General features: G+C 59.3%; 51 protein-coding genes and 4 tRNA genes (1 of these 55 running past the window's edge). 35 read left to right on the top strand and 20 right to left on the bottom strand.

Annotated features, from left to right (window positions below; genetic code table 11):
• Window positions 1-288, bottom strand: partial view of a thioredoxin gene (trxA, locus tag B0H98_RS16100; protein WP_146130267.1) — the 5' portion only. It extends 96 nt beyond the left edge of the window; the window shows 288 of its 384 coding nt (coding positions 1-288); it begins with the start codon at window positions 286-288; its stop codon lies beyond the left edge, outside the window.
• Window positions 289-546: 258 nt separating this feature from the next.
• Here trxA and cysB point away from each other — a divergent pair, with 258 nt between their 5' ends.
• A complete protein-coding gene (cysB, locus tag B0H98_RS16095; RefSeq protein ID WP_106376085.1) occupies window positions 547-1,521 on the top strand; it encodes an HTH-type transcriptional regulator CysB in 975 nt (324 codons plus the stop codon).
• Between the two features lie 56 nt (window positions 1,522-1,577).
• Here the strand turns inward: cysB and B0H98_RS16090 are convergent, their stop codons facing one another.
• Entirely contained in the window at window positions 1,578-2,198 is a 621-nt protein-coding gene (locus tag B0H98_RS16090; protein ID WP_106376084.1) for a phosphoadenosine phosphosulfate reductase domain-containing protein, read from the bottom strand.
• A 117-nt stretch (window positions 2,199-2,315) separates the two neighbouring features.
• Entirely contained in the window at window positions 2,316-3,680 is a 1,365-nt protein-coding gene (gene pabB / locus B0H98_RS16085) for an aminodeoxychorismate synthase component I (protein WP_106376083.1), read from the bottom strand.
• Window positions 3,681-3,913: 233 nt separating this feature from the next.
• Here pabB and B0H98_RS16080 point away from each other — a divergent pair, with 233 nt between their 5' ends.
• The 5 genes from B0H98_RS16080 (at window position 3,914) to prpF (ending at window position 10,668) form a co-directional block, all read left to right on the top strand.
• On the top strand, window positions 3,914-4,654 hold the full coding sequence (locus B0H98_RS16080; protein WP_106376082.1) for a GntR family transcriptional regulator: 741 nt from the start codon (window positions 3,914-3,916) through the stop codon (window positions 4,652-4,654).
• 36 nt (window positions 4,655-4,690) lie between these two features.
• Window positions 4,691-5,581 (top strand): methylisocitrate lyase, encoded by an 891-nt coding sequence (prpB, locus tag B0H98_RS16075; RefSeq protein WP_106376081.1) that lies wholly within the window; start codon window positions 4,691-4,693, stop codon window positions 5,579-5,581.
• Window positions 5,582-5,640: 59 nt separating this feature from the next.
• Complete coding sequence (gene prpC / locus B0H98_RS16070; RefSeq protein WP_106376080.1) at window positions 5,641-6,768, top strand: bifunctional 2-methylcitrate synthase/citrate synthase; 1,128 nt, start codon at window positions 5,641-5,643, stop codon at window positions 6,766-6,768.
• A gap of 63 nt (window positions 6,769-6,831) precedes the next feature.
• The gene (gene acnD, locus B0H98_RS16065; protein ID WP_106376079.1) at window positions 6,832-9,441 is read left to right on the top strand and encodes a Fe/S-dependent 2-methylisocitrate dehydratase AcnD; all 2,610 of its coding nucleotides are present in this window, start codon (window positions 6,832-6,834) and stop codon (window positions 9,439-9,441) included.
• A gap of 18 nt (window positions 9,442-9,459) precedes the next feature.
• The gene (gene prpF / locus B0H98_RS16060) at window positions 9,460-10,668 is read left to right on the top strand and encodes a 2-methylaconitate cis-trans isomerase PrpF (protein ID WP_106376078.1); all 1,209 of its coding nucleotides are present in this window, start codon (window positions 9,460-9,462) and stop codon (window positions 10,666-10,668) included.
• Between the two features lie 127 nt (window positions 10,669-10,795).
• Here prpF and B0H98_RS16055 read toward each other — a convergent pair whose 3' ends face one another.
• Window positions 10,796-11,080 (bottom strand): ComEA family DNA-binding protein, encoded by a 285-nt coding sequence (locus B0H98_RS16055; RefSeq protein WP_106376077.1) that lies wholly within the window; start codon window positions 11,078-11,080, stop codon window positions 10,796-10,798.
• Window positions 11,081-11,295: 215 nt separating this feature from the next.
• Here B0H98_RS16055 and pyrF point away from each other — a divergent pair, with 215 nt between their 5' ends.
• A complete protein-coding gene (gene pyrF / locus B0H98_RS16050) occupies window positions 11,296-11,988 on the top strand; it encodes an orotidine-5'-phosphate decarboxylase (protein ID WP_106376076.1) in 693 nt (230 codons plus the stop codon).
• Between the two features lie 5 nt (window positions 11,989-11,993).
• Here pyrF and lapB read toward each other — a convergent pair whose 3' ends face one another.
• The 3 genes from lapB to B0H98_RS16035 form a co-directional block, all read right to left on the bottom strand.
• The gene (gene lapB / locus B0H98_RS16045) at window positions 11,994-13,193 is read right to left on the bottom strand and encodes a lipopolysaccharide assembly protein LapB (protein ID WP_106376075.1); all 1,200 of its coding nucleotides are present in this window, start codon (window positions 13,191-13,193) and stop codon (window positions 11,994-11,996) included.
• Window positions 13,194-13,499, bottom strand: a complete 306-nt coding sequence (locus B0H98_RS16040) for a lipopolysaccharide assembly protein LapA domain-containing protein (RefSeq protein ID WP_106376074.1) — start codon at window positions 13,497-13,499, stop codon at window positions 13,194-13,196.
• Between the two features lie 109 nt (window positions 13,500-13,608).
• Window positions 13,609-13,905 (bottom strand): integration host factor subunit beta, encoded by a 297-nt coding sequence (locus B0H98_RS16035; protein ID WP_106376073.1) that lies wholly within the window; start codon window positions 13,903-13,905, stop codon window positions 13,609-13,611.
• Window positions 13,906-14,110: 205 nt separating this feature from the next.
• Here B0H98_RS16035 and B0H98_RS16030 point away from each other — a divergent pair, with 205 nt between their 5' ends.
• Both B0H98_RS16030 and B0H98_RS16025 read left to right on the top strand, forming a co-directional pair.
• On the top strand, window positions 14,111-14,404 hold the full coding sequence (locus B0H98_RS16030) for an FAD assembly factor SdhE (protein ID WP_106376072.1): 294 nt from the start codon (window positions 14,111-14,113) through the stop codon (window positions 14,402-14,404).
• Window positions 14,364-14,762 (top strand): hypothetical protein, encoded by a 399-nt coding sequence (locus B0H98_RS16025; protein ID WP_244183202.1) that lies wholly within the window; start codon window positions 14,364-14,366, stop codon window positions 14,760-14,762. The genes B0H98_RS16030 and B0H98_RS16025 overlap by 41 nt, the downstream gene beginning before the upstream one ends.
• Here B0H98_RS16025 and nadB read toward each other — a convergent pair.
• From nadB to uvrY, 7 genes are all read right to left on the bottom strand, one after another.
• The gene (gene nadB, locus B0H98_RS16020) at window positions 14,739-16,334 is read right to left on the bottom strand and encodes an L-aspartate oxidase (protein WP_106376071.1); all 1,596 of its coding nucleotides are present in this window, start codon (window positions 16,332-16,334) and stop codon (window positions 14,739-14,741) included. The genes B0H98_RS16025 and nadB overlap by 24 nt on opposite strands.
• Window positions 16,335-16,491: 157 nt before the next feature.
• Window positions 16,492-16,578: transfer RNA gene (locus tag B0H98_RS16015), tRNA-Leu, on the bottom strand.
• Window positions 16,579-16,613: 35 nt separating this feature from the next.
• Window positions 16,614-16,687 (bottom strand) — tRNA-Cys (locus B0H98_RS16010).
• A gap of 86 nt (window positions 16,688-16,773) precedes the next feature.
• Window positions 16,774-16,848, bottom strand: a tRNA-Gly gene (locus B0H98_RS16005).
• 83 nt (window positions 16,849-16,931) lie between these two features.
• On the bottom strand, window positions 16,932-17,480 hold the full coding sequence (gene pgsA, locus B0H98_RS16000) for a CDP-diacylglycerol--glycerol-3-phosphate 3-phosphatidyltransferase (protein ID WP_106376070.1): 549 nt from the start codon (window positions 17,478-17,480) through the stop codon (window positions 16,932-16,934).
• Between the two features lie 98 nt (window positions 17,481-17,578).
• On the bottom strand, window positions 17,579-19,393 hold the full coding sequence (gene uvrC, locus B0H98_RS15995) for an excinuclease ABC subunit UvrC (protein ID WP_106376069.1): 1,815 nt from the start codon (window positions 19,391-19,393) through the stop codon (window positions 17,579-17,581).
• A gap of 42 nt (window positions 19,394-19,435) precedes the next feature.
• Window positions 19,436-20,086, bottom strand: coding sequence for a UvrY/SirA/GacA family response regulator transcription factor (gene uvrY / locus B0H98_RS15990; protein ID WP_106376068.1), 651 nt, complete (start codon window positions 20,084-20,086; stop codon window positions 19,436-19,438).
• A gap of 188 nt (window positions 20,087-20,274) precedes the next feature.
• On the opposite strand from uvrY, the gene B0H98_RS15985 reads away from it, so the two are divergent.
• Window positions 20,275-20,350, top strand: a tRNA-Ala gene (locus tag B0H98_RS15985).
• Between the two features lie 151 nt (window positions 20,351-20,501).
• Here the strand turns inward: B0H98_RS15985 and argF are convergent.
• On the bottom strand, window positions 20,502-21,422 hold the full coding sequence (gene argF, locus B0H98_RS15980) for an ornithine carbamoyltransferase (protein WP_106376067.1): 921 nt from the start codon (window positions 21,420-21,422) through the stop codon (window positions 20,502-20,504).
• A 186-nt stretch (window positions 21,423-21,608) separates the two neighbouring features.
• On the opposite strand from argF, the gene grxD reads away from it, so the two are divergent.
• The 8 genes from grxD (at window position 21,609) to B0H98_RS15940 (ending at window position 27,601) form a co-directional block, all read left to right on the top strand.
• On the top strand, window positions 21,609-21,959 hold the full coding sequence (gene grxD / locus B0H98_RS15975; protein ID WP_106376066.1) for a Grx4 family monothiol glutaredoxin: 351 nt from the start codon (window positions 21,609-21,611) through the stop codon (window positions 21,957-21,959).
• Between the two features lie 139 nt (window positions 21,960-22,098).
• The gene (dnaX, locus tag B0H98_RS15970; protein WP_106376065.1) at window positions 22,099-24,060 is read left to right on the top strand and encodes a DNA polymerase III subunit gamma/tau; all 1,962 of its coding nucleotides are present in this window, start codon (window positions 22,099-22,101) and stop codon (window positions 24,058-24,060) included.
• 56 nt (window positions 24,061-24,116) lie between these two features.
• Window positions 24,117-24,443 carry a YbaB/EbfC family nucleoid-associated protein gene (locus B0H98_RS15965; RefSeq protein ID WP_106376064.1) on the top strand — a complete coding sequence of 109 codons (327 nt, stop codon included), beginning with the start codon at window positions 24,117-24,119 and terminating at the stop codon, window positions 24,441-24,443.
• 3 nt (window positions 24,444-24,446) lie between these two features.
• The gene (gene recR / locus B0H98_RS15960) at window positions 24,447-25,052 is read left to right on the top strand and encodes a recombination mediator RecR (protein ID WP_106376063.1); all 606 of its coding nucleotides are present in this window, start codon (window positions 24,447-24,449) and stop codon (window positions 25,050-25,052) included.
• A 50-nt stretch (window positions 25,053-25,102) separates the two neighbouring features.
• Window positions 25,103-26,236: a ribonuclease D gene (rnd, locus tag B0H98_RS15955; RefSeq protein WP_106376062.1), complete on the top strand. Its 1,134-nt coding sequence runs from the start codon at window positions 25,103-25,105 to the stop codon at window positions 26,234-26,236.
• Entirely contained in the window at window positions 26,233-26,535 is a 303-nt protein-coding gene (locus tag B0H98_RS15950) for a YcgL domain-containing protein (RefSeq protein ID WP_106376061.1), read from the top strand. The genes rnd and B0H98_RS15950 overlap by 4 nt, the downstream gene beginning before the upstream one ends.
• A gap of 7 nt (window positions 26,536-26,542) precedes the next feature.
• Window positions 26,543-27,121 (top strand): acyl carrier protein phosphodiesterase, encoded by a 579-nt coding sequence (locus B0H98_RS15945; protein WP_106376060.1) that lies wholly within the window; start codon window positions 26,543-26,545, stop codon window positions 27,119-27,121.
• A gap of 24 nt (window positions 27,122-27,145) precedes the next feature.
• Window positions 27,146-27,601: a YcgN family cysteine cluster protein gene (locus B0H98_RS15940; protein ID WP_106376059.1), complete on the top strand. Its 456-nt coding sequence runs from the start codon at window positions 27,146-27,148 to the stop codon at window positions 27,599-27,601.
• A 63-nt stretch (window positions 27,602-27,664) separates the two neighbouring features.
• Here B0H98_RS15940 and B0H98_RS17085 read toward each other — a convergent pair whose 3' ends face one another.
• Window positions 27,665-27,820 carry a hypothetical protein gene (locus B0H98_RS17085; RefSeq protein ID WP_167392690.1) on the bottom strand — a complete coding sequence of 52 codons (156 nt, stop codon included), beginning with the start codon at window positions 27,818-27,820 and terminating at the stop codon, window positions 27,665-27,667.
• Window positions 27,821-27,969: 149 nt separating this feature from the next.
• The gene (locus B0H98_RS15935) at window positions 27,970-30,072 is read right to left on the bottom strand and encodes a S9 family peptidase (protein ID WP_106376058.1); all 2,103 of its coding nucleotides are present in this window, start codon (window positions 30,070-30,072) and stop codon (window positions 27,970-27,972) included.
• 62 nt (window positions 30,073-30,134) lie between these two features.
• Here B0H98_RS15935 and B0H98_RS15930 point away from each other — a divergent pair, with 62 nt between their 5' ends.
• The 8 genes from B0H98_RS15930 to B0H98_RS15895 all read left to right on the top strand — a co-directional run bounded on the left by B0H98_RS15930 (window position 30,135) and on the right by B0H98_RS15895 (window position 41,158).
• Window positions 30,135-30,560, top strand: a complete 426-nt coding sequence (locus tag B0H98_RS15930; RefSeq protein ID WP_106376057.1) for a hypothetical protein — start codon at window positions 30,135-30,137, stop codon at window positions 30,558-30,560.
• Window positions 30,561-30,593: 33 nt separating this feature from the next.
• The gene (locus tag B0H98_RS15925; protein WP_106376056.1) at window positions 30,594-31,379 is read left to right on the top strand and encodes a class II glutamine amidotransferase; all 786 of its coding nucleotides are present in this window, start codon (window positions 30,594-30,596) and stop codon (window positions 31,377-31,379) included.
• A gap of 200 nt (window positions 31,380-31,579) precedes the next feature.
• Complete coding sequence (locus tag B0H98_RS15920; protein WP_106376055.1) at window positions 31,580-33,262, top strand: AMP-binding protein; 1,683 nt, start codon at window positions 31,580-31,582, stop codon at window positions 33,260-33,262.
• A gap of 126 nt (window positions 33,263-33,388) precedes the next feature.
• Window positions 33,389-37,393 carry an ATP-dependent RNA helicase HrpA gene (gene hrpA, locus B0H98_RS15915; protein ID WP_106376054.1) on the top strand — a complete coding sequence of 1,335 codons (4,005 nt, stop codon included), beginning with the start codon at window positions 33,389-33,391 and terminating at the stop codon, window positions 37,391-37,393.
• A 114-nt stretch (window positions 37,394-37,507) separates the two neighbouring features.
• On the top strand, window positions 37,508-38,629 hold the full coding sequence (locus B0H98_RS15910; RefSeq protein WP_106376053.1) for a beta-ketoacyl-ACP synthase III: 1,122 nt from the start codon (window positions 37,508-37,510) through the stop codon (window positions 38,627-38,629).
• Window positions 38,630-38,659: 30 nt separating this feature from the next.
• Window positions 38,660-39,454, top strand: a complete 795-nt coding sequence (locus B0H98_RS15905; RefSeq protein WP_106376052.1) for an MlaA family lipoprotein — start codon at window positions 38,660-38,662, stop codon at window positions 39,452-39,454.
• 8 nt (window positions 39,455-39,462) lie between these two features.
• Complete coding sequence (locus B0H98_RS15900; protein WP_106376051.1) at window positions 39,463-40,656, top strand: PP2C family protein-serine/threonine phosphatase; 1,194 nt, start codon at window positions 39,463-39,465, stop codon at window positions 40,654-40,656.
• The gene (locus tag B0H98_RS15895; RefSeq protein WP_106376050.1) at window positions 40,646-41,158 is read left to right on the top strand and encodes an STAS domain-containing protein; all 513 of its coding nucleotides are present in this window, start codon (window positions 40,646-40,648) and stop codon (window positions 41,156-41,158) included. Before B0H98_RS15900 ends, B0H98_RS15895 begins: the two co-directional genes overlap by 11 nt.
• Window positions 41,159-41,219: 61 nt before the next feature.
• Here the strand turns inward: B0H98_RS15895 and tal are convergent, their stop codons facing one another.
• Window positions 41,220-42,158, bottom strand: a complete 939-nt coding sequence (tal, locus tag B0H98_RS15890; RefSeq protein WP_106376049.1) for a transaldolase — start codon at window positions 42,156-42,158, stop codon at window positions 41,220-41,222.
• 26 nt (window positions 42,159-42,184) lie between these two features.
• Window positions 42,185-43,843, bottom strand: a complete 1,659-nt coding sequence (locus B0H98_RS15885; protein WP_106376048.1) for a methyl-accepting chemotaxis protein — start codon at window positions 43,841-43,843, stop codon at window positions 42,185-42,187.
• A gap of 166 nt (window positions 43,844-44,009) precedes the next feature.
• Between B0H98_RS15885 and B0H98_RS15880 the strand changes: the two genes are divergently transcribed.
• The 5 genes from B0H98_RS15880 to pstB all read left to right on the top strand — a co-directional run bounded on the left by B0H98_RS15880 (window position 44,010) and on the right by pstB (window position 50,064).
• Window positions 44,010-45,197 (top strand): multidrug effflux MFS transporter, encoded by a 1,188-nt coding sequence (locus B0H98_RS15880; protein ID WP_106376047.1) that lies wholly within the window; start codon window positions 44,010-44,012, stop codon window positions 45,195-45,197.
• Window positions 45,198-45,370: 173 nt separating this feature from the next.
• A complete protein-coding gene (locus B0H98_RS15875) occupies window positions 45,371-46,381 on the top strand; it encodes a substrate-binding domain-containing protein (RefSeq protein ID WP_106376046.1) in 1,011 nt (336 codons plus the stop codon).
• 101 nt (window positions 46,382-46,482) lie between these two features.
• Window positions 46,483-47,862 carry a phosphate ABC transporter permease subunit PstC gene (gene pstC, locus B0H98_RS15870; protein WP_106376045.1) on the top strand — a complete coding sequence of 460 codons (1,380 nt, stop codon included), beginning with the start codon at window positions 46,483-46,485 and terminating at the stop codon, window positions 47,860-47,862.
• A gap of 6 nt (window positions 47,863-47,868) precedes the next feature.
• The gene (pstA, locus tag B0H98_RS15865; protein ID WP_106376044.1) at window positions 47,869-49,227 is read left to right on the top strand and encodes a phosphate ABC transporter permease PstA; all 1,359 of its coding nucleotides are present in this window, start codon (window positions 47,869-47,871) and stop codon (window positions 49,225-49,227) included.
• Window positions 49,228-49,248: 21 nt separating this feature from the next.
• Window positions 49,249-50,064 carry a phosphate ABC transporter ATP-binding protein PstB gene (pstB, locus tag B0H98_RS15860; protein ID WP_106376043.1) on the top strand — a complete coding sequence of 272 codons (816 nt, stop codon included), beginning with the start codon at window positions 49,249-49,251 and terminating at the stop codon, window positions 50,062-50,064.
• A gap of 60 nt (window positions 50,065-50,124) precedes the next feature.
• On the opposite strand, the gene B0H98_RS15855 is transcribed toward pstB, so the two are convergent.
• Window positions 50,125-51,312 (bottom strand): acetyl-CoA C-acyltransferase, encoded by a 1,188-nt coding sequence (locus B0H98_RS15855; RefSeq protein WP_106376042.1) that lies wholly within the window; start codon window positions 51,310-51,312, stop codon window positions 50,125-50,127.
• Between the two features lie 139 nt (window positions 51,313-51,451).
• Between B0H98_RS15855 and B0H98_RS15850 the strand changes: the two genes are divergently transcribed.
• From B0H98_RS15850 to B0H98_RS15835, 4 genes are all read left to right on the top strand, one after another.
• Window positions 51,452-52,015, top strand: a complete 564-nt coding sequence (locus tag B0H98_RS15850; protein WP_106376041.1) for a TetR/AcrR family transcriptional regulator — start codon at window positions 51,452-51,454, stop codon at window positions 52,013-52,015.
• Window positions 52,016-52,209: 194 nt separating this feature from the next.
• Window positions 52,210-53,880 carry an AMP-binding protein gene (locus tag B0H98_RS15845; RefSeq protein ID WP_106376040.1) on the top strand — a complete coding sequence of 557 codons (1,671 nt, stop codon included), beginning with the start codon at window positions 52,210-52,212 and terminating at the stop codon, window positions 53,878-53,880.
• Window positions 53,881-53,899: 19 nt separating this feature from the next.
• On the top strand, window positions 53,900-54,667 hold the full coding sequence (locus B0H98_RS15840; protein WP_106376039.1) for an SDR family NAD(P)-dependent oxidoreductase: 768 nt from the start codon (window positions 53,900-53,902) through the stop codon (window positions 54,665-54,667).
• 208 nt (window positions 54,668-54,875) lie between these two features.
• Entirely contained in the window at window positions 54,876-56,681 is a 1,806-nt protein-coding gene (locus B0H98_RS15835) for an acyl-CoA dehydrogenase C-terminal domain-containing protein (protein ID WP_106376038.1), read from the top strand.
• The last annotated feature ends 354 nt before the right edge of the window (window positions 56,682-57,035 follow it).

The following is a 57,035-nucleotide window of genomic DNA, read 5'->3' as shown; positions in this document are numbered from 1 at the left end:
AGGTACACCGCGCACACCTTGCTCCGCGGCAATTTCCGGTGCGTCGTCGACGTTTACACTAACCACTTTCAGATTGTCGCCGCGCTCGGCAGCCACTTCATCAACCACAGGCGCCATAACTTTACATGGACCACACCAGGGCGCCCAGAACTTCAGCAGGACAGGCTGTTCGGCATTGAGAACTTCTTGCTCAAAATTGGCGTTGGTGACATCAACATTATTAGCCATTTGCTTCTCCCGTTTGCGTTGCTCTTGCAGTTTCGTTGCCTCAAATGGAGCAACGGTCATTACGCGATAAACCAGCGCACGTTTATTACGCCAAGTCGGCAGATGTTAGCGGTCACGGCGGTGGCTGGCAAATATCCGCGACGGATTTATTGATTGATCGAATAAATTTATAGATGCGTATAGCGTCTTTTTTTTATAATATAAGTGAATTATAAGTTATTTTTTTATGCTAAATAGTGCTTTATGACAAGCGAAGAATGGCTGCAGCTAGCAAATGACCTGCCAGCCTGCTGTCAGTATAGATAATGAGGTGACAAGATGAAGCTGCAACAACTTCGCTATATCTGGGAAGTTAACCGACACAACCTGAACGTGTCTGCAACGGCCCAGAGCCTGTTTACCTCGCAGCCGGGCATTTCAAAACAGATCCGCTTGCTCGAAGATGAGCTGGGAGTGGAGATTTTCGCGCGCAGCGGCAAGCATCTGACCCGCGTAACACCCGCTGGCCAATCGATTATCGAACTCGCCGGGCAGGTGCTCAAACTGACCGAGAACATCAAGCAGGTCGCCCAGGAGCACAGCGATGAGCGCCGCGGCAGCCTGTCCATCGCCACTACCCATACTCAGGCGCGCTATGCGCTGCCGCCGATCATCAGCGAATTTACCCTGAAGTATCCGGAAGTCGCCCTGCATATGCAGCAGGGAACGCCCAAACAGATTGCTCAGATGGTCAGCGACGGCCAGGCCGACTTTGCCATTGCCACCGAGTCGCTCGAGCTGTTTACCGACCTGGTGCTGTTGCCTTGCTATCGCTGGAACCGCTGCATCCTGGTGCCCAAGGATCATGCGCTTGCCACCCTGGACGGGCCGCTGACGCTACAGGCATTGGCGGAGCATCCGCTGGTGACCTACGTATTTGGCTTTACCGGGCGCTCGCAGCTTGATGATGCGTTCAAGGCAGAAGGCCTGACGCCCAACGTAGTGCTGACCGCCGCCGACGCCGATGTCATCAAGACCTACGTGCGCCTGGGGATGGGTGTAGGAATCGTTGCGCACATGGCGGTTGATCCGGCGCTGGACGAGGATCTGGTCGCGCTGGATGCAAGCCACCTGTTTGAAAGCTCGACCACCAAGATAGGCATTCGTCGGGGTACGTTCATGCGCGGTTACATGTACGATTTCCTGACCCGGTTTGCGCCCCATCTAACCCGTGACCTGGTCGATGAGGCGTTAACCGCAGGGCCGCGCTTCGAGCAAACCCTGTTTGAAGGCGTCGAGTTACCCGAACACTAGATCAAGCATAACGCTGCTGACCTGGCGTATGGGCCGCCGCCAGGTCAGCAGGCGGGTCAGTGCTGCAGATGCAGCCCGCATTCGCGCTTCTCTTCCACCTTGGTGGGGTCGAAGTAGTCGAAGTTGTTCGGCAGGCCGTGAGCCTCCAGGTATTGATACATCTCCTTGGCGCTCCAGTGCAAGAGCGGCGCGACTTTCACCAGGCCGTCGCTATTGCGGCTGACCGGCTGCATCCTGGCCCGTTCCGGGGTATCTTCGGCGCGCAGCGCAGTGAACCAGATATCCGGGCGCATCTCGTTCAGGGCGCGCTCAAACGGCTCGATCTTGACCTCTTGCGTAAAGGCAGCGTGGCGCGGGTCATCGATGCCGGGCATGGCACCTTCCAGCGCTTCACGGTGTGCCCGCGTACGTTCAGGCACAAAACTTACAATGTTCAGGCCGAGCTGCTTGATCACTGCGTCGGCGAACTGGTAAGTGGCTTCGGTGTTGTAGCCGCTATCCATCCACACGATGGGCATATCCGGGCGCACCTGAGTGACCATGTGCAGAATGACCGCTTCGAATGGCCGGAAGTTGGTCGTGCAGATGGGTCGTTCGCCCTGGGTCAAGGCCCACTCGATAAGCGCCTGGGGGTTATTGCCCAGGTCGCGGTTGATCGCTTCAAGCGATGAGGACATGGTGCCTCCTTGTCATGTTGATAAACCGTGTGGCTAGGCTATCAAACTGCGCCTTTGACCCCCCAATACCGTTTGGTTTGGCGTTTATATTCCATTTTGATTTAACACTCAGTCTGCTTATTCCAGTGCCTTGATGAGATGGCGAATCTTGTCCAGCGTTTCCACGTACTCCTCGTCAAGCGTCGAATCGGCTACCAGGCCGCCGCCGCCCCACACGTGCAGCCGGCCCTCGCTTGCCACAAAGGTGCGAATCGTAATCGAGGTATCCATGCTGCCACGCACATCCACATAGCCCAGGCTACCGCAGTAGACGCTGCGTTGGCATGGCTCCAGTTCGGCAATGATCTGCATGGCGCGGATCTTGGGAGCGCCGGTAATAGAGCCGCCGGGAAAGGCCGCCGACAGCAGAGAAAGCGGTGAGGCGTCAGCGGCAAGCTCGCCCTTCACGACGCTTACCAGATGATGCACGTTAGGATAGCTCTCCAACTGACACAGCTGAGGAACGCTGATGGTGCCCGGCTTGCATACTCGCCCCAGGTCGTTACGCAGCAGGTCAACGATCATCACGTTCTCGGCGCGGTCCTTGGTGCTGGCCAATAGCTGCTCGGCAAGGGCCGCGTCTTCCTTCGGCGTGGCGCCCCGTGGCCGGGTGCCCTTGATCGGGCGTGTTTCCACCAGGCCGTTGCGGCTTTGAATGAAGCGTTCCGGTGAAAGTGAAAGAACGGCGTGATCGCCCCAGGCCATAAACCCCGAGAAAGGCGTGGGCGTGGCATTGCGCAGGCGCAGGTAGGCCTGCCACTCATCGCCTTCGTAAGCCGCTGAAAAGCGCTGGGCAAGATTGATCTGGTAGCAGTCGCCAGCGCGGATGTAGCGTTGTACGGCGGCAAAGCGCTCGGCGTAGTCGCAGCGTTCAAGCTCGCCCTTGAAAGGCTCGGTCAGGTTGAAGGAAGCGGTCGCTGGCGGCGCCTGCAGCCACGCCAGCACCTGCTCGCGGCGCTCGTCAGTGGCGATCAGCCACGTCTCATGGGTTACGTGATCAAGGGTAATGCACCAGTCATATAGGCCAAGGCGTGCCTGAGGAAGCCTCGTCACATCGGGTTGCTGCGCCTTGATCAGGCGCTCCCGGCCCAAGTCATAGCCCCAGTAGCCGATCAGGCCCCCCATGAAAGGCAGCTCACTATCGAGTGCCCATGCGCCAGTGCATGGGAAGGGCAGTTGCTCAAGCAGCCACTGCTGCTGGGCAAAGCTGTCGCCGGAAGGCAGTGCGGGAAACTCGGGCCCGGCGGTTATCAAGGCAGGCACTCCCTCAGCGCTTACTTCAAGCGTTGCCAGGGGGTCACTGCTGATGATGTCAAAACGTCCTTGCGCTACCGGTCGACCGCTATCCAGCAGCACCGCACCTGGACGTTGGCGAAGCGCGTCAAACAACTGCAGTGGATCAGAAGAGTAGGGCAGAGTGGAGATCGACAATGCCGTGGTCATGGAGCAAACGCCTAGCCGGTAAAAGGGCCGCTTATCTTAGAGGGCGTTGAACGCCGGCACCAGTCACTCGGTTGACGCATTTCTCACGCTTGAGGAGAGATTGTTGACAGTGTTGGTGATGCTAGACTTTCCGCCTACAACGAAAGATGCAACAAAGGGCTAGATAACGAGGTTGACGGTTTAAACGTGCAAGGCTAAAGTTTCTCTACTTTCTTAATTGTCGACAATTAACCATGAGCTTAACCGTTTCTTCTTCCTACTCCGCCGAGTCGCCACCTGAAATGGTAACGCCCGAAGTGCGCACCCTCGCCGAGCGGGTATTTCATCAGCTGCAAAGCGACATTGTACGCGGTGTGCTGGCGCCGGGCAGCAAGATTACCGAGCCGGGGCTTGCCAAGACCTACGGCATCTCGCGCGGGCCTCTGCGTGAGGCCATGCGCCGGCTGGAATCGCACCGGCTGATCGAGCGCGTACCCCATGTAGGCGCCCGCGTGGTCAAGCTGTCGATGAAAGAATTGATCGAGCTGTTTGACGTTCGCGAGGCGCTTGAAAGCATGGCCGCAAGGCTCGCCGCCGAGCACATGTCCGCCGAGGAGATCCAGGGCCTGCGCGATGTGCTGGCCCTGCATGAGAGCCAGGCCGACCTGCAGCGTGGTGAAGCTTACTACCAGCGTGAAGGCGATCTCGACTTTCACTATCGCATCGTGCAAGGCAGTCACAACAAGATGTTGATGAGCCTTTTGTGCAACGACCTTTACTACCTGGTTCGCCTCTATCGTACCCAGTTCAGTGCCAGCGGCACGCGCCCGCAGCGCGCCTTTGTCGAGCATCACCGCATCGTGGATGCCATCGAGGCAGGAGACGCCGAGCTTGCCGAGCTGCTCATGCGCCGCCATGTCAGCGCGTCCCGGGCCAACGTGGCAGATCGCTACGCAGCCATTCTCAAACAGCACTCTTCATCGCCGGTCGAATAGCACGGCCCGCCCTATATTGTTCAGGAGCCATTCATCATGTCGACACTTAGTCCCGGCGCCCGCTTCAGAGCCGCGCTAGAAGCCAGCCGCCCGCTGCCCATCTTAGGCACCATCAATGCATATACCGCGCTGATGGCCGAGCGGGTGGGCCACCAGGCGATCTACCTTTCCGGTGGCGGTGTGGCCAATGCCTCCTTCGGGCTGCCGGATCTGGGCATGACGACCATGAATGACGTGGTGGAGGACGCCCACCGCATCTGTGGAGCTACAGAGCTTCCGCTGCTGGTGGATATCGATACCGGCTGGGGCGGGGCTTTCAACATTGCCCGCACCGTAAAGGAGATGCAGCGTGCAGGGGTTGCGGCGGTGCATATGGAGGACCAAGTGGCGCAGAAGCGCTGCGGTCACCGGCCGAACAAGGCGATTGTCTCTCAGCAGGAAATGGTCGACCGGATCAAGGCCGCTGCAGACGCGCGGATCGACCCAGACTTCTATCTGATCGCACGCACCGATGCGTTCCAGAAAGAGGGCCTGGATGCCGCCATCGAGCGAGCCAACGCCTGCATAGAAGCGGGGGCAGATGCCATCTTCGCCGAAGCGGTGCATACCCTGGATGACTACAAGGCCTTTTGCGAGCGCGTCAATGCGCCGATTCTGGCCAATATCACCGAGTTCGGCGCCACGCCGCTGTTCACCCAGACAGAGCTTGGCGACGTGGGTTGTCGCATGGTGCTCTATCCGCTCTCCGCGTTTCGCGCCATGAACGCCGCCGCGCTCAAGGTCTACCAAAGCATTCTGGATAACGGCCACCAGAAAGAGGTAGTGCCTCTCATGCAGACCCGCGACGAGCTTTACGACTTTCTCAACTACCACGATTTCGAGCAGAAGCTGGACGCGCTATTCGCCGAAAACGGCGGCGATCAGTAGCTACGAGATGTGAAAAGCTGCCTAACGACCAACAATAAACGCGTAACAGGAGACACACCATGGCTGATAAACCCGTGACAGGTGCAGGACTACGCGGCCAGAGCGCCGGTTCCACCGCGCTGTGTACGGTAGGCAAGACAGGCTCGGGCCTGACCTACCGTGGCTTTGATATCAAGGAGCTTGCCGAAAAGGCCAGGTTCGAAGAAGTGGCCTACCTGCTGCTGAAAGGCAAGCTGCCCAATCAGGCCGAGCTTGACCACTACATCGACCGCCTCAAGCGCCTGCGCGGACTGCCCGATGCGCTGAAAACCGTGCTGGAGCAGATTCCCAAGGATGCCCATCCGATGGATGTGATGCGCACCGGAACCTCGATGCTGGGCAATCTTGAAACCGAAGAGAATTTCGATCAGCAGCAGGACGTGGCCGACCGCCTGCTGGCCGTATTACCCTCGATCATCTGTTACTGGTACCGTTTTTCTCACGACGGCGTGCGCATCGACACGCAAACCGATGATGTTTCCATCGGCGGGCATTTTCTCAACATGCTGCGCGGTGAGCCTGCCTCCGAGCTGCACGCGCGCGTCATGAACGTTTCGCTGATTCTCTACGCTGAGCACGAGTTCAACGCCTCGACCTTTACCGCCCGGGTGTGCGCTTCGACGCTTTCCGACATGCACTCCTGCGTGACCGGTGCGATTGGCTCGCTGCGCGGCCCGCTGCACGGTGGCGCGAACGAAGCGGCCATGGCGATGATCGAGCAGTGGTCATCGCCGGAAGAGGCGGAAAGCAAGATCATGGCCATGCTGGAGCGCAAGGACAAGATAATGGGCTTTGGGCATGCCATCTACCGCGAGTCCGACCCGCGCAACGAGATCATCAAGCAGTGGTCCAGAAAGCTCTCTGAAGACGTGAACGATGACGTGCTCTATCCGGTATCCGAGCGCGTGGAAGAGGTGATGTGGCGTGAGAAGAAGCTGTTCTGTAACGCGGATTTCTTCCACGCAAGCGCCTATCACTTCATGGATATTCCTACCAAGCTGTTTACGCCGATCTTTGTGATGTCGCGCGTTACCGGCTGGGCGGCTCACGTATTCGAGCAGCGTGCCAACAATCGTATCATTCGCCCCAGCGCGGATTACACCGGCCCCGAGAAGAGTGCATGGGTGCCGATAGAAGCGCGTGATTGACCCGCGTGGCCCGGCCCAAGCTGCCGGGCCTGAATTCTTGCCCCTTTGCGTGAGTCCGCTGCCATGAATACCCGCTACCGTAAACCGCTGCCTGGTACCGAGCTCGAGTTTTTCGACGCTCGCGAGGCGGTGGAAGACATCCAGCCTGGCGCCTATGCCAAGCTTCCCTATACCTCGCGCGTGCTCGCCGAGCAGCTGGTGCGCCGCTGCGCCCCGGCGCTGCTGACCGATGCCCTGATCCAGTTGATCGAGCGGCGGCGCGACCTGGATTTCCCCTGGTATCCGGCGCGGGTGGTGTGTCACGACATTCTGGGCCAGACGGCGCTGGTGGACCTGGCCGGACTGCGCGATGCGATTGCCGAGAAGGGCGGCGACCCTGCCAAGGTCAACCCCGTGGTGCCGACCCAGCTGATTGTCGATCACTCCCTGGCCGTCGAGCACGCAGGCTTTGAAGAAGGCGCGTTCGAGAAAAACCGTGCCATCGAAGACCGCCGCAACGACGACCGCTTTCACTTTATCAACTGGACCAAGACAGCCTTCGAGAACGTCGATGTGATCCCGCCCGGCAACGGCATCATGCATCAGATCAACCTGGAGAAGATGTCGCCAGTGGTGCAGAACCGTGACGGCATTGCCTACCCGGATACCTGCGTGGGCACTGATAGCCACACGCCCATGGTGGATGCCCTGGGAGTGATTTCCGTGGGCGTCGGTGGACTCGAGGCCGAGAGCGTGATGCTGGGGCGGGCTTCCATGATGCGCCTGCCGGATATCGTCGGCGTGGGGCTTGCCGGCAAGCTGCAGCCGGGGATCACCGGTACGGATATGGTATTGGCTATTACCGAGTTTCTGCGCCGCGAGCGGGTAGTCGGCGCCTATCTTGAATTTTTCGGTGAAGGCGCCGATGCGCTGACCATCGGTGACCGCGCGACCATTTCGAACATGACGCCCGAGTATGGTGCGACGGCGGCGATGTTCTACATCGACGGCCAGACCATCGACTACCTGAAGCTGACCGGACGCGAAGATGAGCAGGTGGCGCTGGTGGAAACCTACGCCAAACATACCGGCCTCTGGGCGGATAGCCTGAAAGGCGTCGAGTACGAGCGCCTGCTGCGCTTTGATCTCTCTTCGGTGACCCGCACTCTGGCCGGGCCTTCCAATCCCCATGCGCACCTGCCGACCTCGGAGCTTGTGGCGCGCGGTATCGCCGTGGGCCTGGAGGCGGCACGCGATGAGGAGCGTGCCGGCCGCATGCCCGATGGCGCGGTGATTATCGCCGCCATTACCAGCTGTACCAATACGTCGAACCCGCGCAACATGGTGGCTGCCGGATTGATCGCCCGTAACGCCAACCGCTTGGGGCTTATCCGCAAGCCCTGGGTGAAGTCGTCGCTGGCGCCGGGCTCCAAGACCGTCAAGATGTATCTGGAAGAAGCCGGATTGATGAGCGAGCTTGAAGCGCTTGGCTTTGGCGTCGTGGCCTATGCCTGCACCACCTGCAACGGTATGTCCGGGGCGCTGGACCCGAAAATCGAGGAAGAGATTACCCGGCGCGATCTTTACGCCACCGCCGTGCTTTCGGGTAACCGCAACTTCGATGGGCGGATTCATCCCAACGCCCAGCAGGCCTTTCTGGCCTCGCCCCCGCTGGTAGTGGCCTACGCCATTGCGGGAACGATCCGTTTTGATATCGAAAAGGACGTGCTGGGCATCGACCTGGCGGGCAACCCCGTTACCTTGAAGGATATCTGGCCCGCCGACGAAGAGATCGATGCTATCGTGAAATCGGCGGTGAAGCCCGAGCAGTTCCGCCAGACCTACATTCCCATGTTTGACCTGGACAAGAGCGCGCGTACCGAGGTTAGCCCGCTGTACGACTGGCGCCCCCAGAGCACCTATATCCGCCGCCCACCGTACTGGGAAGGCAAGATGGCCAAGGAGCGTACCCTCAAGGGCATGCGTCCGCTGGCGATCCTGCCGGACAATATCACCACCGACCATCTGTCGCCCTCCAACGCCATTCAACTGAGCAGCGCCGCGGGCGAGTACCTGGCCAAGATGGGCCTGCCCGAGGAGGACTTCAACTCCTACGCCACCCACCGGGGGGATCATCTCACCGCCCAGCGTGCCACCTTTGCCAATCCCAAGCTGTATAACGAAATGGTGCGCGATGCCGACGGTGTCGTGAAACAGGGCTCGCTTGCTCGAGTCGAGCCTGAAGGGCAGGTAATGCGCATGTGGGAAGCCATCGAGACCTATATGGCGCGTAAACAGCCGCTGATCATCATTGCCGGCGCTGATTACGGCCAGGGCTCCTCGCGGGACTGGGCGGCCAAGGGGGTGGCGTTGGCCGGTGTCGAGGCGATTGCCGCGGAAGGCTTCGAGCGTATACACCGAACCAACCTGATCGGCATGGGCGTGATGCCGCTGGAGTTCGAGCCGGGCACCACGCGCCTGACGCTTGGCCTGGACGGTACCGAAACCTTTGATGTGGAAGGTGCCGTATCGCCAGGCGCCATGCTGACCCTGGTGATTCATCGCCGTGAAGGGAAACGCCAGCGCGTAGTGGTGAAGTGCCGCCTGGATACCGCCGAGGAGGTGTCGATTTACACCGCCGGCGGCGTGCTGCAGCGCTTTGCTCAGGACTTTCTCGAATCATCGGCTGCTTGAAAAGCTAACGGAGTGAACATGAACGACGTCGCGCGCCCCTACCCGCCACAAATCAGCATTCCGGCGACCTATATGCGCGGGGGCACCAGCAAGGGCGTATTTTTCAAGCTGGGCGATCTGCCCGCTGCCGCTCAGGTACCGGGGGCCGCTCGTGACAAGCTGTTACTGCGCGTCATCGGCAGCCCCGACCCGTATGAAAAGCAGATCGATGGCATGGGCGGCGCCACCTCCAGTACCAGCAAGGCGGTCATCCTGTCGAAAAGTGAATCCGCCGAGCACGACGTGGACTACCTGTTTGGTCAGGTTGCCATCGACAAGCCCTACGTGGACTGGAGCGGCAACTGCGGCAACCTTTCCGCGGCGGTTGGCCCTTTTGCGGTGGCGAATGGCCTGGTGGATGCCGCACGCATCCCACAAGACGGCGTGGTCGAGGTGCGCATCTGGCAGGTGAACATTCAGAAAACCATCGTATCCCAGGTGCCTGTCGTCAATGGTGAGGTGCAGGAGACCGGGGATTTCGAGCTCGATGGCGTAACCTTTCCCGCTGCCGAAATCCCAGTCGCGTTCATGGATCCAGCCGAGGGTGAAGGGGCCATTTTTCCTACCGGCAACCTGGTTGATGAGCTGGATGTGCCGGGCGTAGGCCTGCTCAAGGCCACCCTGATCAACGCCGGTATTCCCACGGTGTTTATCAATGCTCTCGATCTCGGCTATACGGGTACTGAGCTGCAGGCAGTGATTAACGGTGATGATCAGGCGCTCGAGATGTTTGAAACCATTCGTGCGCACGGGGCGCTGCGTATGGGGCTGATTGGTGATATCAGCGAAGCCGCCAGCCGCCAGCATACGCCCAAGGTGGCGTTCGTTGCCCCGGCAGCAGATTACGTCTCTTCCAGTGGCAAGGAGGTAAGGGCGGCGGATATCGACCTGCTGGTAAGGGCGCTTTCCATGGGCAAGCTGCATCACGCCATGATGGGCACCGCGGCCGTTGCCATTGCCGCCGCTGCCGCCATTGAAGGCACGCTGGTCAATCTGGCCGCAGTCAGTGGCAAGCCTGACTCAGGCAAACGTCACGCTGTTACCTTCGGGCACCCTTCGGGCAGCCTGCGGGTTGGAGCAGAAGCCAGCTTCGTGAATGGGGGGTGGTACATTGAAAAAGCGGTAATGAGCCGCAGCGCCCGAGTATTGATGGAAGGCGCTGTGCGCATACCCGGCGACAGCTTTTAAGCGTATCAGTAAGGGTACAAGGCTGCCTATGGGGCGATCTGGAAAGAGGTATGGCGAGTAGAGGAGGCTATTGGTCAATTACCCGGTGCATTGGTTGGTGCCACCGGGTAATAGTTGGTGCTAGCATTTAGTCTTCAAGCACCACCTGATCGCGCATACGGTCAACCGTCGCTTCACCGATACCGCTGACGCGGGTCAGGTCGTCGGCACTTTCAAAGTTGCCGTTGGCTTCACGCTCTTCGACAATGGCCGCCGCCCGGCTTGGCCCAATGCCCGGTAGTTCGGCCAGCAGCTCCTCATCGGCGGTATTGATATTGATCGGAGCGACATCTTGCGCCAGAGCGCCGCTTGCCATACCCAGGCTCAGGCTTAGCACAAACGCCGCGAACAAGCTTTTCAGTGTCATATTCATCAGTCCAATTGTCCCTTGTTAGTCAGTAGGATAAATGTGGCAACCGAATTATTATTAACGGTGCGCCCGACTAACTTAACGCGTTCGTTTCGGTAGTGTTGTCAGAAATGTGCGACACGATTTGTAAGTGTTTGACTACCCATGTGTGGCAAATCGCTTACAAGCAAGGCTTAGGAGACTGTTATAATGCGGCTAAATGAGTAAGGAGTTGTGCTGTGTCTGAATCCCCGCTGATTATCGCGCTTGATTACCCGTCTCTGGATGCTGCTTTGTGCATGGCTGACCAGCTTGACCCGACCCGCTGCCGTTTGAAGGTGGGCAAGGAGCTTTTTACCCGCAGCGGCCCGGCGGTGCTGGAAGCGTTGCATGGGCGTGGGTTCGACGTGTTTCTGGATCTTAAATTCCATGACATCCCCAATACGGTGGCGGGCGCCGTACAGGCGGCGGCGGAGCAGGGTGTATGGATGGTGAATGTACATGCCGGTGGCGGTCGCACGATGATGGAGGCAGCCGCCGAGCGTCTCAAGCGTCACGGTTTGACCACCCATCTGATTGCGGTCACCGTGTTGACCAGCACAGAGCAGAGCGGCTTGCAGGAAGTAGGGGTGAGCGGTGCACTGGACGAGCAGGTCGAGCGTCTGGCGCGTTTGACGCAGCAAAGCGGCCTGGACGGTGTGGTGTGTTCAGCTCAAGAGGCTGCGCATCTTAAACAGGTGTGCGGTGAAGGCTTTTTGAAAGTCACCCCGGGCATCCGGCCAAGCTTTGCCGCCGCCAACGATCAGCAGCGCATCATGACACCAAGCGAAGCGATGCGCGCCGGTAGCACGCACCTGGTCATCGGGCGCCCCGTCACTCAAGCGACTGATCCGATGCAGGCGCTTGCCGCCATAGAAGCTGAACTGGTCTGACTCGGCTATTCGCCTTCAACGCCCGTAATGGGTTTGATCGTGCCCCAGCGGCGGCAGCTGGGGCACTGCCAGGCAAGAGCGTCGCTCGAGAATCCGCAGCGCCTGCAGCGGTGGCGTGGCCGATCTTGCAGCAAGGCCCTGGTGTGATACTTGAGCAGCAGCAGGCGCGAGTCCGGCGAGGTTCTGCCGCTCAGGCGCTGGCTTTCAACATACAGGTCCAGCAGGTAATCGAGACCGCCAAGGCTTGGTGCCTCGCGCAGCCACTCCCCCGTGCGCTCGATGGCGCTGTCCACCCCGTCACGCTGATGAACAAGCTCGCCTAGCATCACGATAACGCTGGTATAAGGTGCCTGGTCCAGTAGCCTGTACAGGTGGGTTTCAAGGCCCTTGATATCATCGCGGCGGAAATAGGCGCGCTTCAAGGCGGGCAGCATGGTCGGGATATGCGCAGGATCCTGCGTCGGGATATGGTTCAGGCGCTCGATGGCGCGGACATAGTGCCCGTTGTCCATTTCAAGCTCAGCCAGCAGCAGCGTGGCCCGGATGCAGCGATCATCCAGCTGCAGAGCTTTCTTGAGATGTTTTCTGGCCAGCGCGCGGCTGGACTGGGCGATTTCTTCCTGGGCCAGTTCGCACAGCCAGTGAGACGCCGGTCGGCGCATTCCCGAATGCTGTTTTAACAGGGGCTGAATGACGTCATAGGCCTGCTGCCACTCCTTTTCACGCTCGAGGATATCGACCAGCAGTCGTTTGGCGGCATAGCGGTACTCGTCGTTTGCGGAGTGTTCGAGCAGCGAATCCAATAAACGCTGCGCGCGATCATGAACGCCCAGTGCCATGAAATCGCGCGCCAGCTCCAGCTGAATGCTTTCATTGATACTGCGTGATAGCGCGGGTCGGGCCAGCAGATTCTGATGGATACTGACGGCCTTATCGGCCTCACCACGGATACGGAACAGTTTACCCAGCGCAATATGCGTATCAACCGTATCGCTGTTGACGTCGAGCGCATTGATAAACGTATTGATCGCTTCATCGGGCTGCTCGTTGAGCAGGTAGTTCAGCCCGATGAAATATTCGCGTGACAGCGAAGAGGAGGTGGCCGCTGGCGTCTGATGGGGTCGGCTAGCGGCGTGACGAATGCCTAGGCCAAATCCGATGGCAATTGCCGCCAGCAGCAGGCCTAGCAGCATGGTATCATGCATTTAGGTGAGTTCCTTGAACTCCTGAGTGCGTAGTTGATCCAGTTCCTTGCGCTGCTGCTTGTTGTGGCGTTCGCTGCGCGCCAGACGCGCTTTCAGGCGTGCGTAGACGCCCAGCATGGCGAGCATGCCCAGCAGTACGCCAAACGTCAGTGTCGCCAGTAGCCATACAGAGAACGAGACGGCGGGCAGCTCGACCCAGATAAGATTCAAGGCAATGGCTTGCTGGTTATTCACGGCAAACAAGATGCCTATCAGTAGAACAACCAGCAAGATAACGGCAAGAATCAGCCCTTTGATCCAACGCATGAGAGTTTCCTAGTCAGTGACGTTCGCAGAGTGGCTCTATTGTGTATGAGTCTTGGCGCGACGTCATCCCACAGATACACATTACCCATAGGGTAATGGCCGCTCTAGGCTAGTAGCCCAGCGCACGGCTGGCATCCACCTGCTCGCGCAATTCCTTGCCCGGCTTGAAGTGGGGTACATACTTGCCATCCAGCTCGACAGGGTCGCCGGTTTTTGGGTTGCGGCCAGTGCGCGGTTCACGAAAATGCAGCGAGAAACTGCCAAAGCCACGTATTTCGACGCGGCCGCCGCTGGAAAGGGCTTCGGTCATATCGTCCAGAATAATACGTACCGCCGTTTCGACTTCTTTGGCGGATAGCTCCGGTTGACGCATCGCGATTTGTTCGATTAATTCAGACTTGGTCATCGGTTGGCTCCCTGCAAGCTGTGAAGGCCGTAGCTGGCTGCTGATCTCGATCACTCGAATTCAGCATACTGTGCAAATCAATATTAAACAATGCAGATAAAACAAGGTACTAGACTGGATAACAGCATAGGCGAAGCTTGACGCTGGCGCGACCTTTTAGCTTAGGTATACTGGCGCTTCATTTTAATCATCAAAGAGGCTGGCCTTGAGCGACGACACATCCCCTGAAGCCATTCTGCGCAAGCGCCTTTACTGGCATTCGCGGCGCGGCATGTGGGAACTGGATCTGCTGCTGATCCCGTTTCTGGAAGCACGTTTTGAGACACTCAGCGAGGAAGACCGGCTGGCTTACGAGCAGCTGATCGCGGGAGAGGACCAGGATCTGTTTGTCTGGCTGATGCACCGTGAGTGGCCGGAAGACCCCGCCCTGCGGCGTATCGTGCAAATGATCGTTGAGCATGCCGAAAACACCGATAATTCTGCCTATCGTACCCTCTAGCGCTGCTGGCCTGCTCCAGGCGGCTTTAGCACTGGGGCTTTGTCTGCTGAGCTTTCAGCTATTGGGCGCCTGGGTGGCCGGTACTGCAGGTGCTGTGTTTATCGTATTGCTCTGGCGCAGCGCTTCTGCCGAGCCCAGAGGTGTGCTTTACCTGACACAGGGCGATGGCACACTGCTGGGGCGTTGGCGGTTGGCCTATGGCGAGCTTGGTGAAGAGCTGACCGTGCGCTGTGACTACCTGGGCCCTTGGCTGATAGGGCTTTGGGTGGGGCCTGAGCGCCTCTGGCTCTGGCCCGATAGCCTGCCCCGCGAAAGCCACCGGCAGTTGCGCCGGTTATGCCACCGTGCCGGGCGTTAGGTCGGCAAGGGTCAGGCAGGAGGGGGTGGTTACAGCCTGGCCAGAGGGCCAGTCAATCGAGTAGTGCAATCCGCGCGACTCCTGGCGCGTCAATGCCGCGGTTACCGTCAGCCTTGCCAGCAAAAGTGCCTGGCGAAGCTGAATGCCTTCAAGCGAGCCTTGAGCCGCTGACCCATCGTTCAGGCGTACTGATAGCTTGGCAAGCTTCTGTTGGGCAGCTTCCAGACCGGCATTGCTACGCACAATCGATACATGCTGAGTCATGATGCAGCGAAGCTCATGGCGTAGCGCCATGAGCAAGTCCTGATCCGCGTTGGGCAAAGTGGCAAGGCGTTCAGACCCTGAAAGCGCCGAGTTCTTCCAGCGGGGCGCTTTTTTCTCACGCAGTGCCTTGGCGCAGCTTCTGGCATAGACCAGGCACTCCAGCAGCGAATTGCTCGCCATACGGTTGGCACCATGCAAGCCTGTATAGGCAACTTCCCCCACGGCATACAGATTCGGTACTTGCGTGGCGCCCTGGTGGTTCGTGGCAATGCCGCCGCAGCTATAGTGCGCGGCGGGGACTACCGGGATCGGCTGCTGGGTGATATCCATGCCGCGTGCGGCGCAGTGGGCGACAATCGTTGGGAAGTGATGATGAATGGCGCGCTCCCCCAAGTGGCGGATATCCAGCCACACGTGCCCGAGGCTACCCTGCTGGATCTGGGCATCGATAGCTCGCGCTACCACATCACGTGGCGCCAGTTCGGCTCTGGGATCAAGGGCGGGCATGAACCGCTTGCCTGTTTCATCAAGCAGGTAGCCACCTTCGCCGCGTACCGCTTCGCTGATGAGAAATGCCGGCCCGTCCGGGTCGTACAGGCTGGTGGGATGAAACTGCTGAAACTCCAGATTCATCAGCGGCGCGCCCAGCTCGGCGGCCATGGCCATGCCTTCTCCGCTGCTGGGGGAGGGAGTGGTAGTGTGCTGATAAAGACCGCTGGCACCACCGGTAGCCAGTACGGTGTTATAGGCCGCCAGCCTGTGCAGCCGATGCTGCGCGTCAAGCCCGTAAGCGCCGCGGCAACACCCGTCATCATCCTGCAGTAACCCCAGCATGGTGAGGTCATTGCGCTGATGAATACGTGGATGCTGCGCGGCCTTGTAGGAGAGCGTATCAATCAGCGCACGCCCCGTGGCGTCATCGGCGTGAATGATTCTTCGCGCGCTATGTCCGCCTTCTCGGGTCAGGTGGTAGGGGTAGCGGGCGCCTTCGGTGGTATCCGGCGTAAAGGGGACGCCATTGTCGATCAGCCACTGAATGGCCTCGGGGCCCCGGGTAACGGTAAAGCGAACCGCCTGCTCATCGCACAAGCCGTCCCCCGCGATCAGCGTATCCTGAATGTGAGCTTCCAGGCTGTCGTCCGGGGAGAGTACGGCGGCAATACCCCCTTGAGCCCACTGGCTGGCGCCTTTTTCATCGTGTTCTGGACACACCAGTGTGACTGAAAAGTGCTCGGCTGCCTCAAGCGCCAAGGTCAGGCCGGCGACACCGCCGCCAATAATCAGAATATCGCTTGTTGGCGTGCTCATCAGGCCCGCTCCTTTTTAATAGCTATCTGCAGTGTGCTGCCAAACGGCAGGCATCATAGCGTGGCCATCAGCGGTTGGCGATGCAGAAACGCAAAAAATCCGCATCGATCATGGTGATCGTGCAGATAATCAAAATAGGGGAAGCGAAGAATAGAAGTGGTGCCCGGAGCCGGACTTGAACCGGCACGGGGTTACCCCCGAGAGATTTTAAGTCTCTTGCGTCTACCGATTTCGCCATCCGGGCGGTGCAGCATGAACACGTTGCACAGCACATAAAAGTGGAGGCTGGAGTCGGAATCGAACCGGCGTACACGGAGTTGCAGTCCGCTGCATAACCACTCTGCCATCCAGCCTAAAGAGTCGATGGAGCGGGAAAAGAGATTTGACCGGGCTGGCGTTCCAGCTCTCGACCCTACCTGTTTTGCCACGCTATCCAAGTTGGAGCGGGAAAAGAGATTCGAACTCTCGACCCTCGCCTTGGCAAGGCGATGCTCTACCACTGAGCTATTCCCGCTCGACTCGAGGGCGAATTATACGCATCGTTCTGGAGATGTCAATCAACAATGTCGTAATCATCACGCCCAAGTAATCAGATACTTACATGGAGCGGCTAAGATGGGGCCAGGCCGCCTTGAGATACTGAATCATCGACCATAGCGTCAGGGCCGCGGCGGCGTAGAGTACGACCACGCCCAGCAGGGCGATCTCATGGCCGGGCGGCAGGGCAAGCAGGATCAACAGCGCTACCATCTGTAGCGTGGTCTTGAGCTTGCCGATCCAGGAAACCGCCACCAGGCCGCGCTTGCCCATTTCCGCCATCCATTCACGCAGCGCAGAAATCACGATTTCACGCCCGATGATGACCAGCGCTGGCAGAGTAAGCACCAGCGTGTCGTAACGCTCGATCAGCAGTGCCAGGGCCACAGCGACCATCAGCTTGTCGGCCACCGGGTCCAGAAACGCGCCAAAGGGCGTTGACTGATTCCAGCGCCGAGCCAGATAGCCATCCAGCCAATCGGTCACCGACGCCAGGGCGAAGAGCCCGGCGGCCAGTGGCATGCTCCAGTTGAACGGCAGATAGAACAGCACGACAAGCAGAGGAATGAAGGCAACTCTTGCCAGTGTAAGTAGGTTGGGTATATTCATCGCGGGCGGCGATCCTTACCGGAGAGTCATAGGATTCGAAATGTGGTTTCGGGTCATTCTATCCCCCTTGGCGAATAGCATCCATGCCCAAAGCGGGTTTATCCGTTAAGGGCCAGGTAAATACTCTCGGCAAGGGCGGCGTTGATGCCCGGCACCCGTGCAAGCTCCGCGCGGCTGGCCTTCTGTACGCCTTGCAGCCCGCCGAAAAAGCGTAGAAGTTCGCGCCGACGTTTGGGGCCGATGCCGGGTATCTCCTGAAGCGTCGAGGTGCGTCTGGCTTTGTCTCGCTGCGCGCGGTGACCGGCAATGGCAAAACGGTGCGATTCGTCGCGAATGTGTTGAATCAAATGCAGGGCAGGGGAGGCCGGGTCCATCGGCAGCGGATTGTCGGAGGCTTCCAGAAACAGCGTCTCGAGCCCTGCCTTGCGGGTCGTGCCCTTGGCCACGCCGAGCAGGATTATATCTGTAACCTTAAGCGTGTTGAGCACCTCGCGCGCCATGTTGAGCTGCCCTTTACCGCCATCGACAATCAGAATATCCGGGGCTATCGCTTCGCCGCTCTTGACGCGTTTCAATCGGCGGGTAAGCGCCTGCTGCATGGCGGCGTAATCATCGCCAGCGGCTACCCCTTCGATGCGAAAGTGGCGGTAGTCACTCTTGCGCGGCCCCTGATGATCGAATACTACACAGGACGCCACCGTGGCTTCACCGTGGCTATGGCTGATATCGAAACATTCAAGCCGCTCGGGCATGGTTTCAAGCCCCAGGGCCTTTTGCAGGGCGGCAAAGCGTTGGGTGAGCTGGGTGGTGTTGGCCAGTTGGGAGGCCAGCTGCTGCTCTGCGTTGGTCATGGCCAGCTGTTGCCACTGGGCGCGGTGACCACGCACCTGGCTGGTGACACGGATGCGCTTGCCCGCCTGCTGGGTCAGTGCCTCGGCAATCAGCTCGCTATCGTCCAGGGCGTGGCTGGTGATGACTTCGCTGGGAACGTTGTGCGGCTGGCCAAAGTAGTATTGGCTGACGACTTCGGTCAGCAACGCTTCCGGCGTTAAATCCAGGCCGTTTTTGGGGGCATGGTGGCGCGCGCCGAGCATCCGTCCATCGCGTACGCTGAGCACGGAAATGCCCATGGCGCCAGGGCGCTGGGCCAGGGCAAAGATGTCCGCATCGCCGCTGTCGTTGTCCACGAACTGGCGCTGCTGAAGCTGGCGCAGCTGCTGTATCTGGTCGCGCAGGCGGCCGGCCTCTTCAAAATCCAGCGCCTGGCTTGCGGTTTCCATGGCCTGGGTAAGCGCCCGGGTTACATCCTCGCTTTTGCCCTCAAGGCACATCACCGCGTGCTCGACATCGCGCCGATAGTCCTCTTCGGCGATGTAGTCCACGCAGGGCGCACTGCAGCGATTGATCTGGTATTGCAGGCAGGGGCGCGAGCGGTGGGCAAACACGCTGTCTTCGCAATTGCGGATATGAAAGATCTTCTGCATTAGCGAAAGGCTTTCGCGCACGGCGCCGCTGCTGGGGTAGGGGCCAAGATAGCGGCCATCGCCTCGGCGCTGGCGCGCGCGCTTGTATTCAAGCTTGGGATAGGCGTGGCGGTCGGTCACGAAGACAAACGGGTAGGACTTGTCGTCGCGAAGCAGAATGTTGTAAGGCGGGCGCAGCTCCTTGATCAGCGTCTGCTCAAGCAGCAGTGCCTCGGTCTCGCTGCGAGTGACGGTAATCTGGATATCCGCAATCCGGGCGACCATGGCCTGGGTCTTGGTATTGAGCTGGCCACGAAAATAGCTGGCAAGGCGCGCTTTCAGGCGCTTCGCTTTACCCACATAAAGAGTATTGGCGTGTTCATCCAGCATGCGGTAGACACCGGGGGAGGTGCTTACCGAGCTTAAAAACTGCTTCGCGTTAAATGTCATTGCACCGTATCAAGCACCGAGGAGTCGCTAGGGATGTTAGGTTCAACCCTGGCTGCCGTCAAAGCCTTCCACCAACCCATGGCGCAGCGCCAGGTGTGTCAGTTCGACATCGGTGGCGACCTGAAGTTTATCGAACAGCCGATAGCGGTAGGTGTTGACGGTCTTGGGGCTTAAATGCAGACGATCCGAGATGTCCTGGACGCGCTGGCAGTTGACGATCATCAGGGCAATCTGCAGCTCACGATGAGAAAGGTGGCTGAACGGATTGTCCTCGTTGGTAAAGTGGGCCAACGCCAGGCGCTGAGCGATTTCCTGGCTGACATAGCGCCGGCCATGAAAGACCTGGCGGATGGCATCGGTCATTTCAGCAGCATCAGCGCCCTTGCTTAAAAAGCCTGACGCGCCCGCTTCGAGCATGCGCCGCAGCACGCTATCTTCCATATGAGCCGTCAGGATCAATACCTTGATGTCCACCATGGTGCGGTGAATGCGCCTTGTGGCTTCCAGGCCGCCAATGCCGGGCATGCGTATATCCATCAGCACGATATCGGGCTTTAAATGTCGGCACTGAGTGACTGCACTTTCGCCGTCGTCGACTTCGCCTATGATTTTTATGTCACTTTCTTCGTTCAGCAGGTGAGCAATGCTTGTTCTCACCAGGTGGTGATCATCGGCGATTAGAACGTTGATCAATGGACTGGCTCCTGCATGGAAACATAGTGGGCTCAGACGATAGCCGCTGATGCTAAGGCATAGAGTGCCACAGCTAACTATAAAGGAGAATTAGTAAACACTTATTTGGATAGAACATTGACGCAAGATTCTTTTCATAATAGTATTCGCCTCGCTGTCCACGCAGAGTTTTTTGCGCTGATAGTGAAGGGGCCTTAGCTCAGCTGGGAGAGCGCAACACTGGCAGTGTTGAGGTCAGCGGTTCGATCCCGCTAGGCTCCACCAGGATTTATCGAAAAAGCCTCGCTATCCGTAGCGAGGCTTTTTTGTATGCCTGTCAGCAGGCAGGTACATCCGACGCCGGGTAGATTGTCCTGGCCTGCCAGCCGCCGGGGCAGGTCCGTTAGCGGCTGGCAGGGTTGATCGTTTCAGGCGTCTATTCGCTGATGCGGCCCAGCAGCAGAAATTCGATCAGCGCCTTCTGGGCGTGCAGGCGGTTGCCGGCTTCCTGCCACACCACCGCGCGCGGGTCGTCAAGCAGGGTGTGGCTGATCTCCTCGCCGCGGTGGGCGGGCAGGCAATGCAGGAACAGCACATCGTCTTTTGCCTTGTCCAGCATGGCTTCGGTGACCTGAAAACCTGCGAAATCCGCTTCGCGTTTGGCCTGCTCCTCTTCCTGACCCATGGACGCCCACACATCTGTCGTGACCAGGTCGACGTCCTGAACGGCGGCCTCGGGGTCATGAAGCAGCGTCACACGGTCGCCGGCGGCGGCCAGGATGTCTTCACGCGGCTCGTAACCCTTGGGGCAGCAGATGCGCAGGTTGAAATCGAACTGGCGTGCGGCGTTGATCCACGAATGGCACATGTTGTTGCCATCGCCAATCCAGACGGCCGTGCGGCCCTTGACGCTGCCGCGAAGCTCGGTCCAGGTCATCACATCGGCAAGCAGCTGGCAGGGGTGGTAATCATCGCTCAGCGCGTTGATGACCGGAACGCTGCTGGCGCCGGCGTAGGTTTCAAGACCTGCGTGAGAGAAGGTGCGGATCATGACGGCATCGACCATTTCAGACAGCACGCGCGCGGTGTCTTCGATGGGTTCGCCACGGCCGAGCTGAGTGTCGCGTGGGGAAAGAAACAGGGCGTGCCCGCCAAACTGCGCCATGCCGGTTTCAAAGGAGACGCGCGTGCGTGTAGACGACTTTTCGAAAATCATGGCCAGCGTGCGGTTGGGCAGCGGCGTATAGACCGGCCCATTGGCTTTCAGATCCGTCTTGATCTTGATGGCACGCTGAATCAGATAATCCAGTTCGTCCGGCGTCAAATCCAGCAGGGTAAGGAAATGGCGTGTCGCCATGGTTGCTTCTCTCCACGCAAAAACACCATCCTAGCGAGGCGGCAGGGGATGCGCAACGCAAGCGGCATGCGTAGAATGGCGTTCAAAGATGAAGGCCGAGTAGCGCGCTCAGGTATTGATAGCCAGATACCTGCCCTCACATATACTCATCTTGGTCGTGTTAATTCTTATTCTAGGAGTACTCACATGAGCACAACAGCCGAAAACATTCAGCGCCAGATTGGTGAAAACCCCATCCTGATCTACATGAAAGGTACGCCCCAGCTGCCCCAGTGCGGCTTTTCTGCCCAGACCGTTCAGGCGTTGATGAGCTGCGGCGAGCGCTTTGCCTTTGTCAACATTCTGGATAACCCGGACATCCGCGCCGAGCTGCCCAAGATTGCCAACTGGCCGACCTTCCCGCAGCTGTGGGTAGAAGGCGAGCTGGTCGGCGGCTGCGATATCGTCATGGAAATGCACCAGAACGGCGAACTCGAGAAGCTGGTAAAAGAGGCCGCTGCACGTGCCAATGCAGAACAGGCTGACGATAACGCCTGATGACCACGCCCGGGTTAGCCGCCCGGGCGGTTGGCGGGCTGCAGCGTAGCCGCTAGAATGGCGTTTTTATCATGCATTGCGGGCACTTGGTGTTGAAGTAATGCACTACCACGCAGCCCGCTGAAGGAAACATTGCTCAATGAGCTATCAGGTTCTGGCCCGCAAATGGCGGCCACGTACATTCCACGAGCTCGTGGGCCAGGCCCATGTTCAACGTGCCCTGGTCAATGCGCTTGACCAGGGCCGTCTGCATCACGCTTACCTGTTTACCGGCACCCGCGGTGTGGGCAAGACCACGCTTGCGCGCATACTTGCCAAATGTTTGAACTGCACGGCCAACGGTCGCGGTGATGAAGGCATTACGTCAACGCCCTGCGGTCAGTGCGACAGTTGCCAGGCCATCGATGAGGGGCGCTTTGTCGATCTGATCGAGGTCGATGCGGCCTCGCGCACCAAGGTCGAAGATACCCGCGAACTGCTGGACAACGTGCAATACGCGCCAACCCAGGGGCGCTACAAGGTGTACCTGATCGATGAGGTGCATATGCTCTCGACCAGCAGCTTCAATGCGCTGCTGAAAACCCTGGAAGAGCCGCCACCTCACGTCAAGTTCCTGTTGGCCACCACCGACCCGCAGAAGCTCCCGGCCACGGTGCTTTCCCGCTGCCTGCAGTTTACCTTGAAGCATATGCCGCCTGAGCGCGTGGTCGAGCATTTGACCTATGTGCTGGGTGAAGAGAACGTAGCGTTTGATGAAAGCGCCCTATGGCTTCTGGGCAAGGCGGCCGAAGGCTCCATGCGCGATGCCATGAGCCTGACTGACCAGGCCATCGCCTTTGGTCAGGGGGCGGTACGCCATGCCGACGTGGCAGCCATGCTGGGCACGCTGGATCACCGCCATATTCTGGCACTGGCCGAGGCGCTCGCCGATGTAGACGTTCAGCGTCTGCTGGCCGAAGTCAGCCAGTTGGCTGAACAGGGTCCGGATTTTGCTGCGGTGCTCGACGAGCTTTCAGCGATGATGCATCGCTTGGCCGTGGCACAAATGGTGCCCGATGCGGTCGATAACAGTCACGGCGACCGTGAGGTAATTCTTCAGCTTGCCAGCCGCTTCACGGCGGAAGATATTCAGCTTTATTACCAGATCGGGATTCAGGGCCGCGGCGATATGGTGCACGCCCCGGATTTGCGCAGCGCCCTGGAAATGACCTTGCTGCGCATGCTGGCGTTTCGTCCACAGGGTGTGCCCAAGCCGCCGCGCACGCCGCTGCCACTTCGCGCGGAGCCTTCAGGCAGTGGCGCTGACCAGGCAAAGGCTGATTCTCCCGTAGAGCAGTCAAGCGTTACCCAGCCCGCATCAGCGGCTTCGCAGCAAAACGTGAGCCAAGAAACTGCACCCGCTGAACCCGAGCTGCCAGCGGAGGCGCCGCGCCCAAAGGTTGAGCAGCCGGCTTGGGAGGCGCATCAAGACGAGCCGGCTGCACTGGACGTAGCCGATAGCCAGGAGCCGCCCCCCTGGTCGCTGGATGAGATCGCCCAGGCGACAACAGAGACAGAATCTCTGCCAGAGCCAGAGCCAGAGCCAGAGCCAGAGCCAGAGCCAGAGCCAGAGCCAGAGCCAGTTCAGCCGTTATCTCCGCCGCGGGAAACCGTGCAGGAAACGCCTGCGCAGCCTCCGGTAGTGGCGAGCGAGCCTAATGGATTGCTCGATCATGAGAAATGGCTGCTATGCTTTGACTCTTTAGGACTTGGCGGGCTGACGCGCAGCCTGGCGGCCAACTGCCTGCTTGAAAGCGATGACGGCAAGACGCTGACGCTGCGTCTGGACCCAACTCAAGCCGCCATGCAGGCCGAGGTCCATCAGACCCGCATCGAGCGAGCACTGAGCGAGCAGGGCATGCCGCGCCGGGTAGTGTTTGACGTGGCCGAGCTTTCGACCGAGAGCGAAACCCCGCGCCAGCGTGAAGGGCGGCTAAACCAGGAGCGCCATGCGCAGGCCGTTGATCTTCTTCATCACGATCCCAATATACAGAAGCTGCAGCAGGCCTTTGGTGCGACCCTGGTGGAGTCAACCGTCAAACCCGGCGCCGAAAAGCGCTAGTAATAAATCATTATCTGTTTTATCCCGTTATTTTTAACCCGCTAGGAGAGCACACCATGTTTAAAGGTGGAATGGGCAACTTGATGAAGCAAGCCCAAGAGATGCAGGAAAAGATGCAGCGCGTTCAGGAAGAAGCCGCTCAGACAGAAGTGCAGGGCGAAGCGGGCGCGGGCATGGTCAAGGTCACCATGAATGGTCGTCACGATGTCAGTAATGTGAGCATTGATCCAAGCGTTCTGGAAGAAGACAAGGAGCTGCTTGAAGATCTGCTGGCAGCGGCCGTCAATGACGCCGTGCGCAAGGTGGAAGCCAACTCCAAGGCCAAGATGGAAGAAGCAACGGCAGGTCTGAATCTTCCGCCCGGCTTCAAGATGCCGTTCTAGGTAATGCGCTTTTCTCCTCTTATCGAGCAGTTGATGGATGCGTTTCGCGTACTGCCCGGCGTTGGGCCCAAGACGGCCCAGCGCATGGCCATGCATTTGCTGGAACGTGAACGTCCAGGTGGTCAGCGGCTAGCCTCCGTCATCCAGAAGGCGATCGACGAAGTGGGCTACTGTCGGCGTTGCCGCACGTTGACCGAAGCCGATATCTGCGCCATCTGCGAGACGCCGCGCCGCGATGATGCGCTGCTGTGCGTGGTGGAGTCGCCGGCGGATCAGTTGGCCATAGAAGAAGCGGGCGGTTTTCAGGGGCGTTATTTCGTGCTGCACGGGCATCTTTCGCCGCTGGATGGCATCGGTCCCGACGCGATTGGCCTGGATCAGCTGGAAGCCCGGGTGAGCGAAGGCCAGATTGAAGAGATCGTGCTGGCCACCAACCCCACCGTGGAAGGCGAAGCAACGGCGCACTATATTGCCGCTCAGCTTGCCCGTCACGGCGTCAGGTTTTCGCGCCTGGCTTACGGTGTACCCATGGGGGGAGAGCTTGAATATGTCGATGGCGGTACGTTAAGCCGCGCGTTCAACGGGCGCCAACCCTTCACCAGCGAATAACCACACCCCACATTGCAAGCGCCGCCGCGGTTGCATCAAGGAAGTATGCCTTGTCTTCTCTAGACTCCCCTGTATATCAATGGATTGACAGCCCTGACGCACTGGACGCCGCCTGTGCACAGGTGGCCGATGCCGATGTGATCGCGCTGGATACCGAGTTCTTTCGTGAAAACACGTTTTTTCCTGTGCCTGCGCTCATTCAGTTCGCCGCCGGAGAGCTTGCGTATCTGATTGACCCGCTTGCCACCCCTTGCACACCCGCTTTCCGCGAGCTGCTTCAGGGCAGTGCGATCAAGCTCCTGCACGCCTGCAGCGAAGACCTTGAGGTGCTGCAGCACTGGGCGGGTGTATTGCCGGTGCCGCTGGTGGATACGCAGGTGGCCCAGTCGTTCCTGGGGGAGACGCCAGCCATGGGTTACCAGAAACTGGTGGAGCTGTGGATGGACGAGACGCTGCCCAAGGAAGAGACGCGTTCCAACTGGCTGGAGCGCCCGCTGACGTCGTCGCAGTGTGACTATGCGGCGCTGGATGTGATCTACCTGTTGAAAGTGTGGGCGCTTCAAGCTGAACGCTTGACCGAGCTTGGCCGCTGCGAATGGCTGACCGAGGAGTGCGCCGGATTGATCGAACAGGCCGGGCGCAGCGTTGAGGCCGATGGGCAGTGGTTTGCCCGCCACCGTCAGCTGTGGCGCCTCAACCCGCGCCAGCTTGAAGCTTACCGGCTGATGACCATCTGGCGGGAAGGCGAAACCCGGCGGCGCAACCTGCCGCGCAACTGGCTGATCGCCGACAAGCTTCTGTTTGCCACCGCTGAAGTCATGCCCAAAAACCGCTTTGAACTGTCAGAGGTGGAAGGCTTCAAGCCCTCGCTGGTCAAGAAAGAGGGCGACACGCTCCTGTCTCTCATCAAGCAGGCCCAGCACGTAGACGAGCAGAGCCTGCCCGCTCGGTGCCCTGACCCCATGCAGCCTGCTTTTAAACGCCGCTTCAAGGCGCTCAAGGCGGTCGTGACGGAAAAGGCGGGGGAGCTTGGCATTGCCGCTGAAGTACTGATGCGCCGTCGCGATATCGAAGCGTTGGTGATGCAGGATATGGCTGGCGAGCCGCTGACCCTGCCGATCGGGTGGCGGGGCGAGTGTCTGGCCGCCGGGTTTGTTCAAGCGCTTGAGGAGTTGCCCCAATGAGCGACAAGCTGCTTTGCGAGATATTCAAAAGCTCGCGCAAGGATGAGATGTACCTGTACGTTGACAAGCGCCAGGGGCTTGAACACGTTCCCGAGGCGCTGATGGCAACCTTCGGCAAGCCCGTCGCGGTGTTGACCATGATTCTGACCGCGGATAAAAAGCTGTCTCGGGTCAAGGCTGAAGAGGTAATCAGTGCCATCGACGAGCAGGGTTTTTACCTGCAGATGCCGCCGGCCAAAGAGGACTACCTGCTGGACGTACATCGGGCACAACTCGACGCCCGCGATACGCCAGAGTAACGTAGCCGTGAATTTTCTGGCTCACGCCTGGCTTGCCAGTAAAGGAAGCGATGACTTCCTGTATGGCAATCTGATTGCCGACGGTATCAAGGGCAGCGATCTACGTGCCTGGCCGGGCGGCGTGGCCGCTGGCGTTCGTCATCACCGCCGGGTGGATGCCTGGGTGGACCAGCATTCAAGCGTGCTGAATGCCAAGCACCGCGCCCCGCATGGCAAGCGCCGCTATGCCGCGATTGCGCTGGACATCGTCTGGGATCACTTCCTGGCCCGCGAAAAAGCCGGGCAGGCGGCTCAGCAGCAGCTGGTTGCCCGCTGCTATCGTCTATTGGCCGCAAGGTCGGCCCCCAACCGGCTGGCGGATATGGTGCCCCATCTGGTCGAGCATGACTGGCTACGCGGTTATGCCGACTTCGGTTTTACCTGCCGGGCCATCGTCGGGTTGGGAAGGCGTCTTTCCGGCCCCAATCATCTGGCCGCGCTGGTGCCCTGGATTGAAAGTGATTATTCGCGGCTGGAAGCAGATTTCGATACGCTATGGCCCGAGCTAAGCGCTACATTGAGCAGCGCAGGGGACGTAGGCACTTAAGTGGCGATAACGAGAGGAACCATCATGGAAACCGGACTGCGCGAGCGCTTTTGGGAGCGTTACACGCTCGAAGAGCTCAACCCTGAAGAGTGGGAAGCGCTGTGCGATGGGTGTGGTCAATGCTGCCTGTTAAAACTGCACGACGACGACACGCAGGAGCTTGCCATACTCAACGTTGCCTGCCGGCTTCTGGATATCAAAAGCTGCCAGTGCAGTGACTATGAAAACCGTTTTGACAGCGTACCGGACTGCACGCAGCTGACCCCGGCGCTGGTCAAGGAGTTTACCTGGCTGCCGCCTACCTGCGGCTATCGCCGCGTGGCGGAAGGGCGCAAGCTCGCGGGCTGGCATCCGCTTTTAAGCAATGACGCCGAGCGCGTACACCGCAAGGGTATCAGCGTGCGCAATTTTGCCGTATCGGAAGAAGAGGTGCCCGAACGGGCGCTGGAATCTCACATCATCGCCGTGCTGCCCATGTAAGGGTGGCGCCACCCCGCCTTCGATCTAGCCCGGTACGCTAAAGCGGCTGTCTTCCCGGCACGCTCAAGCGGCGGGTTTACGCCTTGCCGTATCCCAGATAGTCAGAAATACCTCCTTGAATACCGAGGGCTTGGGCGCGCTCGCCTGGCGGGCGGGTTTGCGGGCCGGCTGCTTGAGCGGTGTGTCCCAGATGGTCGGGAAGTGGTCCTGATATTTCACGATGAAAGCTCCATGGCTCAGACATGAGTTTATACGACTAACGTCGAGTATGGCGTAAATGTATTTTTATGGAAAGTATTTTCAAAAAATAAAAAGGCAGCGCCAGGCGCTGCCGAATAAGCGTTAAAGGTAAAGTATGGCGAAGAGGCTTAACCTCTGCTCTCTTCTGAATCACCGGCAAGGCCAAGCGACCAGAGAATAAAGGCATCCTGGCGTGCGGTATCCCTCCATGCCTTGAAGCGCCCGGACGCGCCGCCGTGGCCGCTGCTCATATCGGTATGCAGCAGTATCGGGGCATCGCCTTGCTGGTGCTGGGTAACCTGGGCGTAGAACTTGGCAGGTTCCCAGTAGCTCACCCGGGTATCAAACCAGCTGCCTTCGATCCACAGCGCCGGATAACGCTGGTGGGTAATGTTGTCCATGGGCGAGTAGCCGCGAATACGCTCGGCAACGTCCGGTGTTTCCGGATTGCCCCACTCGCTGTATTCGGCGGTGGTCAGCGGGAGTTCCGGGTTCTGCATGGTGCGCAGCACATCGAGGAAGGGCACATCGAGAAGGGCGGCACAAAAGGCATCGGGTGCACGGTTGATGCAAGTGCCCACCAGCAGGCCGCCAGCGCTGGCACCGTAAGCCGCTATGCGCTGTGGGTCGCTGATAGCGTTTTCGACCAGCGCGTCCCGTGCGGCCAGAAAATCGTCGAAGCTGTTCTCCTTGTGGGCCATCTTGCCCTCCAGATACCAGGGTTCACCCCGCTCGCCGCCGCCCCGCACGTGGGCGACGGCAAAGGCCGCGCCCCGCTCGAGCAGTTCCAGGCGTGCAATCGAGAACCAGGGGTCGAGCGCCTCGCCATAGGCACCATAGCCATACAGCAGGGTTGGCAGCGGCTGGCCGGCGAGGTCGGCACGCATCACCACGGATACCGGCACCTGCTCGCCGTCTCGGCTGGTAGCCCACAGGCGGCGGCTGACCAGCTGCTCGGGAGTGAGGCTGCCATATACCGGGGCGCGCTTGAGCAGCGTCCGCTCGCCGCTTTCAAGATCCAGTTCAAACCAGCTGGGCGGCTGGGTGAACGACTCTTCCCGAAGGCGCAGCACCCGGGTGTCAAAGTGAGGCGCATCTTCGAGCAGTTGCGAGCAGGGCTCGGCCGGCAGCGCCAGGTATTCGTCCAGCGTGCGCTGGTGCTGACTGTCCAGCTCCCAGTGGCGCAGCACTACCTGAGCCTGACGATGGTCGCGCTCGGCAATCACCAGCCCCCAGGCGAAGGCATCAATACCTTCCAGGGTCACCTCTTCACGCGGGCTGATCAGTGGCTGCCACTGGCCTTCGGCGCTGTGCAGGGCCTCCTCGGCCAGGTAGTCCAGCTGAAAGTGAGCGCTTGCCTGGTTGTGCAGGCGATAGAACGTGCCCGGGCGGTGATCGATACTGTATTCCACTCCCGGCTGGCGCGGCTGAATGCATAACGGCGTGGCCTCCGGCCGATGGGCCGGAAGGGCATGGATCTCGCTGGTATCTTTCGAGGCGCTTTCGATCAAGAGCCACTCGCGAGAGCGCGTTTTGCCCAGGCCTAGCCAGAATTCCGTATCGTTTTCACGCAGTACCAGCAGCGGCTCGGCGTGTTGCTCAGGCGCTTCAAACGGCAGCGATACACGCCATAGGCTGTCCGGGCGCTGGGTGTCATCAAACCGGGTGAAGAACAGCGTGGCCGAGGTGGGTGTCTGATCTTCCGCCCAGCATAGCCCCGCGCCAATGTCGTCAATCAACGCCTGCGGCTCGCCGCCGGGCAACTGCTTGATCCACAACGTGTAACGCTCGTCGCCCTGTGTGTCTTCGGTCCAGGCCAGCCACTGCTCGTCGGGGGAGAGCGCCATATCCCCCATATCGAAGAACTCTTCATCGGCGGCGCGGGCCTGAACATCAAAAAAGCATTCTCGCTGCTCTGGTTTTCCATTCGGGTAGCGCCACCAGCGCGGGTAGTCGTCCTCAGCGCCGGTTTCACTCCAGAACGTAAAATGGTCAAGCGGTGTCTCAAGGCTCTTGACGGCAAGTTCGCGACGCGCGAGGTGGCTTTTGTACAATGTCTCAGCCAGTGGCGCGAGCGGTGCAAACCACGTCTGTTGCTCTTGATTGGCGGCATTGAGAAATTCGCTGACGTCAGGCGCTTCGCGCGCTTCCAGCCAGTGCCATTTGGGGTCATTAGCGCGATAATAGCGCGCTACGGGCGAGCCTGAACGCGTATCTGGCTGTGCTTTCATAAATTGACAGGTACCATAACGGGAAATCAACGTCGGGTGCGTGCACCCACATGAGAGGTATTATGCTGTTTGAAAATTCAATGTCACTGCTGTGGCTTAGCTATTACGGTATTTCACTGCTGGTTCTGGTCGCGGTCTATTTTGCGCTGGCCTTCTTGCCGCGCTTGCCGCGCCTGGTACTGACCTGGGGAATCGCTGGTGCCATGTGGGCGCCTGCCATGTTCCGCTTGCCCTTGATCGAAGAGGGCGAATTCTATACCGGATGGGCACCCGCTGCGATGGTTGCCGCGGTTGGCTTTCTGGAGCATGACGCAAGTGCTCTGCGCGTCAGCCTGCTGTGCCTGGTAGTGGGTATTGCCGTGGGGGTAATGATCGGTATTGCACTGTGGTGGTGGCGCCGGCCGACAGATGTGCCGCCAGCAAAGCGGGTCAAGCAGGTGGATGAAGACCCGCAGCCGACCCGTCGCCGCGAACCGGTTCTTGGCTGATGTCGGCCGCCGGGGCAAGAAAGGGAGCTATGCATGTGTGAGCTGCTGGGCATGAGCGCCAATGTTCCCACCGATATCTGTTTCAGCTTCTCGGGCTTTCTGCATCGCGGTGGCGGTACCGGGCCGCACCGCGATGGCTGGGGTATCGCCTTTTATGAAGAGGGCGGCTATCGCGAATTTCGCGACCCGCACCCGTCGGTAGATTCTCCCATTGCTCGGCTGATCTGTGACTACCCGATCAAGTCCAATGTGGTGATCAGCCATATTCGTCAGGCAAACGTAGGTGGCGTACGCCTGGCCAATACTCACCCCTTTACGCGGGAGATGTGGGGGCGGCCCTGGTGCTATGCCCATAATGGGCAGCTGAGTGGCTGGGAGCAGTTGGCGCTCGACATGTATACGCCGGTAGGCAGCACCGATAGCGAGCACGCCTTTTGCTGGTTGATGGGCGAGCTGCGCCGGGCGTTTCCTGTGCCGCCGGATGATTGGAGCGCGCTGTGGGCGACGCTTCACGATCTGTGCGAACAGTTGCGCGCGCTTGGGGTATTCAACCTGCTGCTATCTGATGGACAGTATCTTTACACCTACTGCTCGACCAAACTTGCCCATATTACCCGCCGGGCGCCCTTTGGCGACGCCGAACTTTCCGATGCGGAAATCACGGTCAACTTTGCCGAACATACCACCCCTGACGACGTGGTATCGGTCATTGCCACCGAGCCGCTGACCCATAATGAAGCATGGCAGAGGATGGTGCCGGGTGAGCTTTTAGTCTGGCGCGAAGGAGAAATTCAGGCGCGTTACTGTCCATCAAGCTAGGAGTCGCTACATTATAAGTAGGAGAAAATCCTGGCAGTACGGCTGACCCATACATGCAGTAGAGGCTATGGTCTAAAGTTGAAACGCAAGTTTCAAGCGATCGTTTTACACTGTGCTGCGCGTCGTATAGGGTGGGTTTCCTTGCCTCGCGACAATAACAAGGTCGGTAACTTCATCGACATGGATAGCGGAGATTGCCCATGAGCGAACACGCCAGAGCTTCAATTTTACGCGGCCCGGCGCTTGAAGGGCTGGACCAGTACGATTCGGTCACAGACGTTTTTCACGCCGCCGTCAAGCGCTATAAAGACAAGCCCGCTTTTAGCTGCATGGGCAAAACCCTCACCTTTGGCGAGCTGGATCGCCTTTCGGCGGATTTTGCGGCCTGGCTGCAGCATGAAACCGATCTTGAACCGGGTGATCGTATTGCCATTCAGTTGCCCAACGTCTTGCAGTTCCCGGTTGCGGTATTTGGCGCTCTACGGGCAGGACTTGTGGTCGTGAATACCAACCCGCTCTATACCGAGCGGGAAATGACGCACCAGTTCAAGGATTCCGGTGCCAAGGCAGTGCTGATTCTGGCCAACATGGCCAAGAAACTCGAAAACGTGCTGGGCAAGACCGATATCCAGCATGTGTTGGTAACCGAGCTTGGGGATCTTCACGGATTGCCCAAACGCTGGGTGATCAATGCAGTCGTCAAGCATGTGAAAAAGATGGTGCCGGCCTATTCGCTTCCCGGCTCAGTGCGCTTTATCGAGGTCATGAAGAAGGGGGCCTCCCTGAATCATGCCGAGGTAAGCCGCCGTCAGGATGATCTAGCCGCGCTGCAGTACACCGGTGGAACCACTGGCATGCCGAAAGGCGCGATGCTCACGCACTGCAACCTGATTGCCAACATGCTGCAGGCGCGCACCGCGATTGGCGCCCACCTCAAACATGGTGAAGAGGTCGTGGTTGCACCGCTGCCGGTTTATCACATTTATACGTTTACGGTTAACTGCCTGTTTCTGATGGAGTCCGGCAACCATTCGCTGCTGATTACTAACCCGCGCGATCTGGATGGCTTTGTCAAGGAGCTCAAGAAGGTCAAGTTCACGGCGTTTATAGGCCTCAATACGCTGTTCAATGCGCTATGCAATCGCGATGACTTCAAGCAGCTGGATTTTTCCAATCTCAAGCTGACCATATCCGGCGGCATGGCGCTGACCAAGGCGGCTGCCCAGCGCTGGGAAGACACCACCGGTTGCCCCATCGCTGAAGGGTATGGCTTAACGGAAACCTCCCCCATCGTGAGCTTCAACCCCACCGATGCCATTCAGCTGGGTACGATTGGCAAGCCCGTTGCCGGGACAGCGGTTAAAGTGGTCGATGCCGATGGCGGCGACGTGGCAATGGGCGAGCCTGGCGAGCTGTGTGTGCAGGGGCCTCAGGTGATGAAAGGTTACTGGCAGCGCGACGATGAAACCCGCAACTCCATCGATGGGGATGGCTGGTTCCACACCGGTGATATCGCCGTGCTTCAGGACGATGGCTATATCCGCATTGTCGACCGCAAGAAGGACATGATTCTGGTGTCCGGTTTCAACGTTTACCCCAATGAAGTGGAAGACGTGGTTGCCGCGCACCCTGATATCATCGAGGCGGCGGTCGTGGGCGTGCCGGATGACGATGCCGGTGAAGTCATCAAGCTGTTTGTCGTCTCCAAGAACCGCCAGCTGGACGCCGAAACGCTGCGCGCCTGGTGCAAGAAGGAGCTGACCGGCTACAAGGTGCCCAAGTACATCGAGTTTCGTGATGAATTGCCCAAGACCAACGTGGGCAAGGTATTACGCCGCGAGCTGCGCGATGAGAAAAAGCCTGAACCGGCCAACCAGAGCTAGCGAGTTCACCGCTGGTTAGGCGTCGCGTTAGGGAAAGCGTTATAATATTCGGCCCGCTCTGGTAGCGGGCCGACTGTTGATGGGCTCTGCTGTCAAGCGATGGGCATCCCCGCTTTTACATAACGAATGGATATCGAGCCTAACGTGACCACTGATACGCCTTCCGATCTCAACGACCGCCAACGCCTTGCTGCGCTTAAAAACGCCTTGGGCGATGTCATGCTACGCGACGCCCAAAGACTTGAGCGGCGCCTGGCAGGGCTTGAGCGTCGCGTGCGCGATGCAAAGCCTGTGGATCAGGGTATCAGCGAGGTGCAGCGCGAGATTCAGCGCTCTCGGCAGGTGGTCAGCCAGCGCGAAGCGCTGAAGGTCGCGTTCAACTATCCGCAAGCGCTTCCTGTGGTGGAGCGCCGTGAGGACATCCTGGCCGCCATTCGTGACCATCAGGTAGTGGTGGTGGCCGGCGAGACCGGCTCGGGCAAGACCACTCAGCTGCCCAAGATGTGCCTGGAACTGGGCCGTGGGCGCAAAGGCCTGATTGGCCACACCCAGCCGCGGCGTCTGGCGGCGCGCAGTGTGGCCTCTCGTCTGGCGGAAGAGCTCGAAGTGCCGCTGGGTGAGCAGGTCGGCTATCAGGTGCGCTTTACCGATCAAAGCAGCCCCTCCACCCTGGTCAAGCTGATGACCGACGGTATCCTGCTGGCTGAGACCCAGCACGATCCGCTGCTGCTGCGCTACGACACCATCATCATCGACGAGGCGCATGAGCGCAGCCTGAATATCGACTTCCTGCTGGGGTACCTCAAGCGGCTTCTGCCCCGGCGGCCTGATCTCAAGGTCATTATCACTTCGGCCACTATCGATGTAGAGCGTTTCGCCGCCCACTTTGGCACGCCTGAAGCGCCCGCCCCGGTGGTAGAAGTGTCAGGGCGTACCTTCCCGGTAGACGTTCACTACCGCCCGCTGGCGCGGGATGAGGAGGACGAGGAGGACCGCACCCTGCAGGAGGGAATTCTGCACGCGGTGCATGAAATCGAAACCATCGAGCGGGAAAAGGGCTGGCTGCACGGCCCGCGCGATGTGCTTATCTTTCTGCCCGGCGAGCGTGAAATTCGCGAAACGGCGGATACTCTGCGCCGCGCTGACCTGAAGGGTACGGAAATTCTGCCGCTGTATGCGCGCCTCTCCAACGAGGAGCAGAACCGGGTATTCTCCTCTCATCGTGGGCGGCGGATCGTGCTGGCCACCAACGTGGCAGAAACCTCGCTGACGGTGCCCGGGATTCGCTACGTGATTGACCCGGGCCTGGTGCGCATCAGCCGCTACAGCTATCGGGCCAAGATTCAGCGCCTGCCCATCGAGCCGGTGAGTCAGGCGAGCGCCAATCAACGTAAGGGGCGCTGTGGGCGGGTTGCCGAAGGCGTGTGTATTCGCCTTTACGATGAAGAAGACTTTCTCTCTCGCCCGGCGTTTACCGATCCCGAAATTCAGCGCACGAACTTGGCGTCAGTCATCCTTTCCATGCTGGCACTCAAGCTGGGCGATATCGAAGCGTTTCCATTCGTTGACCCGCCGGACAGCCGCTTTGTAAAGGATGGCTTCCGGCTGTTGTTCGAGCTGGGCGCGGTTGATGACCGCCACCGTTTAAGCCCGCTGGGCCGCAAGCTTGCCAAGCTGCCCATCGACCCGCGCCTGGCGCGCATGGTGCTGGCGGGTGCCGATTACGGCAGCCTGCGCGATGTACTGGTGGTGGTCTCTGCCCTGGCCGTTCAGGATCCGCGCGAGCGTCCGGCAGACAAACGTCAGGCTGCCGATCAGGCGCACCAGCGCTGGCACGACCCGGATTCGGATTTCGTGGCGCTTCTGAACCTGTGGCACGGCATTGAAAACGCCCGTGAGGCGCTGTCGGGCAATCAACTGCGCCGTTGGTGCCGCGAGCACTACATCAATTATCTGCGCATGCGCGAATGGCACGATACCTTCCGCCAGCTGCGTCAGTTACTGCGCGACATGGACATCGAGGTGCCAGCACCGCTGCCCAAGGACGACGAGCAGAGCGAGGAGCTTTCGCGTCAGGCGCGGCGCAAGACCTCTGGCAAGCTCCATCAGGCGCTGCTTTCGGGCCTGCTCTCGAACCTGGGCACGCTGCTTGAGAACCGCGAATATCTGGGTGCGCGCAACCGCAAGTTCATGATTCATCCAGGCTCTGGGCTTGCCAAGAAATCGCCCAAGTGGATCATGGCGTTCGAGCTGATTGAAACCACCAAGCTGTTTGCGCGTACCGTGGCCAAGATCGAACCGCAGTGGATCGAGCCCCAGGCCGAGCATCTGATAAAGCGCAGCTACAGCGAGCCCCACTGGGAGCAGAAGCGTGCCCAGGTCGTCGCCTTCGAGCAGGTTACCCTGTTCGGGCTGCCGATTGTTGCGCGCCGCCGTGTGCACTACGGTCCGATTGCCCCGGCAGAGTCTCGTGAGCTGTTCATCCGCCGCGCGCTGGTGGAAGGGGAGTTCACCACCAAGGGCGCTTTCTTTGCTCATAACCGCGCCTTGGTGGATGAAGTGGAGGCGCTGGAAGATCGCGCCCGGCGGCGCGACATTCTGGTCGATGAAGACACCCTGTTTGCCTTCTACGATGAGCGCCTACCTCACGAGATCGTCAACGGCAAGGGGTTCGAGCACTGGCGCAAGCAGGCCGAACGCCAGACGCCAACGCTGCTGCACTTTGACATTGAAGCACTAAAAGCGCGCGACGCTGCTGACGTTACCCAGGCGCAGTACCCTGATCACTTGACGCTTGCTGGCGTCGCATATCCGGTCAGTTACCATTTCGAGCCCAACGCTGAAGACGATGGCGTGACGCTAACCGTGCCCGCGGCCATGCTGCCGCAGCTGCCGGTGCACGCGCTTGAGTGGCTGGTGCCCGGGCTTCTGCGCGAGAAGTGCATTGCGCTGCTCAAATCGCTGCCCAAGAGTATCCGTCGCCAGGTGGTACCTATTCCGGACTGGGTTGACGCTGCGCTGGAGACGCTCGTGCCCGATCAGCGCCCGCTGACCGAGGCGCTGGGCGAGTTTATTCGCCGACGCACCGGTACGCGGGTGCACGCCGATGACTGGCGGCTGGACCTGCTCGAACCCCATTTGATCATGAACGTGCGCGTGGTCGACCATGCGGGCAAGCTGCTTGGCCAGGGGCGTGACCTGCGAGCGCTGGAAAAACGCTTTGAAGCGGCCACCAGCGCCGGTGCTCAGGCGCTGGCCGAGCAGGCAAGCCAGGCCCCGACGCTTGCCGGGCTGCCCGACGAGCCGTTGCCGGAGTCCCGCGTAACTACCCAGGCGGGAATTCGGGTCGAGGCCTATCCGGCGCTGGTGGCCGAGGCGAGCGAGTTCAAGGTGGCGCTCTTCGATCATCCGGCAAAAGCGCAGGCGGCCCACCAGGAAGGCGTGGCCCGCCTGGCCATTGCTCAGCAAGCCGACCAGGTGAAGCTTATCAAGCGTCTGCCTGAAGTCGAGAAGTGTGCGCTGCTGTTTGCCAAGGTGGGCAGCAAGCAGGAGCTGGTGGACGATCTGCTGCTGGCGGTCTTTACCCAGGTGGTTGCCCAGCATCCGCTGCCGCGTTCCTCTACCGAGTTGACTGCACGCCTTGAAGCCACCAAAGGCGAGCTGGTGGCGCATGCCTCGATGCTTTTAAGCCAAGTGGAAGCAGCGCTGAAAGGGCATCTGGCGGTCAGCAAGGTGCTCAAGGGTAAGCTTAACTTCGCACTGGCGCTGGCCTATAGCGATATCAGCGCGCAGATGCAGCGCTTGGTCTATCCTGGCTTCATTCGCGATGCGGGAGGCTGGCTGACGGAGTACCCGCGCTATACGGAAGCGGCGCTGATTCGCCTGGAAAAAGCCGCGCGTGAGCGGGGGCGTGACCAGATGATGATGCATGACGTTCAGGCGCTGGAAGTGCGCTTCGATGCACGGCGTAAAAGTGAACGGCGCGGGCGCGTGGAAGACCCGATGCTGGTCGAGTTCGGCTGGTGGTTGCAGGAGCTCAGGGTATCGCTGTTTGCCCAACAGCTGGGTACGCTGATGCCGGTGTCGGTCAAACGACTCGAAAAGCGCTGGCAAGAGATAATTAACGTTTAGGGCGCCACTGGTAAAAAGGCTGGATAGCGCACACAGTAACCATAAGCGTGAGTCAGGGCCTGCATGGGGTCGAATCGCGAATAACGACTGGCAAGACGCTGATAGGAGATAGGCATGAATGAAGCGGTGATTACCGGTACGGGGCTTTATACGCCGGAGCACGCCATTGATAACGCGGCGCTGGTCAATGCCTTCAACACCTGGGTGGATAACGAAAACGCTCGGCATGGCGATGAGATCGCCCGTGGTGAGCGCGAACCGTTGGCCCACTCGAGTAGTGAATTCATTGAAAAGGCTTCCGGCATCAAGAGCCGTTACGTGCTGGATGCCGCCGGAATCCTTGATCCTGAGCGCCTGCGCCCGCAGCTGCCCCCGCGCGCTAACGACGAGCCCTCCATTCAGTGTGAAATGGCCACCAGCGCCGCTCGGCAGGCGCTTGAAAATGCCCGCGTTGATGCCAAGGATATCGAGCTTGTCATCGTTGCCTGCTCCAATCTGGAGCGCGCGTATCCGGCGGTTGCGGTGGAAGTACAGCAGGCGCTGGGCACCAGCGGCTACGGATTTGATATGAACGTGGCCTGCAGTTCGGCCACCTTTGCGATTGAAACCGCCGCCAACGCCATTGCGTCTGGACGTATCAAGCGTGCGCTGGTGGTCAATCCTGAGATATGTTCGGCACATTTAAATTTTCAAGACCGTGACAGCCACTTTATTTTCGGCGATGCTTGTACCGCTGTGGTATTAGAAAATAGCGCTGATGCGGTGGCCGACGAGCGGTTTGCCATTCTTGGCACGCGCCTGATTACCCAGTTTTCCAACGCCATTCGCAATAACGCCGGCTTCTTGAACCGCGTCACAGACAGCGACCCGCTGGCGATTGACAAGCTGTTCGTGCAGGAGGGGCGCCGGGTTTTCCGGGAAGTGTGCCCTATGGTGGCCCAGCTTATTTCTGAGCATCTGGCCTCGCTGGAGCTATCGGGAAGCGATCTCAAGACGATGTGGCTGCATCAGGCCAACCGGCATATGAATGACCTTATTGCGCGTAAAGTGCTCGGTTTTGAGCCCAGTGAGGCGCAAGCGCCGATCATTCTGGACCGCTACGCCAACACCAGCTCAGCGGGCTCCATCATCGCTTTTCATTTACATCGCAGCGGGCTGGAAAAGGGCGATATCGGCGTCATCTGCTCCTTCGGGGCAGGCTACAGCGCCGGTAGCGTCGTCGTGCAGCGTCAGTAACAGCGCTCAGGTTTTACAAGAGGAAAGATCATGCTGCGGTTATTAGCCAGGCAGAAACCCCCACTCTCCATGCCGAAGGCAGCGTTGCCCGTCATGCTGCTTACCACGCTGACAATCAGCGGTTGCGCCAGTACGCAAATGGCGCAAGAGGCACACCCGGATGACCCTTGGGAAGGCTTTAACCGCCGGGTGTTTGTATTTAACGATGTGCTGGATCGTTATGCATTGAAGCCAGTAGCAAAAGGCTATCGCACCGTGACGCCTGACCCCGTGCAAACCGGCGTTGGCAACTTCTTTTCCAACCTGGGAGAAATACGCACGGTCATCAACAGTCTGCTGCAGGGGAAACCTGCCAATGCGGGGCTTGCCACCTCACGTTTTCTGATCAATACAACCGTAGGTATTGGCGGATTGCTCGACTACGCAACGCTGATGGAAATCACCGCAGACGATGAAGATTTCGGGCAGACGCTGGCCGCGTGGGGATGGGAGGATTCGCGCTATCTGGTCCTGCCACTGCTAGGCCCCAGCACGCTGCGCGATACCACGGGCCTGCCAGCGGACATGGCGTCATATCCAACGTTTTATGTTGAAGATGATGCTACCCGAATCGGGCTGACGGCCCTCAATATCGTAGATATTCGGGCAGGCCTGCTGGATCAGGAAAACCTGATTCAGGGCGATCGATACAGCTTTATACGCGATGCCTTCCTGCAGCGCCGCCAGTTTGAAATTAACGATGGTCAGTTAGGCGATGACCCGTTTGCGATGGACAGTTTTGAATTCGACGACAGCGACTTCAGTGACGACGATTTTGCCGATTGAGGCTTAATATGGATCATTCCAAGCAGCTGATTGCGGTCATCGACGAGCCGGGTCCTGAGCGTAACGCGCTGGCGGAGGCGATCACCTGTGATGGCATGTGGGTGTATGCCGCATCGGATATCGATCACCTGCCAAAGGACACCGCGCTGATCGTGGCCCATGCGCACTCGGTGCCGCGTCAGCAGTGGTCGCAGTTGACGCGCCGACTGCCCACCCTGGTGGTCAGCGACTCCCGGGAAGATGCAGATCTTATCAAGGCAATTGACGTTGGGCTGGTCGATTACATCGTGCACCCGCTGCGCCATACGGAGCTGCTGCGGCGAATGATCCGCAAGGCGATCGAGCTCAATGCGTTGGCTATCGAACGCGACCGTGACCGTGAGCGCCTGTCGGAACTCAACGAGAGCCTGGAGACGCATCTGGCGCTTCTGCGCATGGATCAGCAGAGTGGGGGGCATATCCAGCGTCGGTTGTTGCCAGCCCGTCCCAAGGTGATCAACAGCGTCTACTACGACTACTGGTTTGCGCCCTCGCTCTATCTGTCCGGGGATTTTCTCGATTATCAGCGCTATAACGAACGCTACAGCACCTTCTATTTTGCCGATGTATCCGGGCACGGGGCGTCGTCGGCGTTCGTCACGGTGCTTTTGAAATACCTGTGTAACCGCTGGCTCAACGAGTGGGACGGTCAGCGGCCAGAACAACTTGCACCTGACTGGCTGGCGGCCATGAACCGTGAGCTGCAGGGCACTGACATAGGCAAACATGCGACCCTGTTCGTCGGAGTCATTGACCACGAGGCGCATACCCTTCACTATTCGCTCGGCGCACAGCTGCCGATGCCTTTGCTGGCAGCAGGCGGCACGCTAGTCAGGCTTGAAGGGGAGGGGATGCCGGTAGGTCTTTTTCCCGATATAGAGTATCCTTCGCTCAGCTGTGCCTTGCCGGATGAATTTCGCCTGTGGCTGTGTTCAGACGGTGTATTGGAATGCTTGCCGGGTAAAACGCTCGACACGCGGCTCAAGGAACTTGAGCAATTAATAAGCGAAAGTGTCACGCTTGAGCAGTTGCGCGACCGGCTAGCCCAAACGAATGCACTCCTGGCAGAAGGAGGCGCAATTGATGAGGCGAACCAAGACCGCGATGCTTTACCCGATGATCTGACAATCATGATGGTGAGCGGATTTGGTCATGCTGATTGAAGAAGGCCGTATCAAGGCGGCGTTCGATTCTGGTGTTTTTGTCCTGAAACTGTGTGGTGACGTGCGTCTGACGCTGTGCACCACGCTTGATACCCAGGCGCAACGCCTTGCCCAGACGCCAGGGCTGCGTGCGGTCATGATCGACCTGCGCGAGGCAACGAACGTCGACTCCACAGCCCTTGGCTTTCTGGCCAAGGTTGCCATGGCCGTGAAAGGGCGCCTGGCACATCCGCCGACGATCATTGCCGACAACCCGGACGTGCGAAAAATGCTCGATGTCATGGGGTTTGCGCGTTTCTTTACGCTGATGGACGCACCGCTTCAGCAGCCATCCGTACTTGATGCTGGGCTGATCGATCTGCCTGAAGAACCCGCCGATGAGCGGGGCCTGCGCGAGCGCATTCTTGAGGCGCACCGCATCCTGATGCATATGAATGAACATAACCGCGAACAGTTTCAGCCGCTGGTTGAAATGCTCGAAGCCCAGAACGCCGAGCTTTAACGAGAAAGCCCCCAGCAGGGGGCTTTCGTCATTTTCAGCCTGTAGTGCCCGCCTCAAGCCTTTACGACGTGCGCAGCGTACCCAGCAGTTCCTCCAGCTTGCGCTGGTCGGCCATGAACTTGCGAATGCCTTCAGCCAGCTTGTCAGAGGCCATCTCGTCTTCGTTCATGGCCCAGCGGAAGTCACTTTGCGTCAGCGCCTCTTCTGCCGAGCTGCTGGCGCCTAACGGGGTCAGCTTGCGCGGCAGCTCGCCGTGCTGTTCGTCGAGTTCGTTAAGCAGGGCCGGTGAAATGGTCAGCCGATCACAGCCGGCAAGCGCCGTAATCTCGCCAATATTGCGAAAGCTTGCGCCCATGACGATGGTGGCGTAGCCGTGGCCCTTGAAGTAGTTGTAGATCTGCTTGACGGACTGCACGCCCGGATCGTTGTCGCCGGAAAAGTCGGCATCCGGCTGACGCGTCTTGTGCCAGTCCAGAATGCGGCCGACAAACGGTGAGATCAGCGTGACGCCGGCATCGGCACACGCCTGGGCCTGGGCAAAGCCGAACAGCAACGTGAGGTTGGTGCGAATGCCTTCGCGCTCAAGCTGCTGGGCCGCCTGAATGCCTTCCCATGTGGAGGCCATCTTGATCAGGATGCGCTCGGCACCCACGCCTTTCTGCGCGTAGCGCTCGATCAGCGAGTGTGCGCGGGCAACGGTGGCATCGCGATCAAACGAGAGTCTTGCGTTGACTTCGGTCGAGACATAGCCCGGCACCAGTTCACTGATTTCACTGCCGATCTCGACGGCTACCCGGTCGGCAGCATCGTCGATATCGGTGCTCTCCTTGGCGATGGCAGCAAGGCGCGCTCGACGCCCCTCCTGTTGGGCGGCCTGAAGAATCAGCGACGGGTTGGTGGTCGCATCCTGGGGCGCAAAACGGCGGATCGCGTCCAGATCACCCGTGTCGGCAACAACCGACGTCATGTCTTTGAGTTGAGTCAGAAGACTAGTGGCCATGCAGTGCTCCTTGCGTAAGTAGTCCCTTACTGTAGCAAGGCTGGCGCGCGCTGAATATTATCCGATGAATGTTCTACGGGTGCCTGTTGGCTGGCCTGCCAGACAAAGCCACCGTCCTGTGTACTGCGAGCGACCTTGAAACGCGCTGCCTGCTCGCGCATCCTCTCGGCGGCAGCTTCCAGTGACAGGGCGTCCTGTGCGGTAGTTTCGACCTGACGGGCGTTGGCGCGGCTGACCTGAGTCTGTTCATGCAGCGTGCTGTTGAGGTGTTCGATATGGCGATGCTGCTCGCTGGCGGCATCGGCAATCTGGCGCATGATGCTGTTGGCCTGTTCAGCAGACGCCACGATCGCCTGCATGCCCTGGCCGGCCTGGGTAGAGAGCGTATGGCCTTGCTCGATGCTGCTGGCCGAGGCGGCCAGCAGCGTCTGGATCTGACGCGCGGCGTCGGCGCTTCGTGACGCAAGTGCGCGTACTTCGTCGGCGACCACGGCAAACCCCTTGCCCTGTTCACCGGCGCGTGCAGCCTCCACCGAGGCATTCAGGGCCAGAATGTTGGTCTGAAAGGCGATGGCGTCAATGACGCTGACGATCTCGTCGACCTTTCTGGAGCGTCCATGGATCTCCTGCATGGTCGTCAGAAATTCGGCCATGAGCTGGCTGCCTTGCTGGGTCTGCGTGGCGGCCTTCAGGGTGAGCGCGTTGGCATCGGCAGCGTAACCCGCCGTGGTCGCCACGTTTTGCGTCAGCTCATCCAGGTTGGCGGCCGTGGCCTCGTGGGATGCATTCTGCTGGCGAGTACGGATGGCCAGGTCTTCATTGCCCAGTGCCAGGCGCTGGGCGCTGTCGAAGATGTGCCGGCTGTTGCCATGCAGCTCGGAAACGGTCTCGATCAAGGCGCGCTGCATATGATCAAGCGCCTGGTAGAGCTGACCTATCTCGTTGCTTCCCTGATCAGGAACCGTCGCACTCAAGTCGCCCGCTGCCATGGTGCGAAAATGGTGGATCAGGCGATTGATGGGCAGCAGAACATGGCGCTGGCCTACCCAGGCCATCAGCCCCAGAAGGCCAAACGCCAGGCCGATACCCAACAGCAGCAACTGGCCGATTGTGCGGGCGCGCTGCTCGGCCGCGCTCATCAGGCTCGTCCCCTGATGATCCGCCAGCTGGTAAAAGGCGCGCGCTTCTTCGCTGAATGCCTGGCTGTGCGTCAGGGCATCCAGCGTTAACTGCCGGTAGCCGCCGCGGTCGCCGGTCTGTACGGCATTCAGCTGTTCATGCATGGCGGCGATCAGCGCCGAGGCTTTCTGCTCGATGGTATCGCGCAAGCTAGCATGGGGTGTATCGGCAGTGGCGGCCAAAAAGGTAGCCAGTGATTGTGCCATGGCCGAAAGTTCGTGCTCGACCGCTTCAAGCGCCTCGACCGGGTCGCCCAGCGAAGGGCGCAGCTGACGCTCAAGCGCCCGGTCCAGACGATGAAGTCCTTCGAGCCCTGCGATATGCAGCCGATTGAGCGATGATGATTGTTGAACGTTGACCTGTTCAAGCGCTGCCAGATCGCGCTGACTCTGCTGCATCACGATCCAGGTGATCAGGGCAAACATCAGCACGCACAGGGCGACCAGCACAAGCGCCGACAGACTTAGCCAGCGTAAGGAGAGGTGTTTCAGGGCGTTAACGTTCATGACGTCCTCAAGGATTCGTCTTGGTAAGGGCTTATGAGTCAAAGACTAAGCAGGTTATGTTGCAGTTTTGCGCGTCTGCGGTGCTTATTTCATGTGGCAGCTGTATGCTTAGCGGCCTATCGACCGCTGGCAGACACGCTGCTGCTTCAATCATTCAAGGAGCCTCATGGAACTCAATCCTCGCCGGGTCGCCCTGTTAGTGGCGGCCAATACGGCGCTAGCCCCGTTTGCCATTGATGCCTATCTGCCCGCTATTGGCGTGCTGGCGGATTCCATTGATGCCAGCATTCACCACACCGAGCTTTCCATCAGCGTATTCCTGCTGGGCTTTGCCATCGGTCAGCTCTGCTTTGGCCCGCTCTCTGATCGGGTAGGGCGCAAGCCGGTGCTGCTGGGCGGGTTGATGGTGTTCATGCTGACAAGCTTGATGATCACCACGGCGGATAGCCTGACGACATTGCTGGTCTGGCGGTTTCTTCAGGCCTTGGGCGGTGGCGCCTGTGTGGTCAACTCCGCGGCCATCGTGCGTGACTGCTTCAGCGGCCGCGAGGCGGCCAGGGTGATGTCCACCATGGCCATGATCATGATGCTTGCACCGCTGGTGGCGCCGGCGGTGGGCAGCGTGCTGCTGCACATTGCCGGCTGGTGGTTGATCTTCGTTTTCCTGGCGGCCTACGCCGGGTTTCTGCTCTGGCTTCTGGGCACGCGGTTGCCGGAAACCCGCGACATGACGCTGCCCGCCGCGTCGCCTCGTCAAGTCATCCAGAACTATACAAGCGTACTGCGCCATCGAGAGGGGATGGGCTATATCTGTGCGGTGGCCGCCTCGTTTGCCGGGCTTTTCGCCTTTGTCACGGCGTCACCCTTTATCTACCTGGACTACTTCGGGCTTTCCGAGGGCGTTTATCCGCTGGTGTTTGGTGTCAACGTCGTGGTGATTGCGCTCTCCAACCGAGTCAACATTTACTTGTTGCGCGAGCGCACGCCACAGCAGAATCTGCGCCTGGGGTTGACCGTACAGCTGGTGGCCGCGCTGGGCCTTGTACTGGTGACCTTGCTGAATATGGCCACGCTGTATACGGTAGTTCCGCTGGTCATGTTGTTCACTGGCATGATTGGTCTGATTACCCCCAACGCGATCTCCTCGCTACTCGATCATTTCGGGCACATCAGTGCCACCGCCACGGCCTTGCTGGGCGGCATTCAGTTCAGTTGCGGGGCCTTGGCCGGGTTTCTGGTGGGGGCGTTTGAAGTGGCGCACCTGTGGCCGATGGTATTGACCATGCTGGGGGCTTCACTGCTGGGTAATGTGGGCGTGCGCCTGCTGACGGTGAAGCCTGCTCGTCGTGTCTAGTGTGCTTGGTTGGCCGTAAAAGCGACTGCCTGCTGAGCCAGGCCGCCAAGATTTTTTCGACTGTCACATTTCTGCAATCGTTTGTGTGCAAACTCCTCGGTGTGAAAGGCCAGAAGGCCAACTCTTCCGGTAAGCAGTAGCTGGCCGGATATTAAACCAGAGGGGAACACAACGTGAAAAAGCATACGCTAAGTGTTGCAGTCGTCGCCGGTCTAGCTGCCTGTGTTTCAACCGCCGCCATGGCGCGCGATACCATCCAGATTGCGGGTTCTTCTACCGTACTGCCGTTTGCGAGCATCGTGGCTGAGGAGTTTGGCAACACTTACGCTGAGTTCAACACGCCGGTGGTTGGCTCTGGTGGTTCAAGCGGCGGCCTTCGCCAGTTCTGCCAGGGTGTTGGCGAGAACACCATTGATATTGCCAACGCTTCACGTTCAATTCGCAGCGGTGAAATCGAAAGCTGCGCCGAGAATGGCGTCAACGAAATTCTTGAAGTGAAATTCGGCTACGACGGCATCGTGTTCGCTTCGCGCCTTGACCGCGCCGAGTTTGCCCTGACACCTGAGCACGTCTTCAAGGCGGCCGCAGCCCAGCTGCCCCAGGATGGCGAGCTGGTGGATAACCCCTATACCCGCTGGTCTGAAATCGATTCAAGCCTGCCTGACCAGGAAATCGTGCTGGTCATCCCGGCTTCCAACCACGGTACTCGTGAAGTCTTCGAAGAGAAGGTGATTCACCCAGGCTGTGACACCGTTGCCGAAGTAGAAGACGACGCCTGTAACAACCTGCGTGGCGATGGCCGTATCGTTGAAATCGCCGGTGACTACACCGAAACTCTGGCGCGCCTGGATGCTCAGGAAGACGCGGTAGGTGTATTCGGTCTGAGCTTCTATGACCAGAACCGTGACCGCCTGCAAGTGGCCACCGTTGACGGCGTAACGCCAAGCCTTGAAACCATCGGTTCTGGCGAGTACCCGGTTTCCCGTCCGCTGTTCTTCTACGTGAAGGGCGAGCACCTCGACGTGATTCCTGGCCTGGCCGAGTACACCGAGTTCTTCCTGAACGAAATGACGTCAGGTTACGGCAGCCCGCTGGAAGACGCAGGTCTCATCCCGATGGATGAAGAAGAGCGTGCCGAAGCGCTTGAGCAGTTCGAATCACGTACAGTTGCTACCGCCGAGTAAGCTGCACGGTTCAGGCTTTTACGTTAATCAGGTCTGTTTTTACGCCGACATCACTCAGTGGTGCCGGCGTTTAAACGTAGCAAGTCAAAGGCGGAGAGATAATGAGCAACCTTGCCTTGATAGCCACGCTGCTGGTAATGATGGCTTTGGCATACCATCTGGGCTTGACCCGCAGCCGCGCGATGGCGGCTGAGCACGATGTACGCATGCATTCGCGGCCCGGTTATTACGGCGTGCTGGTCGCCCTTTGGTGTGGCCTGCCGGCACTGGCCATTTTCCTGCTGTGGTCCTTTCTGGCACCGCAGATGATCGACATGCTGGTGACCCAGCAACTGCCCACCGACCTGGTCGCCGGTCTCAGTGACCGTGAGTTGCAGACCTTTCTGCGCCGCGTCACGGCGCTGGCCGAGGGGCGAGGGGTGGCTGGTGGCGGCAGCCCTGAAGAGCTTGCCGCCGCGGCGCACATGGCAAGGCTTCAAACCATTGAAAACTTCAGCCTGGTAGCCTTGATGGCGGTGCTGGTCGTGGTGGGGTTGATCGTTGCCCGCCGGCGCATATCGCCCAACTGGCGCGCCCGTAACCAGGTCGAGCGGGTCATCATGATCGCCCTGGCGGCAAGCTCTGCGGTGGCCATCTTTACCACCATCGGTATCGTGCTTTCCATGCTGGGGGAGGCGCTCAAGTTTTTCAGCTTCATAAGCCCTATCGAGTTTTTCTTCGGTACCACCTGGAACCCGCGCTTCAGCACTTCCGGTGCCAGCAACCAGGGTGAGTTCGGCCTGCTGCCGCTGCTCTGGGGCACGATGATGGTCAGCACCATCGCGCTGCTGGTGGCCATTCCGGTGGGTCTGATGACCGCTATCTACATGGCAGAGTATGCGCCGCCCTGGCTGCGTAACGTGGCCAAGCCGGTGATCGAGATACTGGCGGGTATTCCAACGATTGTTTACGGTTTCTTTGCTCTGATCGTGGTGGGGCCGTTCCTGTCCAGCATCGGTGATCTGATCGGCATCAATATTCGTACGACCAGCGCGCTGACGGCGGGCCTGGTCATGGGCATCATGATCATCCCGTTTGTTTCCTCGCTGTCTGACGACATCATCACCCAGGTGCCGAAATCGCTGCGCGACGGAGCGCTGGGGTTGGGCGCGACCAAGTCGGAAACGATTCGTCAGGTGGTACTGCCCGCGGCACTTCCGGGTATTGTCGGCGCGTTCCTGCTGGCGGCCAGCCGGGCCATCGGTGAAACCATGATCGTGGTGCTGGCCGCGGGTAATAACCCGGTCTTGCATGCCAATCCTTTCGAGGCTGTCTCGACCATTACCGTGACGATCGTCAATCAGCTGACCGGCGATATGGACTTTGCCAGCCCCCAATCGCTGGTGGCCTTTGCCCTCGGCCTGACCCTGTTCGTGATCACGCTAGGGTTAAACGTCATCGCACTGGTTGTCGTGCGTAAATACCGCCAGCAATACGAGTAAGTGACCATGTCCATATCGATTGAACAGCGTCGTCAGCACCGGCTCATGACGATCGAAAAATCGCTGGCGAAGCGGCACCGCAAGGAGAACGCCTTCCGGCGAATGGGGCTGATGGCAGTCATTACCGGCATGACGCTGGTGGCCATTCTGTTTGTCAGCATTCTGATGCGCGGCGTGCCGGCCTTCTGGCAAGCCACGTTCTACACCGACGTCTACTTCGACCCGGACATCATACAGCTTGAGCCAAAACCGGAGCGCGAAAGCGGCGAGAGTCAGTTTGCCTTCGACGAGCGCTACTCCCAATGGCTGACCCGGGCGGGGCTGGTGAACTGGCAGACATTGATCGATAACGCGCTGGAAGAGGCCCTGGGTGAAGAGGTCGAGCCGCGCCAGCTGCGCGATCTGCGTGCGCTGGTAACCTCCGGAGAGCGCTACGCGCTGCGTGACCGCTTCGTCGAAGACCCTTCGCTGCTGGGCCAGACCATCGAACTCAAGATGCTGGCAAGCGCCAACGTGGATGTCTGGATCAAGGGGAATATCGACCGCGACCTGCCCGATGCCCGCCAGCAGCTCAGCGCGCAGACCCGTGAGTGGGCCGACCGGTTGGAAGAGCAGGGAGTGATTCGCAACGCGTTCAGCACCTCGCTGTTCTTGAATACCGACTCACGCAGCTCGCTGGCTTCGGCAGGCCTTGCTGGCGCCTTCATGGGCTCGCTGTTCATGATGGTGGTGGTGATTGCGCTGTCCGTACCTCTGGGGGTTTCCAGCGCGATCTATCTGGAAGAGTTTGCGCCCAAGAACCGCTTGACCGACCTGATTGAAATCAATATCAATAATCTGGCGGCGGTGCCTTCTATCGTATTTGGTCTGCTCGGGGCGTCGATCTTCATCGGCTATCTGCGCCTGCCCTTGTCGGCGCCGCTGGTGGGGGGGCTGGTACTGACGCTGATGACCCTGCCGACTATCATTATCGCCACCCGGGCATCGCTGCGCTCCATTCCGCCCTCCATTCGTCAGGCGGCGCTGGGTATTGGCGCTTCAAGGGTGCAGACGGTATTTCATCATGTGCTGCCCCTGGCGCTACCCGGTATCCTGACCGGCTCCATTCTGGGCGTGGCGCAGGCGCTGGGCGAAACCGCACCGCTTTTGCTGATCGGCATGAATGCGTTTGTGGCCAACGTGCCGGGAACGCCGCTTGAACAGTCGACCGCTCTGCCGGTTCAGATCTACCTGTGGCAGGGCAACGAGCTGCGTAATTTCTTTGAAGCACGCACGTCGGCGGCCATCATTGTGCTGCTAGGCTTGATGCTGAGCTTGAACGCACTGGCGATCTGGTTGCGTAAAAAATTCGAGACGAGGTGGTAAGTGAATATTCCTGCACAACCCATGGCGACATCTTCGGTAAGCGTTGGCAACGGCGAAAGCCGTGTGAGCAAGGCCAAGGACAAGGTGAAGATGAACGCCCAGGACGTCAAGGTCTTCTACGGTGATGCACAAGCCATCAACGGGATAGATCTGGACATCTATGAAAACGAGGTGCTGGCGTTTATCGGCCCTTCGGGCTGCGGTAAATCGACTTTTCTGCGCTGCCTGAACCGCATGAACGATACCATCGATATCTGCCGGGTAGAGGGCAAGATCACGCTGGACAACAACGACATCTACGCGCCGGATCGTGACGTGGTACTGCTGCGTGCCCAGGTAGGTATCGTGTTTCAGAAGCCGAACCCGTTTCCCAAGTCGATCTACGAAAACATCGCCTACGGGCCACGCCTACACGGGCTTGCCCGGCGCAAGGCGGAACTTGACGATATCGTCGAGAGCAGCCTGCGCCGCGCGGGACTTTGGGAGGAGGTGAAGGATCGTCTGGACAAGCCTGGTACCGGGCTTTCCGGCGGTCAGCAGCAGCGGCTGTGCATTGCGCGCACCGTGGCGGTCAGCCCGGATATCATTCTGATGGATGAGCCGTGCTCCGCGCTGGATCCGATTGCCACTGCCAAGGTGGAGCAACTGATCGATGAGCTGAGCGAGAGCTACACCATCGTGATGGTGACCCACAACATGCAGCAGGCCGCGCGCGTTGCCGACCGTACCGCATTTTTCCATATGGGTGATCTGGTGGAGGTGGACAGCACCGATCAGATATTTACCAACCCGCAGGATCAGCGTACCCACGACTACATTACCGGCCGTTTCGGCTAGTACCTGTAACCTCCTCTAACCCCGGCTGGCATTCATGTCTTGTCATGCCAGCCGGGCGAATCAATCGATCAGTTCCACCGCTACTGCCGTGGCTTCACCGCCGCCGATACACAGACTGGCGATACCCCGTTTACCGCCCTTGGTACGCAGCGCATGGATCAGCGTGGCGATGATGCGCGAGCCGGTCGAGCCGATGGGGTGGCCCTGAGCACAGGCACCGCCAAACACGTTTACCTTTTCGTGGGGCAAGCCCAGGTCATCCATGGCCATCAGCGTCACCACGGCGAAGGCTTCATTGATCTCGAACAGGTCGACGTCGCTGACGCGCCAGTCGAGCTTCGTCATCAGCTTTTCAATCGCGCCTACCGGGGCAATGGTAAATTCGCTGGGATGGCGCGAGTGGGTGGCGTGGCCGAGCATTCGGGCCAGCGGCTTGGCGCTCACGCGCTCGGCGGCTTCCTGGCTTGCCAGAATCAGCGCCGAAGCGCCGTCAGAAATCGAGCTCGCGTTGGCCGCGGTAATCGTACCGTCCTTGGCAAACGCGGGACGCAGCGCCCGGATCTTGTCCAGCTTTGCCTGAAACGGCTGCTCATCGTGCTCGACCAGCGTTTCACCCTGGCGAGTGGAGACCGTGACCGGGGCCATTTCGGCTGCCAGATGCCCGCCGTTCGTGGCCGCCATGGCGCGCTCGAGTGAGGCAATCGCGAAATCATCCAGGCGCTCGCGGGTGTAACCGCGCTGTGTGGCGATATCCTGAGCAAACACGCCCATCAGCTTGCCGGTTTCCGCATCCTCGAGCCCATCGAGAAACATGTGATCCTTGAGCTCGCCATGGCCTAGCCGGTAACCGCCACGGGCCTTGGTCAAGACGTGGGGGGCGTTGGACATCGACTCCATGCCACCAGCCAGCAGAATGTCGCCGCTGCCGGCCTTGATCAGATCGTGGGCGAGCATGGCAGCCTTCATGCCCGAGCCGCACAGCTTGTTGATGGTGGTGGCGCCAATGGCATCTGGAATACCCGCCTGACGCATGGCCTGACGGGCAGGGCCTTGCTTTACGCCGGCGGGCAGTACGCAGCCCATGATGCCTTCATCGATGGCGCCGGGCTCGATGCCGGCTCGTTTGATGGCTTCCTTGATGGCCACTGCGCCCAGCTCGGCGGCGCTCATGGTGGAAAGGCTGCCCATCATGGCGCCCATGGGGGTACGGGTGGCGGCAAGAAACACGATATCGTTCGCGCGACTCATGAGCTGACTCCTTCAGATTTATTGTGCTTATGACGTGAAGTGGTGGCGTGAAGTCACCAGCGATGCGTTGACCCGCTGCCGGGGCTGTGGTTTTCTCCTGAGTAACCAAGCAAGCGCTAGTGTGAATGATATGAATGTAATGAATGAATCACCTCGCCGCAAGGAACTCACCCGGCTGGCGGCTCAGCTGTTCGTTCAAGAGGGTTTTGATCGCACCACTGTGCGCATGTTGGCTCAGGAAATGGGTATCAAGTCAGGCAGCCTGTTTCACCATTTCAAGGACAAGCAGGAAATTTTGGCCGCGGTGATCGAAGAGGGCACCCAAAATGCCCTCGCCATTGCTCGACAATCCCTCAAGCGCTGTGGCTCGGACCCCGAGGCGCGCTTGCGGGCAATGGCGCGTGCCCATCTGGAAACCCTGTTTGCCGATCGCAATGCGCATGTGGTGGCACTATTCGAATGGCGACGGCTGGATCCTGCAGCCAGCGCTCACTTAAGTCATCTACGCGATGCCTATGAAGCGCTGTGGGTGGACGTCATTGACGCGGCGCTCAACGCGGGACTGATACACGGCGACCGATTCCTGGTGTCGCGCTTCGTGCTGGGCGCGCTGAATTGGACAGTACGCTGGTATGACCCCAATGGGTCGCGCACTCCGGACGATCTGGCTGATGAGCTGGTAGGCATGATCATGGCGCGCTAGGCGTTTGGGAGCTCCCCGCTACCAACGTATAACGCGTAAACAGTGCGCATCGCTTGCGCTCCCTGTCATTTGCTTTTAGCGTTGAGGACTATTGATAGGGTTACGTTAACGTAAACTGAAAGAACCACTCTAGGGCTAGATGTTGATCCCCCGCGTTGCAGACTGCTCACTACCAACAATACAAGAGAGCCATCATGACAGCGACACCAGCACCACTTCCCGATTATGCGGACTATCTTGACCGCTTCTCTATCGACCAGGCGACCTCGCGACTGGATGATCATCAGGATGGCCAGCTCAATGCCTATGAGGCGTGCTGCGGGCGCCACGTGCGTTCTGGGCGCGGCGAGGTACTGGCGCTGGTTCATGAAGATACCCGTGGTGAAGTCCATACCCTGACGTACAAAGAGCTCGACGAGCAGAGCGCCAGGTTGGCGGGCTGGCTGGTGGCGCAGGGGCTTGAAAAAGGCGACCGCATTGCCTGCATGCTGCCCCGCTCGAAGGCGCTGCTGGTGGCCGTATTGGCTACCTGGCGAATAGGTGGCGTCTATCAGCCGCTGTTTACCGCCTTTGGTCCGGACGCGGTGGATTACCGCCTGAGCCGGGCAGATACGCGCTTGGTCATCACCGATCACGCCAACCGTTACAAGTTCGATGGCCTGAGTCAGTGCCCGCCGATACTTGCTGTGGGAGGAGCGAGCGGGGAACACACGGGCGACCTGGACTGGCAAGCGGCACTGGCGCATGCGCCCATGAGCGAGAAGCCGCCCAGGCTTGCCTCCTCAGCACCTTTTCTGCAGATGTTTACCTCGGGTACCGTTGGTAAACCCAAAGGCGTTGCGGTGCCGCTTTCCGCGATGACCGCGTTTGCGCTGTATATGGAGCTTGCGGTTGATTTACGAGAAGAGGATCGCTTCTGGAACATGGCTGACCCCGGGTGGGCCTATGGGCTTTACTACGCCATTGCCGGGCCGCTGCTGCTGGGCGTTACCACGCATTTCTGTGAGGCAGGCTTTAGTGCTGAAGGGGCACTTGCCTTCATGAAGCGTCACGGCATCACCAATTTTGCCGCCGCGCCGACGGCGTACCGATTGATGAAAGCATCGGGGCTGTTTGACGATGCCCATGAAACGCTTGATCTGCGTGCCGCAAGTTCAGCGGGCGAGCCGTTGAATACCGAGGTGGTCAACTGGGTCGAGAAATCATTGGGCTGTTCGGTCATGGACCATTACGGGCAGACCGAAACGGGCATGACCTGCAACAACCATCACTCTCTCGACCATCCCAAGCATGTAGGGGGAATGGGCGTGCCCCTGCCCGGCTATCGCCTGGCGATTCTGGATGCCGAGTATAACGAGCTGCCTGCCGGGCAGCCGGGAGTGCTGGCAGTGGATATCGAGCGCTCGTCGGCACATTTCTTTCAGGGATATACCTGGCAGGAGAAAGACCCCTTTGTAAACGGCTACTACCTGACTGGCGATGTGGTAGTTCGCAACGCGGACGGTTCGTTCCAGTTTGCCGGGCGTGACGACGATATCATCACGACCGCCGGTTACCGGGTAGGGCCTACGGATGTGGAAAATAGCGTCATGACCCACCCGGCGGTGGCGGAATCGGCGGCAGTTGGCCAGCCCGATGACATTCGTGGCGAGGTGATCAAGTCCTATATCGTACTGCGCGATGGATATACGCCCAGTGAAGAGCTTGCAGAGGAGATTCGTCAGCAGGTGCGCGAACGCCTATCGACTCATGCATTTCCTCGGGTGATCGAGTTTGTCGATGAGCTGCCCAAGACCCCCAGCGGCAAGATTCAGCGCTTCAAGCTGCGTGCTCAGGCGGCTGATCAGATTCGCCACACACCGTAATTCATCAAGGAGAGCTGCAATGCAGGTAAAGGATCGTACGTTCTTGATTACCGGCGCCGCCTCGGGGTTGGGCGCGGCCACCGCTGAACGTCTGGCAAAGGCGGGTGCCAGGGTGGTGCTGTGTGATCTGAATGAAGAAGTAACGACGCTTGCCGAGCGTCTGGGCGAGTGTGCCAGGGCCTGCCGAGTGGATATCACCTCGGCCGAGCAGATGCAGCAGGCGTTCGACATGGCCGTTGCCCTGAGCGAAGAGCAGGGGCTTGCCGGCGTCGTTCACTGCGCGGGAGTGGTCAGCGTTGCCAAGCTGGTGGACCGTGAAGGCAACCCGGCTGACCTGGAAGGCTATGCAAGAACCATCCATATCAATCTGGTAGGTACGTTCAATGTGATGCGCCTGGCAGCGGCGGCCATGGCGAAAAATACGCCAGCGGATAGCGGCGAGCGTGGGGTGATCATCAATACCGCCTCCATTGCGGCTTTTGATGGCCAGGTAGGGCAGTGTGCCTATAGCGCATCGAAAGCGGGGGTTGTCGGTATGAGCCTGCCCGCGGCGCGAGAGCTTTCACGGCATGCCATCCGCGTGATGGCCATTGCTCCTGGCGTGTTTGAGACGCCCATGATGAGCGAGATTCCCGATGAAGCGGCTCAGGCGCTTGCTGCTGCCGTGCCGTTTCCCAAGCGGCTGGGCAGGGCGGAGGAGTTTGCTCAACTTGCCGAGCAGATCATTATCAATCCCATGCTCAACGGTGAGGTGATTCGCCTGGACGGTGGTATACGTATGCAGTAGCTAAATGTGGCATGGCTTTTAAAGCTCGCCTGCCCCAGTGGGCAGGCTTTTTTATGGGCCGGTGGGTTCGACTAAAGAATGGCGCTTCTGGTGGGTTATATTCAAACGCTCGCTTGACTCGCCTGGCGGGGCGCGCTAATTTTCAAACACGTGTTTGAAAGCCTCGTAAGGCGTTCCGGTTTTCAGCCCCCCGTTCAGGAGAAGTGCAATGCCCAGCTATCAGGCCCCCTTGCGCGATATGCGTTTCGTCATGGATGAAATGCTCGATTACCCCGCCCACTATGCAGCGTTGTCCAAAGACGATGATGCGTCTCCCGATGTGGTGAGCGCAATTCTGGAGGAGGGTGCGCGCTTTGCGCGCGAGGTGCTGCTGCCGATCAATCAGAGCGGCGACGCTGAAGGCTGCCGCCTGGAAGACGGTGAAGTAAAAGCGCCTGACGGATTCAAGCAAGCCTATCAGCAGTATGTAGAAGGCGGCTGGCCTAGCCTCGCCGCCGACCCGGAGCACGGTGGTCAGGGGTTGCCGCACTCGTTGGCCATGCTGCTTTCGGAGATGATCTGTGCAACCAACCTGGCCTGGGGAATGTATCCTGGCCTTTCCCATGGCGCGGCCGACGCCCTGCGTCATCACGGTACCGATGAACAGAAGGCCACCTACCTGACCAAGCTCGTTGAAGGGGTGTGGACCGGTACCATGTGCCTGACCGAGCCGCACTGCGGTACTGACCTTGGTTTGATCAAGACCCGCGCGGTACCCGCTGAAGGCGACGCTTACGCCATTACCGGTACCAAGATCTTTATCTCGGCGGGTGAGCATGACCTGGCCGAAAACATCGTTCATCTGGTGCTGGCGAAACTGCCCGATGCGCCGGAAGGCTCCAAAGGGATTTCACTGTTCGTCGTGCCCAAGTTCATGCCGGATGCTCAGGGTAACGTGGGTGAGCGTAACGGCGTTACCTGCGGTTCGCTCGAACACAAGATGGGGATTCACGGTAACGCTACTTGCGTCATGAATTTCGACGGTGCGACCGGTTATCTGGTTGGGCCGCCCAATAAGGGGCTGGCGTGCATGTTCACCATGATGAACGCTGCCCGTCTTGGTGTGGGTATCCAGGGGTTGGGGCTGATCGAAGCCAGCTTCCAGAATTCGCTGAGCTACGCCCGTGATCGCCTGCAGATGCGTGGGCTTTCAGGCAAGCAGGCACCGGACAAGCCCGCTGACCCGATTATCGTTCACCCTGACGTGCGTCGTATGCTGCTGACCCAGAAGGCCTTTGCCGAAGGTGGCCGCATGCTGGTGCTGTACGCCGCGCAAATGCTCGATATCGTGGAGCACGGTCAGCCCGATGAAGAGCAGGAGCGTGCCGAAACGCTGCTCGGGCTGTTGACGCCTATCGTCAAGGCTTTCCTGACGGAGGTAGGGTTTGAAAGCACTAATGAAGGCGTGCAGATCTTCGGTGGTCACGGCTTCATTAAAGAGTGGGGTATGGAGCAGCTGGTGCGTGATGCGCGCATTACGCGCCTCTATGAAGGGACAACTGGCATTCAGGCGCTGGACCTTCTGGGCCGCAAGGTGCTCATGAGCCAAGGCGAGTCGCTCAAGGTCTTCACCAAGGAGATTCACAAGTTCTGCAAGACTGAAGCCGATAACCCTGCCCTCAAAGAGTTTATCGAGCCGCTGGCCAAGCTCAACGCCGAATGGGGCGAGCTGACCATGGGTGTTGGCATGAAGGCGATGCAGGATCGCGAAGAGGTGGGAGCGGCAAGCGTCGATTACCTGATGTACTCCGGCTATGTTGCACTGGCTTATCTTTTTGCCCGCGCTGCCAAACAGGCATCCGCTTCGCTTGAAGGCGACGACAAGGCATTCTATGCCGCCAAGCTGAACACGGCGCGCTTCTACTATCAGCGGTTGCTGCCGCGCACTCAGGCACACGCGCAGATGATCAAGGCGGGAGCGCAAAGTCTGATGGCGATCTCCAGCGAAGACTTCGGTCTAGGGTTTGAGATCTAGCAAAGCTTTCTGATCGGTGGTTTGCGGCAGGTTCTCTTCTCAGGAAGAAGCCTGCCGCCTTTTTATTTTCAGAAAGCGCTTGCCATCACCTCTCTGAAGCCGTAAAGTACGCATCCGCTGCCGGGGACGCCAAGCGTTACCAGCGGTGCATGAAGGTGAAAACCTTCGGTTTGTCAGGTAGTTAGCGGTTTTGGATGTGGCAGGTTTTACATCGAAAACAACGCCCTTGACAAACACCAGGAAATGCGTAGAATACGCCTTCCTCGCTGAGGCAAGCGGCTCCGGTCATCGAGTCGATGCTTTCTTCAAGCGAAACCGCTCTTTAACAATTTGATCAGGTAATTCATGTGGGCG

Source organism: Vreelandella songnenensis, assembly GCF_003002925.1.
Taxonomy (GTDB): Bacteria; Pseudomonadota; Gammaproteobacteria; order Pseudomonadales; family Halomonadaceae; genus Vreelandella; species Vreelandella songnenensis.
The sequence above is the reverse complement of the archived record's forward strand: the minus strand, read 5'-3'. Positions and strand labels throughout refer to the sequence as shown.

Bases quoted from the DNA above. Each gene is read 5' to 3' on its own strand.
- B0H98_RS15880 (WP_106376047.1), top strand. From the start codon at position 44,010: ATGGAACTCAATCCTCGCCGGGTCGCCCTGTTAGTGGCGGCCAATACG.
- lapB (WP_106376075.1), bottom strand. From the start codon at position 13,193: ATGCATGATACCATGCTGCTAGGCCTGCTGCTGGCGGCAATTGCCATC.
- pgsA (WP_106376070.1), bottom strand. From the start codon at position 17,480: ATGAATATACCCAACCTACTTACACTGGCAAGAGTTGCCTTCATTCCT.
- B0H98_RS15840 (WP_106376039.1), top strand. From the start codon at position 53,900: ATGCAGGTAAAGGATCGTACGTTCTTGATTACCGGCGCCGCCTCGGGG.
- B0H98_RS16080 (WP_106376082.1), top strand. From the start codon at position 3,914: ATGAGCTTAACCGTTTCTTCTTCCTACTCCGCCGAGTCGCCACCTGAA.
- pabB (WP_106376083.1), bottom strand. From the start codon at position 3,680: ATGACCACGGCATTGTCGATCTCCACTCTGCCCTACTCTTCTGATCCA.
- pstA (WP_106376044.1), top strand. From the start codon at position 47,869: ATGTCCATATCGATTGAACAGCGTCGTCAGCACCGGCTCATGACGATC.
- B0H98_RS15845 (WP_106376040.1), top strand. From the start codon at position 52,210: ATGACAGCGACACCAGCACCACTTCCCGATTATGCGGACTATCTTGAC.
- hrpA (WP_106376054.1), top strand. From the start codon at position 33,389: ATGGATATCGAGCCTAACGTGACCACTGATACGCCTTCCGATCTCAAC.
- B0H98_RS15895 (WP_106376050.1), top strand. From the start codon at position 40,646: ATGCTGATTGAAGAAGGCCGTATCAAGGCGGCGTTCGATTCTGGTGTT.
- uvrC (WP_106376069.1), bottom strand. From the start codon at position 19,393: ATGACATTTAACGCGAAGCAGTTTTTAAGCTCGGTAAGCACCTCCCCC.
- cysB (WP_106376085.1), top strand. From the start codon at position 547: ATGAAGCTGCAACAACTTCGCTATATCTGGGAAGTTAACCGACACAAC.
- B0H98_RS15855 (WP_106376042.1), bottom strand. From the start codon at position 51,312: ATGAGTCGCGCGAACGATATCGTGTTTCTTGCCGCCACCCGTACCCCC.
- B0H98_RS15925 (WP_106376056.1), top strand. From the start codon at position 30,594: ATGTGTGAGCTGCTGGGCATGAGCGCCAATGTTCCCACCGATATCTGT.
- recR (WP_106376063.1), top strand. From the start codon at position 24,447: ATGCGCTTTTCTCCTCTTATCGAGCAGTTGATGGATGCGTTTCGCGTA.
- B0H98_RS16025 (WP_244183202.1), top strand. From the start codon at position 14,364: ATGCCGAAAACACCGATAATTCTGCCTATCGTACCCTCTAGCGCTGCT.
- pstC (WP_106376045.1), top strand. From the start codon at position 46,483: ATGAGCAACCTTGCCTTGATAGCCACGCTGCTGGTAATGATGGCTTTG.
- B0H98_RS15905 (WP_106376052.1), top strand. From the start codon at position 38,660: ATGCTGCGGTTATTAGCCAGGCAGAAACCCCCACTCTCCATGCCGAAG.
- pstB (WP_106376043.1), top strand. From the start codon at position 49,249: ATGGCGACATCTTCGGTAAGCGTTGGCAACGGCGAAAGCCGTGTGAGC.
- nadB (WP_106376071.1), bottom strand. From the start codon at position 16,334: ATGAGCACGCCAACAAGCGATATTCTGATTATTGGCGGCGGTGTCGCC.
- B0H98_RS15965 (WP_106376064.1), top strand. From the start codon at position 24,117: ATGTTTAAAGGTGGAATGGGCAACTTGATGAAGCAAGCCCAAGAGATG.
- B0H98_RS15920 (WP_106376055.1), top strand. From the start codon at position 31,580: ATGAGCGAACACGCCAGAGCTTCAATTTTACGCGGCCCGGCGCTTGAA.
- acnD (WP_106376079.1), top strand. From the start codon at position 6,832: ATGAATACCCGCTACCGTAAACCGCTGCCTGGTACCGAGCTCGAGTTT.
- B0H98_RS16035 (WP_106376073.1), bottom strand. From the start codon at position 13,905: ATGACCAAGTCTGAATTAATCGAACAAATCGCGATGCGTCAACCGGAG.
- B0H98_RS16040 (WP_106376074.1), bottom strand. From the start codon at position 13,499: ATGCGTTGGATCAAAGGGCTGATTCTTGCCGTTATCTTGCTGGTTGTT.
- B0H98_RS15950 (WP_106376061.1), top strand. From the start codon at position 26,233: ATGAGCGACAAGCTGCTTTGCGAGATATTCAAAAGCTCGCGCAAGGAT.
- B0H98_RS15850 (WP_106376041.1), top strand. From the start codon at position 51,452: ATGAATGAATCACCTCGCCGCAAGGAACTCACCCGGCTGGCGGCTCAG.
- B0H98_RS15835 (WP_106376038.1), top strand. From the start codon at position 54,876: ATGCCCAGCTATCAGGCCCCCTTGCGCGATATGCGTTTCGTCATGGAT.
- grxD (WP_106376066.1), top strand. From the start codon at position 21,609: ATGAGCACAACAGCCGAAAACATTCAGCGCCAGATTGGTGAAAACCCC.
- B0H98_RS15940 (WP_106376059.1), top strand. From the start codon at position 27,146: ATGGAAACCGGACTGCGCGAGCGCTTTTGGGAGCGTTACACGCTCGAA.
- tal (WP_106376049.1), bottom strand. From the start codon at position 42,158: ATGGCCACTAGTCTTCTGACTCAACTCAAAGACATGACGTCGGTTGTT.
- prpC (WP_106376080.1), top strand. From the start codon at position 5,641: ATGGCTGATAAACCCGTGACAGGTGCAGGACTACGCGGCCAGAGCGCC.
- argF (WP_106376067.1), bottom strand. From the start codon at position 21,422: ATGGCGACACGCCATTTCCTTACCCTGCTGGATTTGACGCCGGACGAA.
- prpB (WP_106376081.1), top strand. From the start codon at position 4,691: ATGTCGACACTTAGTCCCGGCGCCCGCTTCAGAGCCGCGCTAGAAGCC.
- B0H98_RS15885 (WP_106376048.1), bottom strand. From the start codon at position 43,843: ATGAACGTTAACGCCCTGAAACACCTCTCCTTACGCTGGCTAAGTCTG.
- prpF (WP_106376078.1), top strand. From the start codon at position 9,460: ATGAACGACGTCGCGCGCCCCTACCCGCCACAAATCAGCATTCCGGCG.
- B0H98_RS15910 (WP_106376053.1), top strand. From the start codon at position 37,508: ATGAATGAAGCGGTGATTACCGGTACGGGGCTTTATACGCCGGAGCAC.
- B0H98_RS15935 (WP_106376058.1), bottom strand. From the start codon at position 30,072: ATGAAAGCACAGCCAGATACGCGTTCAGGCTCGCCCGTAGCGCGCTAT.
- dnaX (WP_106376065.1), top strand. From the start codon at position 22,099: ATGAGCTATCAGGTTCTGGCCCGCAAATGGCGGCCACGTACATTCCAC.
- B0H98_RS15930 (WP_106376057.1), top strand. From the start codon at position 30,135: ATGCTGTTTGAAAATTCAATGTCACTGCTGTGGCTTAGCTATTACGGT.
- B0H98_RS15900 (WP_106376051.1), top strand. From the start codon at position 39,463: ATGGATCATTCCAAGCAGCTGATTGCGGTCATCGACGAGCCGGGTCCT.
- B0H98_RS16090 (WP_106376084.1), bottom strand. From the start codon at position 2,198: ATGTCCTCATCGCTTGAAGCGATCAACCGCGACCTGGGCAATAACCCC.
- B0H98_RS16055 (WP_106376077.1), bottom strand. From the start codon at position 11,080: ATGAATATGACACTGAAAAGCTTGTTCGCGGCGTTTGTGCTAAGCCTG.